Source organism: Vibrio sp. 10N.222.47.A9 (assembly GCF_963872585.1).
GTDB classification, from domain to species: domain Bacteria; phylum Pseudomonadota; class Gammaproteobacteria; order Enterobacterales; family Vibrionaceae; genus Vibrio; species Vibrio splendidus.
The window spans coordinates 1-57,671 of the sequence record NZ_CAWNBB010000034.1; the positions used below are offsets into that span (position 1 = coordinate 1).

Genomic DNA, 57,671 nt, shown 5'->3' on the forward strand with positions numbered 1-57,671 from the left:
CATGATTTGAACATCATCACCGATGGTTACATTTAACTGAGACACAAGTGAATCATCGCCATCACTGTCGACGGCGTAGACTGGCAGATCAAAGCTCAGAACGTTATTTGCAAGGCCATCCGCATGGTCTAATGCTTCAAGTAAAGTGAAAGTGTATTGACCTAAATTGGTATCCGAGAAGCTAATCGTGAACACGTTAGTTTCAACATTCGAGCCATCTGTAACAAAGCCGATGTAGCCGCCCGGAGTGGTTGGATCGGCTTTTAGCTCAACTGCCAATCCATTTGATGTGAGAGCACCGCCAACATTGAACTCAGTCGGTTCAATACGGAAACTGGTTACATCATCACTTTGAGTGGTGTAAGTAATGGTTTGAGTTGAGCTAACCGCGCTGCCACTTGGTGAAGAGCCGTCACTCAGACTTGTTTCTGACAAGCTCACTGTTGGCACATTATCAATGGTTGGGATATCACCATCGGTAATGGTCAGAGTGACGGTTGAGGTCAACACATCGTTATCGGAATCGCTAGATGTCACCACGATCGATTTCACGATGTCTTCGCTGAGTGTGTGGTCTAAATTACGATTAGGCTCAAAGCGCACTTCACCTTGAAGCGTGATGAACAACTCACCTTCCGTGAAGCTGAACTGTTGCTCGCCATTATCATTTTGGTCAAGCGTTCGAAGCTGGCCATCATAAGTGAATTGAGTGAGCGTCGCGCCATCGGCACTTTGATTTGGCATCACATCAATGGTGTTAGTTGTCACTGTGCCAGCGGCCAAATCTGCGACGGTTGGCTCGACGATATCTAACGTACTATCTTGCATGATTTGAACATCATCGCTGATAGTGACATTTAACGGAGACATCAGTGAATCATCGCCATCACTGTCTACCGCATAAACAGGTAAATCAAAACTGAGGTCGTTGTTGCCTCGGGCGTCTTGATGATCCAAAGCCTCAAGCAGAGTAAAAGTATATTCACCTAATGTAGTGCTAGAGAAGCTAAGCGTAAATACCGTGGTTTCGACATTCGTCGCACTGGTCGTAAAACCAATGTAGTCACCCGCCCCTGCCGGGTCTTCACGTAACTCAACAGCTAAACCGTTCGATTTAAGATCATCGTTAGTATTGAACTCCGTTGGCTCAATACGGAAACGAACCACATCATCACTTTGATTGGTAAAAGTAATAGTTTGAGTCGAGCTTACCGCGCTGCCACTTGGAGCAGAGCCATCGCTCAGGTTAATTTCAGAAAGCGTAACACTTGGAATAACATCAATCGTCGGGTTATCACCATCAGTGATCGTCAGCGTAATGGTTGAAGTCACCGGATCGTTATCGAAGTCGCTTGAAGTCACGACAATCGACTTCACGATATCTTCACTCACTGAGTGGTCTAGATCGCGATTAGGCTCAAAGCGCACTTCACCTTCAAGGGTGATAAACAGTTCGCCTTCTGTGAAGCTGAACTGCTGTTCTCCTGAAATACTTTGATCCAGTGTGTTTACGACACCGTCATAAGTGAACTGAGTGATCGTCGCGCCATCAGCACTTTGATTTGGCATTACATCAATGGTGTTGGTTGTGATTGTACCGTCAGCAAGATTTGGCTCGGTGATATCTAACGTACCGTCTTGCATGATTTGAACATCATCACCGATAGTCACATTAAGCTGAGACACCAATGAATCGTCGCCGTCCGTATCAACCGCATAAACAGGCAGATCAAAGCTCAGATCGTTCTTATCTAAACCATCTACATGGTCTAACGCTTCAAGCAGAGTAAAGGTGTATTCACCCAATGTGCTCGTAGAGAAAGCAATCGTAAACACTGGGATTTCAGCGCCCGAACCGTTGGTAATAAAGCCAATGTAAGTACCCGGATTAGCCGAATCTTCTTTTATCTCAACCGAAAATCCATTCGATTTAAGTGCACCGCCCACATTAAACTCTGTTGGTTCAATACGGAAACTTGCTACATCGTCGCTGCCTGCGGTAAAGGCAATCGTCTCGGTAGCGCTAACTGTACTTCCGCTTGGCGCAGAGCCGTCACTAAGGTTGGTTTCAGAGAGAGTCACAGGCGGGATCAAATCAATGATCGGATCTTGGCCATCGGTAATACTTAACTCAAGCGTCGAACTATCAGTATCCCCATCACCATCTTCGGCTAAAAATGAGAACTGTTTGACGATAGTTTCACTGCTTGAGTGGTCGATATCACGAGCGACTTCAAAACTGAAGTCACCGTTTAATGAGATAGTGACGACACCTTCAGTAAAACTGAAAGTCTGGGTAGCATCGGGGAGCAGGCTTTGATCGAGTGAGTAATCAACACCGTCGTAGTTAAACGATTGAATTGTAGAACCATCTGCGCCTTCAAAATTGAACAGGTTATACGAAACAATAGTATCGCCCGCTAAGGTCGGCTCGGTGACTGATTCAACCTTATCAACTAACTCAACGACATCGTCTTTAACATTAACGAGGATCTCAGCAGCTTCTGGTGTGTTCGAACCTCCAGACAGTGCAGAACGGTCACCATCTGCATCAACAGCATAAATTGGCAATGCAAAAGTTAGCAGCGCATCTTCAGCGCCTTGATGAGAAAGTTCTTCATAAAGATTAAACTCATAGTTGCCCAATGAAGGGCTATCAATTTTAACGTCAAAGACCGTAATTCTCGAACCATTGACCTCAACATAACCTTCGTAAGTTCTTACACCGTTGGTTTCATCAATCAACTCAAGTAGCACAGCCTCGCCATTTGAAACCAAGGTGCCATTAGTATTAAATTCAGTGGGTTCTAGCTCATAATGGTCAATGATGTCACTTTCAAAAATGTCCGCGGTGATACTGCCAGTGCCAGACACTGGCGCCGTGCCCTCTTGTGAGCCGCCAACAATGCCCGCTTCATCAACATCAATACTGTCAACATTAATGATCACAGGGCTATCGCCATCAGTAATAGCAATGTTGATCGTATTGGTTACAACATCTTGGTCAAAATCGGTAATCGTGATTGGCAAAGCGAACGTCAGTGAATCGGTACCCACTTGTTCTATCGGATTAGACTGCTCGAATTTATAGGTGCCATCGGTATCTAGAGAGATAGTGAGAACAACCTCACCTCGACCTTGGATGGACAGAGTAATCGTTGTTCCATCATCAGAAAGTCTCGCAAGCGTGTTTTGATTATCACTAAGCAACCCATCAAACTGGTCCAGTGCACTTGCATCAAATACGGCTGATTGAAGGTTATCACTACCAATATTTGAGAACGTCCCTTCGATTGCCGCGCTGCTAGTTTCAACGTTAGTGATATTGACACTTTCAACAGACGGATCTATCCCGTCAAACACTGAAACTTGTGCGTTAACGGGTGTTGCTAGCGGGTTCCCAGCGGTGTCTTCACCTTGAATATCAAAGGCAATATCTATTTGATCGCCAGTGTAAGAAACCTGACCACCGCCAACAGACGGTACATGGTCAATCGGCTGAGAAATCGTTGTGGTTAGAGAGAGCTCAATGTTATTGCCAACACTGACGGCATCAATGTCGATACGTAATACTTCGTCGGTACCTTGAACACCAACGATAGAATTAGTCGTCGCGTCATAGGTGAAGATAACGGACTGACCACTTGAAGTAATGTCGCTGTTTAATTCACTAAGTAGTGAAGCGAGGGATAAAGTTTCTGGAATGAAAGAGTCAGGGGCGAGAGCTAAACTACCAGCAATAATCGTTTCTGTCGTTGTTATAGATTGGGGATAGGTATTGCCAGATATGGAGCCTTCAGTCAGTGTTTCACTGATTGATTGGCCACCTGATGAACGAGTGATAGATCTGAATTCTTCTCTGTCTTCATCAACAGTTTGTTCTGCTAGACCAGCGGTCTCAAAGAAAGTCGATGGATGAGTTTCAGTGTAGTTATAGTCAATCGTCACAAAGCCAGCATTTGCAGAACCTAGTCCGCCACCAGCAGCCGTTGCTTCTAAGATTTGAGTCGGATCGGCACCACCTAAAATGGCTTCTTGAATTGCAGCAAGGTCGTCTTCAGTGAAGGTTTCTGCGTCTGCTTGCTGTAAGTCAAAATTAACCTCACCAGCTATTGGGGCATCTACCCATGCAGCGTTTTCATCAACACAACCGACGCAATTCTCTGCAACCGGAATCGAATCATTCTGAACGCCTAATACAAGCTCTGACTTGTTGGCCGTAATCACGATCTCATTTTCACGGATGGTATCGCCAACTGAAACTTTTCTTGCGCTGCCGTCTGGCTTAACTACGACGACATCTCCACTCGTTGCTTCAACTACCGCAACCTGGCGCGAAACTTCAATATCCATACATCCCCCGTTGTCACAAAGCACTATTTTTAAGCGCTGTGAAAATTATTTGTAATAGCAATTTCAGGTTTTAATTGAACGCATACTTAGCTCTCATCAATGGCAGTCCATTGTTATGCCCAATCAGCTTGAAAAGAGAGAAGTATTTCACCTGTTTTTTTATAGTTTACTTACCCTTAAGCCTAGTCTTCCCCATAAAAAATGCCATGTCTGTGCGAAGAGACATCTTTTCGCAAATCCAAGTATTCTTTCAAGGCTTGAAAACCCTAGTCAAAAGTTAGTAGGATGCTGATTGATATGCAAATGAGCGCGCAATATAAAGACACCTCTTCGTTTTATAAATATATACAGTAATAAAGTTGATAAATCATTAGCGAATACAGGGTATTAATAGAGGTAAGCTCTGCATCCTTAGTAAAGCAGAGGCAAGTCCCACCTTTGAGACACAGCTCAGAATCAATGTGATGATTTTTCGCTCACAAACCATGAGATAGACCGTAGAATACGAGCCTTTTAGCCTATTAGTTCACAGCCAAGAAAAGACTACTTACTGAGATGCGAGAATAGAATTTTTGTTGCTCGACAAAACAAAAAAGCCCACTAAGTTGAAACTTAGTGGGCTTTAAAATCAGTATGTAGCGTTACGCTTTTAACAATCAAACACTATGATTTAGCGAGGCGATTTGCCGTCCAAACATAAAGCAGCTCAAGTGCGATAGTTGCACCAGCCAATGCTGTAATCTCGCTTTGGTCATACGCAGGTGAAACCTCAACAACATCCATACCGACCATGTTAATGCCCTGCAAACCGCGGATGATTTTCAGGACTTTATCTGAGTTCAAACCGCCGCATACTGGCGTACCTGTACCCGGAGCAAAAGCAGGATCCAGACAATCGATATCAAACGTTAGGTAAACTGGCTTATCATCAACAATGCCTTTCACTTGAGCAATGATCTCATCCACGCTCATGTCATTCGCTTGCATCGCATTAATGACATTGAAGCCGTGACCTTCCTGTTTATACTCAGTGCGAATACCAATTTGCACTGAATGTTCAGGCGAAATTAAACCTTCATTTGGCGCATGGTAGAACATAGTGCCGTGATCGTAACGACTGCCCTGACTGTAAGTGTCAGTGTGCGCGTCGAAGTGAATCAGAGCCATCTCACCGAACTTCTTGCCGTATGCTCTTAACAAAGGCAGTGTAATGAAGTGATCGCCACCTAAACCTAACAAAGTTTTACCACTGTTTAGAATCGCATCAGCAGCCGCTTCTAAACGCTGAGTTAGGTCTTCTGCATCACCACAATCAAACACAAGGTCGCCAGCATCAATCACCGAGGTGTATTCAAATACATTGAAGTCCCAAGGGAATTTTTTACCTTCCCACGCCAAGTTTACCGACGCACGACGAATCGCATCAGGTCCCATACGAGCCCCCGGACGACCAGACGTCGCCATATCTAACGGCGCGCCTAACACAACCACGTCAGCATCGTTATCAATTGGGTTCTGCACCAAAGGACGACGCATAAACGTCATCGCATTGGAATACAGCGAGTAATCTGGTTTGGTAAATAGATCGTTCATTAAAAATCCTCAAGATAGGTGTAACCCATCAAGCCTTGCTCTAACTCTTCAAGTACGCTTTGTTGCTCTTGTTCTGGTACTTTCGCCGTGACCAATTCTTTGTAGTTCTGACGAATTAGGTCCATATCGATATGAACATAACGCATCATGTCTTCAACCGTGTCGCCTTCATTGATGTAGTCGATATTCGCTTGACCGCTTTCATCAACATTCACCACTACGCTGTGAGTATCACCAAATAGGTTATGCATATCACCCAAGATCTCTTGGTATGCGCCTACTAAGAAAAAGCCCATCAGGTATGGTTCATCTGGATTCCATGCAGGAACTGGCAGAGTCGTTTCAATACCTTGGCCATCAACATACTGGTCAATCGTACCGTCAGAGTCACATGTGATGTCCAATACAACAGCGCGTCGCTCGTCCGCATTATCCAAACCACTTAGAGGTAATACAGGGAATACCTGATCGATACCCCAAGCATCTGGCAACGATTGGAACAACGAGAAGTTAACAAAGAACTTGTCGGCTAAACGCTCGCTCAACTCATCCAAAATAGGACGGTGGTAACGGTTCTTAGTGCTCATACGAGAGCTAAGTTCGTAGTTAATACGCAAAGACATCTGCTCTGCCCAAGCACGGTGCTGAAGATTCAGCATGCCTGTTGCAAATTGGTTGTGCGCTTCTGCGATATCACTTTGCGTGTCGTTATAGATCTCGATCAACGCTCGATCATCGTTACCTGCATCTAGTTCTAAAAAATTCTTCCACATGTTGTTTAGCAACATTGGTGCATCAACTTCAGGCGCAGCCATATCTTCCGGAGAATAGCTTTCTGTACCGATCACGTTAGTAACAAGCACAGCGTGATGCGCAGTCAACGAACGACCAGATTCAGAAATGATCACGGGTTGTGGCTGATTGTAGAGCTTACAGATATCCCCTACTGTCATCACAATATTGCGAGCGTACTCAAGCAAGCCGTAGTTCATTGAGTTTGAAGATTGACTGCGTGTGCCGTCGTAATCAACCGCCAAACCACCACCAACATCTAAGTACTTCAATTGAGCACCGATATCGCGCAGTTCACAGTAGAAACGAGCTGCTTCGCTCACACCATTTCGTACATCACGAATATTGGCCATTTGTGAGCCAAGATGGAAATGCACTAACTCTAGAACATCCAGTTGGTCTTCTGCTTTCAAGCGTTCAATAACGGTCAATACTTGTGATGCAGACAAACCGAATTTCGACTTCTCGCCACCACTTGCTTGCCATTTACCTGCGCCTTGAGAAGCAAGACGAATACGTAAACCTAAACGAGGTTTCACGCCAAGCGCTTTCGCTTCAGAAAGAACAAGATCAAGCTCAGAGAGCTTCTCTAGAACGATAAATACTTTATGACCCAGCTTTTCGCCAATAAGAGCAAGACGGATGTATTCTCTGTCTTTGTAACCGTTACACACGATCACCGAGCTCGCTTTTTGAGCCAGTGCCAATACCGCTAATAGTTCCGGCTTGCTGCCCGCCTCTAAACCAAGCTGCTTCTGCTCTAATTGAGCTTGGCTCGCTAAGATCTCGTCAACCACTTCTTTCTGTTGGTTAACTTTAATCGGGTAAACAAGTAGGTAACGGTTATCGTACTGATATTCGTCGATCGCTTGGTTGAATGCGTTACAGATATTGTGCACACGTTGATGCACGATTTGAGGAAAACGCACAAGAGCAGGCAAACCAATATTTCTCTGCTCTAACTGTTTTACGATCTGACTAAGAGGAACTTGATGATCGGTTTCGCTCGGTGAAACATACACCTCGCCATTATCATCAATTCCATAAAAACCTTGGCTCCAGTGCTTTACATTATACTCAGCACGGATGCGTTCCAAATTAACCGAATTTTCCAATTCTAGAGACCTCACACTATAGGGCCATCGACAGAAGATACCTCATTGGAATAGCGAGGTATAACCCAACAAAAAACGTTCGAAAACGATTTGTTGGCTGCATTAACCGATATTATTAAGAGTGAGTCCAACCATTGATATTTGTGGTTACGATTACGTTTTTTTATCGACGATCCGACTTAAAGTGACAGGTAAGGTATTACAAGGTTTTAGGCCAAAAAACAGGCTGAAGCGCATTAGATTTAAAGCACTTTCTAACAAAAAATCAGGTGAATAAAATACCAAAGACTCGTAAAATGCTTGGCTAATCTGGTCAAGTTAAGTCAGGGTTGTCACAAATATAACCACTTATCTACCAGAACTCTCGCTATCACAAACACAACTTGTATCCCACGATTCGAGGCCTATAAACACTTCGTTCTTCCTACTAAAACTCGCTCACTTCAATGTTGTAACCGCTCAATTTTTGAACTTTTCTCGCGCATATCTTGTATTCGGTTGGATCTTCTTGTAATTTTAACTGACCAACCAATCGGTCAGCTTTCGAATTTAGGGGATACTATGAACCATAATCTAGACCTTGAACCAAACACGTCGAGCACCAACGACATGGATCAAATGTTCAACCGACAAAAAGATCACTACCGCAATAATGTTAATCCTACGCTTGAGCAGAGAAGAAAAGATCTCTCTACCTTAAAAGCATTACTTATACGCTACCAAGAGCAATTGATTAACGCAGTGTCTGAAGATTATGGTCATCGCGCAAAACACGACAGCTTGATTGCTGATATCACCCCTTCTCTTCACCAAATTAATTACAGTGATAAGAACCTTAAGAAGTGGTTGAAGCCATCACGCCGCAAAGCCGGTTTGATGCTGACGCCAGCAAAGATCACGGTCCATTATCAGCCTGTGGGCGTTGTAGGCATTATCGTTCCTTGGAACTTTCCTATAATGCTCTCTTTAGGTCCTCTCATCACTGCGTTAGCGGCGGGCAACACTGCAATGCTCAAGATGTCCGAGTTTACTCCTGCGACCAACCGAGTTTTAAAAGCCATGCTGGCCGAAGGCTTTAGTGAAGATCAAGTCGCGATTATCGAAGGTGAAGCGGATGTTTCCGCTAAATTTAGCCAGCTCCCGTTTGACCATATTCTATTTACTGGGTCGACCTCTGTGGGTAAACACGTCATGAGAGCGGCAGTCGACAACTTAACGCCAATAACTTTGGAGTTAGGCGGCAAGTCTCCAACGATTATTGCTCCCGACTTTGATGTGGCTGACGCCGTTGAACGCATCCTGTTTGCAAAAAGCTTAAACGCTGGCCAGATTTGTGTGGCGCCCGATTACATCTTATTGCCACGAGAAAAAGTCGATGCGTTCATCACAGCTTATAAGCAATACTTCAAAAAGCTGTATAAAGCAGGCATTGAGAGCAAAGACTTAACTTCAGTGATCGATATGCGTCAATACAATCGTTTGAAGGGGGTGATTACCGATGCTCAATCTAAAGGCGCAGTTGTTCACACCGTCACCGAACAAGCGCAAGACGATGTAAACCACAGAATGACGCCGCACCTTCTCACCGAAGTGAACGACGACATGGTCGCAATGCAAGAAGAGTTGTTTGGCCCCGTACTGCCTATCGTTCCTTATGATTCTATTGAAGAAGCGATCAGCTACATCACAACAAGAGAACGTCCGCTTGCTTTGTACTTGATGAGTCATCATAAGCAGACTCAAGATCTATTCTTAACGAGCACGCATTCTGGCGGTGTTTGTATTAACGACTCTTTGGTGCATGTGGCAGCAGAAGACGCACCGTTCGGTGGCATTGGCCCTTCAGGCATGGGACACTACCACGGCATTGAAGGCTTTAAGACCTTTAGCCATGCAAAAACTGTTCTAAGTAGAGGAAAAATTAACTTCACCAAGTTAATGCACCCTCCTTACAACAACCCAATTAAAAAGATTCTGTTCAAAGTACTAAATAGATGATTACGAAAAGGCAAAAAATCCTAGATGCTGCGCTCCTGCTCTTCTCTCAACAAGGGCTAGAGGGCACATCTACCGGACAAATAGCGAAAACAGCCGGTGTGGCGAAAGCGACGCTGTTTCACCACTTCGAGAATAAATCTCTATTGATTGATGAGCTGTTTCGCGAGCTGAAGCTAGAGCTATTCTCGACCCTTCAACCGCACACTGATGTGGCAGTAGATGATCGCTACCAAGCCTTTAAGTTCATGTGGATCACTGGGATTGAATGGGCACTAGAAAATCCGATTGCGATGAAGTTCTTCACCAATGTTCATTTCGACCCAACAACTCAAACTCGAGAAGTGATCGTCTCGCAGATGTTCGCGTCATTAGACGAGATCATTTTGCAAGGACAAGAGGACGGTGAATTGATGGTGTTAGACATTAACCTTGTAAGGCACTTTATCCATAGCCACTTTCTGATTTGTGCAAACTGGCTTATTGAGCAAAACGAATCTCCACCAGAGCAAACATCGAAGTACATCAATGATAGCTTTGATATGTGTTGGCGAGCTGTCGGCGGACAAAACCTGTAATTTGCACATTATTTGAAGCTCTTGCTTTCAAAGAACACTCTAAAGCGCCTCATGGCTATATCTATATATAGGAATGAGGCGCTTTAATTATTTGGATACATTTTAATCACATCACCATATTGACTTTAAGCACCCTCTTTCAGTACTATCCCACCATCATTTCAAAAGAGAATAACGCCATAATGAAGTACTAACATCCTGACATCCGATTTATTTTTATAAAAATCATTTGGACACTCGGGGTTAGTGGGCGTTACTTCGTCATCTATTTTCGCGACAAATCAAGCTCTTAAAGATCCGTTTTTTGACAAGCTACATCTTTAAGATCAGTACCTTAAAGACAGAAATCAGATCAGCACTCTATTTCCTATCTTTGATTGGTACGCTACCTAAGTAACGTCTTTGGCGATCTATACATAGAATTCTGTGTAGGGTTCTATATAGAAAAAGCGCCTCACCCCTTTTACTCGTTTACACGTAAAGGGAGGTATTTTTATGCCTACTATATTAGCCAACAATCTCTCATTCCAACTCGATACTGGTGAGTGGTTATTCAAAGACATCACCTTTAATTTGAGCACTCGCCTCACCGGCCTAGTCGGAAAAAATGGGGCTGGAAAGTCATTGTTACTTTCGTTGCTCGTTGGACTAAAACAGCCCACAACAGGGAGTGTTTCGCGCCAAGGTTCGATCGGCTTTTACTCTCAGTTGCCATCAACGCTACTGGATTCCGCCATCACCATCGCTGACTTCTTAGGGCTCACCGAAAAGTTAGATGCATTAAAAGCGATAGAGCAAGGTAGCTGCGAACTGCAGCACTTCAATATCGTTGGCGAGGATTGGGATTTACAAGCGAGCACGAAGCAACTTTTAGCCACATTGAAAATAACCCGTGGGTTAACCACGCCGTGCCATACATTGAGTGGTGGGCAACTTGCCCTTTTACAGCTTCATCGGTTATTCGCATTAAACCACGACATACTGATTCTCGACGAACCTACAAACCATTTGGATAGCGACGGGCGCAATTGGTTACTGGAACAGTACCAGTTGTTTGAAGGTAAAGTACTTGTCGTTAGTCACGATCGAAGTTTATTGAGACATATGGAAGGGATCTATCACCTCAACAGTTTGGGTATGCATTTCTATAAAGGGAATTACGATCATTACGTCACGCAAATGTCGAGTCAAAGTGAAGCACTGGACAAGCAAATAACGCATCATCAATCGGAAAAGAAACGACTCGAGCGCCAAGCTCAGACTAACAAGGAAAAGGCGCAGCAGCGTGAGGCTCAAGGTAACCGATTCCGAAAATCGGGTAGCCAACCCAAGATATTATTGGATGCAATGAAAGATAAAGCAGGGCGAACCCAAGGTGCATCGGCAACAAGCCACAAGAACTTAAAGGATCAAAACCAACATAAGCTTCAATCTCTTAAAGAACAACAAGAGCAACTGAAGCCGCAAGCGTTGTACCTACAACAAGCGAATTGTTCTAAACAACACTCACTATTAAGCGTTGAAGAGTGTCGCCTGAGTTTTGGTTCTGGTGCTCCTATTAGCTTCTCTCTATCACAGGGAGAACGATGTTATCTAACTGGGGCTAATGGGTGCGGAAAATCGACACTGTTAAAAGCCATTCATGGCCAACACTCGAACTATATCGGCTCAATTAAGCGCTTAGGGGCGACGGTATACTTGGATCAACACTTTGGCTTATTAGACACAAACGACACCATGTTCGATAGCTTGATAACACACAGCTTTGGGTTAACAGAAAGTGACGCGCGAACCTTGTTGGCTGGAATAGGGTTCCGACGAGACTCCGTATACCGAAAAGTGGCACATTTAAGTGGTGGTGAAAAAATGAAACTGGCGATGTTGATCGTTAGCCACAAGCAAGACACCCCACTTCTATTGCTCGATGAACCGGACAACCATCTAGACATAGACTCACAACAAATATTGGCGTCCGCTTTGCGTGGATACAAAGGCGCATTTATCTTGGTGAGTCATGATGCTGATTTTGTTGAGGAGGTCGGCGTCAGCCAAAACCATATACGACTTTAACCTTCGTAGATTCGTTCACTTAGATTAGTTAAGCGAGCATCGTTCCGGTGCTCGCATTTCTTGATTGAGACAAGTAAACTACGCGCCTCGAACATCTATTCATAAGGCTAAGGTTTGCATACTCTAGAACAATTAAAATCAGGGCAACTCAAAGGTATTAAGCGCTTAAAACTGTCAGAAAGTCTCACCGAGTTTCCATTAGAGATCTTAGAACTCGCCGATTCGCTAGAGATTCTGGACCTTTCAGGAAATCAGCTGTCAGATTTACCTGTTGAGTTATCGCAGCTGACCAGCCTGCGTATTATCTTCGCGTCGAATAACCTGTTTACGCACCTGCCTGATGTTCTGGGGTCACTTCCTAAGCTTGAAATGGTTGGCTTCAAAACGAACCAAATCAAAACCGTTAGCGAGCAATCTCTGCCTACTCAACTACGTTGGTTAATCCTGACCGACAATGAGATTGAGGCTCTGCCTAGCTCACTAGGTGAAAGACCACGACTACAAAAGCTCGCATTGGCGGGTAACAAGATTCGTGTTCTACCAGAAAGCATGGAAAACCTATCAAACCTTGAGCTAGTTCGTCTGTCTGCAAACCAGCTGACTGAATTCCCTGAGTTCCTAATCAAGCTACCAAAACTGGCTTGGTTAGCGTTTGCGGGTAACCCGTTTTGTAAACACCCAAGCAGCTTAGATAGCGTGCCTGCCGTGAGTTCGCAGTGCTACTCACTAAATCAAGTACTTGGACAAGGTGCGTCTGGTGTGATTTCTCATGCTAACTGGTTAAACGGTGACTTTGATTTCCCACAAGAAGTGGCGGTTAAAGTATTCAAAGGCGAAGTGACCAGTGACGGTTACCCACACGATGAACTTGAAGCGTGTCTTCAAGCAGGCCAACATAGCAACCTAGTGAAATCTATCGCTCAAGTCGACGAGTCAGACTACCTAGCGTTAGTCATGGAGCTTATCCCAAGCAACTATTACAACCTCGGTTTGCCCCCTACTCTTGAAAGCTGTACTCGCGATACGTTCAATGAAGGCTTTGAGCTTTCAATTGCTCAGATCAACAGTATTACAGATCAGATGATTGATGTGTTTGAACACCTTCATGCCAACAAGGTCTGTCATGGTGATTTATACGCACATAACACTTTGGTTAATGAACAAGGCCAAATGATCTTTGGTGACTTTGGCGCTGCGACTATCTACGGTTACCTAACTGAAGAACAGCAACAAGGCATTCGCCGAATTGAAGCGCGTGCATTGAAGTACTTTATTGAAGACCTACTGACGGTTTGTGCAAAGCAAGACCAAGACAGCGAGCTTTATACTCGATTGGCGAACTTCAAAGCTTAATGGCTTAACTTAATAGCTTAATAGCGCGTTGATTAGAAGTACTCGGTAGAATTGAAAACAACAAAGCCAACATCACTGTTGGCTTTTTATTCTTGGAACATCACTCATTTTAATGGGCAAGCAAGGTCGACTAAAAAGGATTAACGCTCAGCCTGCACCAATTTCAGATACGAATGCAGCTCACCATTTTTATATTCCACCGCAGAATGAATATTAAGATCAGCACGAGCCACAACAGCAAACTGGTAGCAGTTGTCACCCTTCAGAATCTCGACGTGTAACAAACCGTCAGCTAACTGCCACTGCCCTGTTGTTTCAAATCGATCGAACAAACGGTATTCAGTTAGAGAACCGTCAGCATTAAAGTGCACTTCAGTGATATAGCCGCCGGGGCAACTCTTCACCCACACTCGACTCTCGATATCACTGACAGTAAAGTCACGCTTGGTATCACGCCACGCTAGAAAGCCTTCGCTATCATAAAGAGCAATGTTGAGATCAGTTCTAGAAATTAACGGCTGCTCAGTTTGCTCACGACAATAAAGTTGAAGTAGAATTTTCTGAACTGTTTCGTTCTGTAATTCACTCATTGTGACTTCCCTTTCTTATTGCTCAGCAGTTAAACACTGTAGTGATCAACAAATTTCATTTAAAGCGGGTTACACAAGCTCGTAGGAAACCACATACAGCTGAGAGATACCCGGATAGATATCTTGAATCACGTCTTTGAGTACTTGCAGCGTCATGTTCTCTTGCTGAGCATGGAACTCACCTAAGTCATCAAACAAAATTGGCTCAACGCTGATGATCTTAAGATTACAGAACACACGTCCTTGCTCTAGCGTTGATACTTCCACAACACTGCCTGACTGGTAGTCACGCTCAGATTCATCGCGAATAGTAATCGTCTTCTTGCCAGAAAGGATGTCAGTTTCAAAACGTTCGAAGAACGTCATAGTGGTAGGTGCGGTCATTTATTCCGGTCGCTTAACATTAAAAGGTTAGGTAGATGTTTATATACCAGAATGCCTGTTCAAGCGAATAAAAATTAGATGCGGAATTTTATCTCGTCATTCCCTAGACTGACGAAGGAAGGAGTAGGGAATCTCTAAAGAGCTAAATTACAGGCAATAAAAAAGGAGAACCGAAGTTCTCCTTTTCTTAAACCTTTAAGCTAACTCTAAATTATAGAGATGCTTTCGCTTTTTCAACTAGAACAGCAAACGCTGCTTTGTCGAATACTGCGATGTCAGCAAGAATCTTACGGTCGATCTCGATAGATGCTTTCTTAAGGCCATTGATGAAGCGGCTGTAAGATAGACCATTTTGACGAGATGCCGCATTGATACGTGCAATCCAAAGTTGACGGAATTGACGTTTCTTGTTGCGACGGTCACGGTAAGCGTATTGACCAGCTTTGGTAACTGCTTGGAAAGCTACGCGGTAAACACGTGAACGTGCTCCGTAGTAACCTTTAGCTTGTTTTAGAACTTTCTTATGACGTGCACGAGCTTGTACACCACGTTTTACGCGAGGCATTATGCTTCTCCTAAACTAAACGAATTTATAAACTAAAAAGAATTAAGCGTATGGCATCATACGTAGAACTGCAGCCACTTCACATTTTGGAAGGATTGAGTTCGGACGAAGCTGACGCTTGTTCTTAGTAGTACGCTTAGTCAGGATGTGACGTTTACCAGCGTGCTTAAACTTAATACCACCAGCAGTTTTCTGGAAACGCTTAGCAGCACCTTTGTTGGTTTTCATCTTAGGCATGATGAATAACTCCGCATTGTTGAGTTGTTAATAACATAGTAATTAGGGCGAATAAAACCCTACAGCCTATGGCTGCAAGGTTTAATTACTTGTAAAGCCGTTAATTACTTCTTTTTAGGGGCCAACACCATGATCATCTGGCGACCTTCAATTCTCGTTGGGAAAGATTCGACAACTGCAAATTCTTCAGTATCGATTTTCAAACGATTAAGAACGTCAACACCGATTTCTTGGTGAGCCATTTCGCGGCCACGGAAGCGAATTGTTACCTTCACTTTGTTGCCGTCTTCAAGGAAACCAGTCAGGTTGCGTAGTTTTACCTGATAGTCTCCAATATCAGTTCCAGGTCGGAATTTAATTTCCTTGATCTGAACCTGCTTTTGCTTTTTCTTCTGCTCTTTCGCAGCTTTGCTCTTCTCGAAGAGGAACTTACCGTAGTCCATCACACGACAAACTGGCGGCTCGGCGTTAGGGCTGATCTCTACGAGATCCATACCAGCTTCATTTGCAGCTTCCATCGCTTCAGCGATTGTTACTACACCAACAGCTTCGCCGTCTGCGCCAGTTAGACGCACTTCACGAACGCCACGAATGTCACCGTTTAAACGGTGCTGGTTTTGTTTGGCCGGTTGTTGGCCACGTCTTCCGCCTTTAATAGCTATTCCTCCAGATTGAGCTTACGGTTTGAAACCTCGGCTTGGATGTATGAAATAAAGTCATCCACTTTAAATTTACCAAGGTCCTTACCTTTACGTGTACGTACTGCAATTTCGCCGGCTTCCATTTCTTGGTCACCACACACAAGCATGAACGGTACACGTTTCAAAGTATGTTCGCGGATTTTAAAGCCAATCTTCTCATTTCTCAAGTCTGCTTTGACTCTAAATCCACTTTTTTGCAGTTTTTTCGCAATTTCTTGTACATATTCAGACTGTTTGTCCGTAATGCCCATAACAATTGCTTGTTCTGGCGCCAACCACGTTGGGAAGAAGCCAGCGTATTCTTCAATAAGAATACCAATGAAGCGTTCTAATGAACCTAAAATCGCGCGGTGGATCATAACTGGCGTGTGACGCTCGTTATCTTCACCTACGTAAGTTGCACCTAAACGTTCTGGTAATGCAAAATCGAGCTGCACTGTACCACATTGCCATGCGCGGTCCAAACAATCATGCAAAGTAAATTCAATCTTAGGCCCGTAGAACGCACCCTCGCCTTCTTGAATCTCGTATGCAATCTCCATCGCCTCAAGCGCTTGCTTAAGATCGGCCTCTGCACGGTCCCACATTTCGTCTGAACCTACGCGCTGTTCTGGACGAGTAGATAGCTTAACAACAATGTTTTCGAAACCGAAAGTTGTGTAAGTATCGTAAACCATTTCAATACAAGCTTTAACTTCTTGCTGAACTTGGTCTTCAGTACAGAATACGTGAGCATCATCTTGAGTGAAGCCACGAACACGCATAATGCCGTGAAGTGCGCCAGACGGCTCGTTACGGTGACATGAGCCGAACTCAGCCATACGTAGCGGTAGATCACGGTAAGATTTCAAACCTTGGTTGAAGATTTGAACGTGACCAGGACAGTTCATTGGCTTAATCGCGTATTCACGGTTCTCTGAAGAAGTAGTGAACATCGCTTCAGCGTACTTATCCCAGTGACCAGAACGTTCCCAAAGAACACGGTCCATCATTAATGGGCCTTTAACTTCTTGGTAATCGTACTCAGTCAGCTTCTGACGAATAAATACTTCTAGCTCACGGAAGATAGTCCAGCCATTGTGATGCCAGAACACCATGCCTGGTGCTTCTTGCTGCATGTGGAATAGATCTAAGTGCTTACCGATTTTACGGTGATCACGCTTAGCCGCTTCTTCTAGGCGCACTAGGTGAGCCTTAAGCGCTTTCTTGTCGTGGAATGCAGTGCCGTAGATACGTTGAAGCATCTTGTTGTCACTGTTACCACGCCAGTAAGCACCCGCTACGTTAAGTAGCGTGAAGTGTTGGCAGAAGCCCATATGTGGAACGTGTGGACCACGACACATATCGATGTATTCTTCATGATGGTACAGGCCTGGACGATCGTCTTTAGAAACGTTCTCATCCAAGATTTCGATTTTGTAAGTTTCGCCGCGAGCTTCGAATGCGTCACGCGCTTCCTGCCAGCTAACTTTCTTCTTAACAACCTGGTACTTGGTCTTCGCTAGCTCTTTCATACGCTTTTCAATCTTTTCTAGATCTTCTTGCGTTAGAGAGTGCTCAAGGTCGATATCGTAGTAGAAACCGTTATCGATGGTAGGACCGATCGCCATTTTCGCTTCTGGAAAAAGCTGCTTAATCGCGTGACCTAAAAGGTGAGCACAAGAGTGACGAACGATCTCAAGGCCATCAACTTCATCTTTAGCTGTGATGATTTCTAGGCTTGCATCGTTTTCGATAAGATCACAAGCATCAACACGCTCGCCGTCTACACGACCAGCAATGGTTGCTTTCGCAAGACCAGGACCGATTGATAGGGCAACATCTAGAGTTGATACAGGGTTGTCAAATTGACGCTGACTACCGTCAGGAAGAGTAATAATTGGCATTATTTGTCCTTTACAGTGGTGTTGCACACCAAGCAACACATGAAAATGTTTAATATATGTTTTTCAACCAACAAGTATGTTGATCGGAGATATATGCATAATAAAGATACCCACATAGAAGCAAATACAGATGCCCCATTTGTGAGTAGCCGAACATTGTAACGAAATTATATGAAATGACAATGTTAGTCCCACAGCGCCACAAAAACTACATAACTTAAATGTCTCTTCTATATAGGACCTTCTAACACCCTAAGCTAACGTTCAATGATTGGTTCTTTGTCTTTATTTACAAACAAAAAAGCCGAACGGTTAAGTTCGGCTATAGAAATCGTACTGTCTTGTCTCTATTAATAGAAAGAGTAACGACTAACAGAGAGAGCAACTACGCATTCATGATTCTTGAGACTGCGTTACGAATGTCTGAATCGGCAGCGTTCGCAGGCAAGCTGAATGAGATGTATTGATCGCCACGGAAGCTCATTGAGCGATCGATTTCTGCTAGGCAGTGAACCATTGAGCCTTCAACGATGAATGACAGCTCGATCTCTTTATTATTCATGAAACCGCCGCTGCGAAATTCAATCTCTTGGTAACAACCCGAACGAGAAGCAAAGTTGTTGCCTTTTAAGAAGCCCTTCTCTACGTCAGCTTTCACCATTGCCATACCGGATGCTTCCACGCCTTGGATGATTTTAGCAACTGTTGGCAGTGGGTGTACGGAGATAAAGTCACGGTCTTTAGGGTCAATCGCGAAGCCTATATCTAGGTTGGTTTCAACCCACACATGGCATTGGTTCATTTGTGCGTTCAACGCGGTGACTGGCGTTTCATCATTTAACTTAAGTCGGAATGGAACCAGTTTGGTTTCGCCCGGTTGGATAACGAAAGGCTCTACCGCTTGAATACGACCCAGTGAAAAGGTTTCGTAGCTGGTACTGTCTTCCGTTTCTACTTTTACTTCTGTGTTGAGAACCAAGTTAATCAAGTCGATTTGTTGCTCAACGTCGCCACCAACAATGTGAACATTGCCAGACAACTCTCCACCTTGGAAAACTTCAATATTATCTAAGACAGTATCAACCTTTGCTGCACCCATGCCCAACGAGGCCTTTAATTTCTTAAACATATTATTTCCCTTTCTAATTATCTGACTTACGAATAGTTATTGCGTGACAATTTGCGACACTTGCCTCACAGAATCAAGCAATTTGCCCCATCTATGTTGAATAAGGTCACATTGCCCGAGGAAATGTTGAAATCGTGAATAAATCCGTTACTCTATTTGTATAGTCAAATAAGGTTTCATTATGTCGAAAGCACCGCTCTACCTTCAGATAAAACAGTTCATAGATGACAAGATCAGCAGTGGTCATTGGCCGGTGGGTTATCAAATCACCACAGAGCTCGAACTTACCGAGCAGTTCAATGTGAGTCGAATGACGGTCAATAAAGCCATTCGAGATCTTGTGTCTGAAGGCAAGCTCATCAGGAAACCAAGACTGGGGACTTTTGTTTGTGAACCAGACGAAAAAGCACAATCTCCGCTGCTTGATATCAACAATATCGCGCAAGAGATCAAAGACCGAGGCCAAACGTATGCTAGCCAAGTTATTAAGCACAAGAGCATCAAGGCTGATGAAAGCACCGCCACACGGTTAGGTGTGATGATCAATGCCGAAGTATTCTATAGTGAAATCATCCACTTTGCTGACAACACACCGATTCAATTGGAAGCGCGCTGGGTGAACTCTCAAGCCGCTCCAAAATATCTAGAGCAAGACTTTTCAACCTCGACACCCAATGAATACCTTTCAAAAAGCTGCCCGTTGAGTGCTATCGAGCACACGGTTGAAGCCATTATCCCAGACTTGCAAATCAGAACATCACTAAAGCTATCTGAATCAGAGCCTTGCCTACTTTTGAATAGAAGAACATGGAGTAAAGAGCGCCTAATCAGCTTTGCATTGCTCTACCATCCTGGCTCTAAGTACAAATTAAGCTCTAAGATACTTCTAGATTAAAGAACATCATCCTGATCGCCGATCACATTTTTGCAACATCAACTTGATTCGGGTCAGCGTTTAGCCTATTTATTTGTATATACATTTAATGTTTAGCAAAGATCTAGGTGATTATGAATTTGATCCTCAAAAACGCACGAGTGGTCTCCATGAGCTCGGGAGCCGATGGTTATCAGCCTTCTTCCTCTCAAAATATCGTTATCGAAAACGGTAAAATTGTGTCCATCTCTTGTTCAAACCAAAGCGCACTTGCTTCTGAATTAGAACAAGTAAGTGTTGATGGTTCTTTGGATTACGTCACCTATGACTGCAAGAACAAGCTAGTAACACCTGGGTTAATTGATTGCCACACCCACCTTGTATTTGCGGGTAATCGTGCCAATGAATTTGAGCAGCGTTTGAATGGTATGTCTTACACCGACATCGCCAAACAAGGCGGCGGCATTCTAGCGACAGTCACCGCAACACGCGCAGCACAAGAATCCGAACTGGTTGAAATGGCTTTGCCGAGACTCGATGGCTTACTAAGAAGTGGCGTAACCAGCATCGAAGTAAAATCTGGTTATGGTTTAACACTTGAAGATGAGCTCAAGATGTTACGAGCAGCTAAAGCGTTAGAAAATCATCGCCGCATTAAAATCACTACCACACTCCTTGCAGCACACGCAGTACCGCCAGAATACAAAGAACAACCCGATAGCTACATTGATCTGGTGTGCCAAGAGATCATTCCTAAAGCTGCAGAGCAAGGCCTAGCCGATGCGGTTGACGTGTTCTGCGAATCTATCGGTTTCAACCTAGAACAAACCGAACGTGTATTTGCAGCAGCCAAAAAACATGGGCTCGCGATTAAAGGCCACACAGAACAGCTCTCTAATATGGGCGGCAGTGCGCTTGCAGCTAAATACGGCGCACTCTCTGTCGACCATGTTGAATACCTTGATGAAACCGGAGTCAAAGCATTGGCTGAATCAGGCACAGTAGCAACGTTGTTGCCCGGCGCTTTCTATTTCTTGAAAGAGACTCAACAGCCACCTGTTGCTTTACTTCGTGAACACAACATTCCAATGGCGATCGCGACCGACTTAAACCCCGGCACTTCACCCTTTGCTGATTTAACGTTGATGATGAACATGAGCTGCACCCTGTTTGGTACGACCCCTGAAGAAGCACTGCGCGGTGTAACTTGTAACGCCGCAGCTGCCATTGGTGACTCCCAAACCAAAGGCAAAGTCGAGATCGGTTATGCCGCTGATTTGGCTATCTGGAATATCGTTCACCCTGCAGATCTAAGCTATCAAGTCGGTGTTCCTCATCTGCATAAACGCATCGTTAATGGCGAGGTGTGTCATGACTCAATCTAATTCCAACAGCATTCAAAAGAACGCAGAAACCGTACATAACTTCGTGTGGACGGGACGCAATGATCTTGAAGATGGCGCACTCGGCACGCGCGTACATCACATTACCAAGCAAGTGCAACATAGTGACTTAAGTAACGAGCTTAATGACCGCGCCATCGCCTTGGTAGGCTTTGCCAGCGATGCTGGAGTTGCAAGGAATAAAGGACGCGTGGGCGCGAAACAAGCACCTAACCTGATTCGCCAAGCGTTAGCTAATATGGCTTGGCACAGTGACTCACACATTGCGGATCTTGGTGACATCGAGTGTAACGATGGTCAATTAGAAGTCAGCCAGAAACAGTGTGCTTCTGTGATTGCCAATGCGTTATCAACCAACAAAGTGATTACCCTTGGCGGTGGTCACGAGGTTGCTTGGGCATCGTTTCAAGGTCTTGCGGAACATTTACACCAAACGGAACACCGACATAAAACTAAACACCTTCATAGAGAGCAGCCAGAACGCAAACCTAAGATCGGCATCGTTAACTTTGATGCTCACTTTGATCTTCGTGAATTTGAAAGCAACATCGCCGACGTTAAACCCAGTTCAGGTACGCCTTTTAATCAAATCAGCGATTACTGCCACAAGCATCAATGGCCGTTTCATTACGCTTGTCTTGGCGTGAGTGCGGCTAGTAATACCAAAGCGCTGTTTAATAAAGCTGACCAACTGGGCGTTTGGTATGAACACGACCGCAACATGACCCAAGTAAACCAAGTCGCTCAACTGGTTAAGTTACAAAAATTCATCGCTGAGTGTGATTACCTCTATCTCACTATCGATCTAGACGTATTCCCAGCGGCGACTGCGCCGGGCGTAAGTGCACCAGCAGCAAGAGGCGTGAGCTATGAAGCACTCGCTCCTTTTCTAGAACAGATTTTCCAACACAGTGAAAAACTCATTATCGCGGACATTGCGGAATACAACCCAGACTACGACGTCGATGGCCAAACGGCTCGATTGGCGGCACGTTTGTGTTGGGATATAGCCAGTGTAATGGCCAGCGACTAATCCAGCTATACCGATAACTACAACTACAACTACAACTACAACTACAACTACAACTACAACTACAACGATATAACGTGAAACAGAAGGAATTCCAAAATGACGGAACACCACAACAGTGACCCTCGTCTCGACACGACTCGCGAAATTCGCGCACCTCATGGCACCACTTTGCGCGCTAAATCTTGGTTAACAGAAGCACCACTGCGTATGCTGATGAACAACCTAGACCCTGATGTGGCAGAACATCCACATGCACTGGTTGTGTATGGCGGTATCGGTCGCGCGGCACGTGATTGGAAATGTTATGACAAGATTGTTGAAGTGTTAGAGCGTTTAGAAGACGACCAAACGTTGCTTGTTCAATCAGGTAAACCTGTGGGCGTGTTCCCGACACATAAAAACGCACCTCGCGTACTGATCGCTAACTCGAACCTTGTTCCACACTGGGCGAACTGGGAACACTTCAACGAGCTCGATAAAGAAGGCTTGATGATGTACGGCCAGATGACCGCAGGTAGCTGGATTTACATTGGCTCACAAGGCATCGTTCAAGGCACTTATGAAACGTTTGTCGCTATCGCGAAGAAGCACTTTCAAGGAGAAGCAAACGGCAAGTGGGTTCTAACGGGTGGTCTTGGCGGTATGGGCGGTGCTCAACCTCTCGCAGCGACTATGGCTGGCTTCTCGATGATTGCGGTTGAATGTGATGAATCACGAATCGACTACCGCTTGCGTACTGGCTATGTCGACAAAAAGGCCACCAGCATAGATGAAGCGATGGCTATGATTAAAGAATCAGACACACCAATCTCTGTTGGCCTACTCGGTAACGCAGCAGACGTATTCCCAGAGCTTGTTGAACGCAATATCACGCCTGACGTAGTGACTGACCAAACCTCTGCCCACGATCCGCTGAACGGCTACTTGCCGCAAGGTTGGACGATGGAGAAAGCAGCGCAAGAACGTTTAGTTGATGAAGCTAAAGTAGTGAAAGCCGCTAAGCAGTCCATGGCGATTCAAGTTCAAGCTATGCTAGACCTGCAATACCGTGGTGCTGCGACCGTAGATTACGGTAATAACATTCGCCAAATGGCACTGGAAGAAGGCGTGGAAAACGCGTTTGATTTTCCAGGCTTCGTTCCTGCATATATACGACCTTTATTTTGTGAAGGCGTCGGTCCGTTCCGTTGGGCTGCCCTATCTGGTGACCCAGAAGACATCTACAAAACAGACCAAAAAGTAAAAGAACTGATTCCAGATAACCCACATCTACACAACTGGCTAGATATGGCGCGTGAACGCATTCAGTTCCAAGGCTTACCCGCTCGTATTTGTTGGGTTGGTTTGAAAGATCGTGAACGTTTAGGCCAAGCATTCAATGAAATGGTTAAAAATGGCGAACTAAAAGCACCAGTTGTTATCGGTCGTGACCACCTAGATTCAGGCTCAGTAGCGAGCCCGAACCGCGAAACAGAAGGCATGATGGATGGATCAGATGCCGTATCAGATTGGCCTCTATTGAATGCCCTTCTAAATACTGCAGGTGGCGCAACATGGGTTTCTCTGCACCACGGTGGCGGCGTTGGCATGGGCTTCTCACAACACTCCGGAATGGTGATTTGTTGTGACGGCAGTGAAGATGCATCACAGCGCATTGCTCGTGTACTTCACAACGACCCAGCAACAGGCGTTATGCGTCATGCTGATGCGGGTTACGATATTGCCAAGCAGTGTGCTAAAGAGCAGCAGCTTGATTTACCTATGCTAAACGAAGAACTTCGTCGCCTTTAATTTCTGGAGAGAACATGTTGAATTTATTACTTAAGCCAGGACTTCTAGGCCTACCCGAACTGCGTAAGATTAGCCGTAGTCCTGTGAATTTATCACTCGACCCTGCTGCAATCCCAGATATTGAAGCGAGTATGCACGTTGTCGAACAAGTGATTGCTGAAGATCGCACTGTGTATGGCATCAACACGGGTTTTGGCTTATTAGCGAATACCAAAATCGCCCCTGAAGATCTCGAAGTACTGCAGAAAAGTATCGTACTTTCTCACGCGGCGGGCATTGGTAAATTCATGTCTGATGAGACTGTGCGTTTGATGATGGTACTTAAGATTAACAGCTTGTCTCGTGGTTACTCAGGTATCCGACTCAAGGTCATCAATGCTCTTATCGATCTTGTGAACGCACAGGTTTATCCGTGTGTACCACAAAAAGGATCTGTGGGTGCTTCAGGAGATCTTGCCCCCCTCGCCCACATGAGTACGGTACTGCTTGGTGAAGGCCAAGCACGTCACAACGGCAAGATCATCACGGGCTTAGAAGCAATGCAGATCGCAGGCTTAGAGCCAATCACACTTGCTCCGAAAGAAGGCTTAGCTCTGTTAAACGGCACACAAGCATCAACTGCCTTTGCATTAGAAGGTCTGTTCGCAGCTGAAGACTTATTTGCGTCTGCAACCGTGTGTGGTGCGATGTCTGTAGAAGCAGCGCTGGGTAGTCGTCGTCCGTTTGATCCTCGCATACACCGCGTTCGTGGTCATCGTGGCCAAATGGATGCAGCACTTGCTTACCGCCATATGCTTGATCAAAAGAGTGAGATTGGTGAATCACACACTTGTTGTGAAAAGGTTCAAGACCCTTACTCGCTGCGTTGCCAGCCTCAAGTGATGGGGGCGTGTTTACAGCAGATTCGTAATTCAGCAGAAACCTTAAACATTGAAGCAAATGCCGTATCCGACAACCCACTTGTTTTCGCTGACGATGGCGACATCATTTCGGGCGGTAACTTCCACGCAGAACCTGTCGCAATGGCAGCCGATAACCTTGCACTAGCGATAGCTGAAATCGGTAGCTTGTCAGAGCGTAGAATGGCGTTGTTGATTGATAGTGCGCTAAGCAAACTTCCACCTTTCTTGGTCGATAACGGCGGCGTGAACTCGGGCTTTATGATTGCTCAAGTAACGTCTGCAGCACTCGCTAGTGAGAACAAAACCTTGGCTCATCCGGCGTCAATAGACAGCCTGCCTACTTCTGCAAACCAAGAAGACCACGTCTCAATGGCTACCTTTGCCGCTCGTAGGCTTAGATACATGGCTGAAAACACCCGTGGGATATTGGCAGTAGAATATTTAGCAGCAGCACAAGGGCTAGACTTCCGCGCTCCGAATCTATCTTCTCCTCGTGTGGAAGAAGCGAAACAGATTTTGCGTGAAAAAGTCAGCTTCTACGACAAAGACAGATATTTTGCACCGGATATTGAACAAGCGAACTTATTGCTCAAATTATCCGTTCATAATCACCTAATGCCAGAAGGCACTTTGTGTAGCTTTTAAAGCAAAAACATTCTGAACAACACCCATTAGAGTGTCATATAAACAAGGGCTATTAATTAGCCCTTGTTGCATTGAGCCAAAGGCCATATTTCCCTCCAAATCGTCACATACCATCCAACGTATTTATCTAATTGACTGATATATAAGCAAAGTTAACTGGATAGACCATTAGAACGAAGTTAGTTAGCTATAATCCACCCCAGATTTGATGACTAATAGCGATACTATGTTTCTGACACCTTACTTTTCTACTGAAGACAATCAATTTCAATTCACTCGTGAACAGGCTAGCCACTTTGCTAAAAAAGTAGCCGCTGACTTCAACCCAATTCACGATGAAGACAATAAGCGCTTCTGCGTGCCTGGCGATCTTTTGTTTGCAGTACTGCTGCAAAAAGAAGGCATCAGCCAAAAAATGCGTTTTGATTTTTCAGGTATGGTGGGTAACGGTATTGCGCTAAGCGTTGACAACAAATGTGAGAAAGAAAGCTCACTGGTTGACGAGAAAGGCAAAGAGTACCTGCACATGTCTTGTGAAGGTGAAAAGAGCCACGATCAAGCATTCATCGAGCACGTAGTAACAAACTACGTTAAGTTCTCTGGTATGAACTTCCCACACATCATGGTTCCTCTTATGGAAGAACAACAGATGATGATCAACTGCCAACGCCCTCTTGTAATTTACGAGAGCATGGAAGTTGAATTTACTCGTCTAGACCTATCTCACCCAGAAGTTGAATTCTCTGGCGCGACTTTTGATGTTGAAGGCAAGCGTGGCATCGTGACACTAAACTTTGACTTTAAAGAAGACGGAGAAGTTGTCGGTAAAGGCGTGAAGCGCATGGTAGCAAGTGGCCTTAAGCCATACGACCAAGCTTCTGTAGACGACCTAGTAAACCGCTTCAACGAGCGTAAAGAGATGTTTCTAGCTCAGTTCGCCGCTGCTGCTTAATCAGCATCCTTATTTACACATCTCGATGTAAATAAGCTCTAGAATAAGATCAATAAAGCCCAGCTTGATATCCTCAAAGCTGGGCTTTTTTAGTACGTAACCATCAGTCACATAGTTTCGATGGTTATCCGTTAAGCTTTAGTGATGGAAATGATTTTCGTACAATCAAACCACCGAAAAGGACGAGTAACCATTGCCAAGCCAGTGAACCACCGCTGCCGCCGCCTGAGCTTTTTGCGTTCTGCGTGCCCTCAGACTTAGATATCTTTATCTCATCGGTATAAGCAAAGTTTTTGATCGTAACTCTGTCATCCCCGTAAGAGCCATACCAATCTTTCACATATTTAATCATAAGACTGTTGTTGGAATCCCTAACCATCGGCAGGTTCACTGAACCAGAAAGCTGACCTGATTCTTTATCGAATTCTTGACCGTTGATATAGAGCTCAAGGTAATCATGATCCAACTCAGACGATACCGTCACATCGAAAGAGACTGTCCCGGTCGGTATACCCTCTACAACCAACATTGTCGATTCGCTGCTACCTATTGATGGAGAGACGATTGTTGATCCTTCGGTACCCCACGCTTGTGTGCTGTAGACGCCACTGTTTGGTATGCTGACATAAGAGTTCACAGTATTCGTTACAGATCTCGCCCCTATAACAGAAACCGTTGAAGTAACCGTGCCTACCAACAAGTCAGTGTCAACATTAATACCAAATTCATGTTCACCGATTGAGTTTAGGTCGTAACTAACCACAACTTCACAGCTTTGCCCTACAGTTAAAATGCTACATCCGTTGTCTGTTACAACAGTATCATTACCTGAAATTGGATAAACACGGTTTACTGCAATGTTTTGATCAGATTTATTTGTGAATTCAAAGGTATGTGAAATAGGCGCTAATAATTTTGCTCCTAGCATTTCAATTTGACGGTAACTAAACCCTGCTTTCTGCTCATCAATCCAATCATCAAAGTGGCTAATGTTAGTATAGACACCGTAAGCGTTAGCTTCTGCACATCCTTTACCCCAGCTCACAATACCCAGTTGTTCATACGTTCCATTGGTCGAAACAACAATTGGACCGCCACTGTCACCCTGACACGAATCATAACCACCATCACTGTAACCCGCACAGAACGCGTCGCTACCAATAGAAGAGTAGCCACTGTAAGGAACAGTATTGCATTGGTACTGATTAACAAGGGGAACATTAACTTGATACAATTCACTCTTCGATGAATACCCATCGGATGCGTCCTGATCACCCCAACCCATGACCGTTAGCATTTGACCATCATTCAGGTTACCGCGAACATAACCATCAACGAGATTAACCACAGACTCAGCTGGCTTTTCTACGAGCTCAATAATGGCTATATCATTGCCTGTCGCTACAGAGTTGTAATATTCATGTACATAAATATTATCAACAGCGTATCGATGTTGTGCAGCTTGAGAGGCAGAAAGATTTGATACGCCAATCACCACATCTAGATCTTCACGACCATTACCTTCCACACAGTGAGCGGCAGTTAATACATATCGCTCACCAATGAAGCTCGCACCACAAAACTGACCGTCATAAGCGTTCACGTTCCTTGAGACTAGCGCAGCCATAAATGGCCAATTCTCTTGTGTTGCTTCTTTACCATTTATAATTCGAGCTGAAACATCTGCCAACACCGACGTTGAAGACAGACTCACTACACAGACACCTAGCGACAACCATTTCGCCTGAACAATTTTCATTACCTAGCCTTTATTCATTTTAATAATGAAGCGCAGACTATTTTATAAAAAATCAATATGAAACCTAAATCACATTAATTTGTGATATAGATCAACCAAACGATAATAATTCTTATCTAAATGGTCAATTGTATCTGAATCCACATCAGATCCAGCGCCTAACCTTTTGTTTATAATCAACATATTCCGCACCGAATAATTGCTCTAGAGCGCGTTCTTCTGGCTTAATTTGGAACTGGTTCATGTAGATTACGAATACAAAACTGAGCAAAACACTGAATAGGTTTTGGAAGAAGTAGCCAAAGCAAAACAGTAGGATGAATAGCCCTAGATACATTGGATTTCGGGTGTAGCCAAAGATTCCACTGTCCACGACTGCAGACGCGGTTTCGACTTTAATCGGGTTAACGGTGGTTTTCTGTTTTCGGAATTCCCATATGCCTGATATTCCAATCACACCACTCAATATGATCCCGACGCCTAGCACAACCATTCCATAAGGTAATGCCAGTGTCCCTTGGCTCGACTGCTGAGCGCAGAAGTATGATGCTGCGAATACAATAATAAACAGTGCAACGGGTGGTACTTTTAATTCTAGAAATTTCATACTTTTCCTTATTAACATTCCTTTGTTAGTTTAGAAAAAAGCCCAGCAATTGCTGGGCTAAATGTATTAAAGAATTTTTGCTAGCGCCTGTAATGGGTGAGCAAGCTTCTCACCTTCAAAGCGCTTCACTTGGCTACGGCAAGAATAACCCGTCACCAAACAACGATCTTTTGGTAAGTCCTGCATTTGAGGTTTCCAGCTTAAACCGTATATGTCTTTCGACATTTGCAGTTTATCCACTTCATGGCCGAAAGTACCCGCCATACCACAACAGCCGACAGGAACGCTGGTTAACGCAGCACCAAAGTGTTTGAAGATAGCGCCCCACTCTTTTTCAGCGTTCGGCATCTTGGTCTTCTCTGTACAGTGAGCGAACAAGTACCACATCTCTTCACTTGCTGAGCGCGCTTCGAACTCACCTAACGATGGCATTAACCATTCATGAACGGTGAGCACATCAAAGTCGCCACGCTTGTCACCTAAGATCTCGACGTATTCATCGCGATAACAAAGTACCAGTGCAGGATCAACACCCACCAAAGGAATACCGATATCCGCCACCATCGACAAGAAATCCGATGTAGATTTCGCCTCGCGAGCAAAACGATTTAAGAAGCCCTTAATGTGCAGCGCTTTTCCATTGGGTTTGAACGGCAGCAGTACCGGTGTTTTACCAAGCTTCTGAGCCAGAGTGACGAAATCTTCGACTACCTCTGCATCATAAAAGCTAGTAAACGGGTCTTGAACGATAAGTACATGCTGTTTCTTCTGCTCAGAAGACAAGCCTTCTAAGTACTGTAAGTCGAAGAGTTGCAGTTCTTTACTCACCAGACGATTTTTTAGCGTAGGCACCGACATCAATGGTGCATCAACATAACCGACTGTTTTAGCCGTTGCGGTTTGTATCCACTTTTGACCCAATGCTGCGTTAACAACCTTTGGTGCTTTCGCCATTAGCGGCAGCATGGTTTCAATGTTGGCAACTAAATAGTCTTTTGCAGGGCGCTGATAACGAGAGTAATAGATGTTCAAGAATCGAGAACGGAAACTCGGCACATCGACTTTAATCGGACACTGGCTCGCACACGCTTTACATGCAAGACAACCATTCATCGCTTCGTGAACTTCATGCGAGAAATCGTATTCATGGCGTTTGTTCATCGTGTTACGAACACGCTCAACCATGGTTTTAACCGGAGTATTGTCCTTCAGCGCTTCTTGCTCTAAATCGAGAATATCGACGCCTTGTTCCGTTAACTGACGCAACCACTCTCTTACCAAACCTGCGCGGCCTTTTGGTGAATGACGACGGTCAGCCGTAACTTTCATCGAAGGACACATTGGCGAGCTCGTATCGTAGTTGAAACACAAGCCGTTACCGTTACATTCCATGGCTTGTTTGAAGCTATCACGAACTTGTACGTCGATCTGGCGGTCGTAGAAGCCGCGCTTGGTATCGGTGACTTTCACCAATTCAGCGTCGCTTTCTAACGGCGTACAGATCTTGCCTGGGTTCATCTTGTTGTGCGGGTCAAAGGCTGCTTTAACACGTCTTAACTCAGTAAACAGCTCTTCACCAAAGAAGTCAGGGCCATACTCAGAACGGAAACCTTTACCGTGCTCACCCCACATCAAGCCGCCGTATTTAGCCACCAGCTTAACCACTTCATCAGAGACTTCGTGCATCAGTGCTTCTTGCATCGGGTCACACAGATCAAGTGCCGGACGAACGTGTAATACGCCCGCATCAACGTGACCAAACATGCCGTAGTTCAGCTCTTTTGAATCGAGCAGCACTCTAAATTCAGAGATGAAGTCCGCCAAGTTTTCCGGTGGTACACAGGTATCTTCAGCAAAAGCAACTGGCTTAGCTCGGCCTTTCGCCGCACCTAACAGACCCACCGCTTTTTTACGCATGTTGTAGATTCGGCCAATGCTCGCTAAGTCGCTGCACACTTGGAAGCCAATCACACCCGCTTCTTCAGTTTCAAGCATGCTTTCAAGTTGTGCAGTCAGCGCTTGAACTTGTTGTTCAACTTCCGCTTCATCTTGGCCTGCAAATTCAACCATGTTGATACCAAGCATCTCTTTATTGGGAACATCCATAAGCAGGTCGCTCACGGTGTGCCAAACGATGTCTTGCTTCGCTAGGTTCAATACTCTTGAATCAACCGTCTCAACAGACAGGGCTTTCGCTTCTACCATAAACGGAGCATTGCGCAGCGCAGAATCGAACGTGTTGTATTTCACGTTAACCAGTGTGCGCGCTTTTGGAATCTTGGTTAGGTTTAACTTTGCTTCCGTGATGAATGCTAAAGAACCTTCAGCGCCACATAGGACGCGAGTCAGATCAAAGCTGTCGTCTTGTTCGTTGATTGCGTTCTTTAGGTCGTAACCTGTTAAGAAGCGGTTCAATGGTGGGAATTTATTAAGAATTTGAGCGCGCTTGTCTCGACAAACTGCCTCAGTAACCGCAAGGGCATGGTGAGCAAATTCACCCTCAACTGGCAAGCCGTGTGATAAATCAGACTCTAAACACGAACCATCCGCGAACACCGCTTGTAGCGACAACACATGGTCAGACGTTTTTCCGTACTTCAACGACCCTTGGCCCGAAGCATCGGTATTGATCATGCCACCTAAGGTTGCTCGGTTACTGGTAGAAAGGTCTGGAGAGAAAAAATAACCGTAGGGACGTACCGCATCATTCAATTGGTCTTTAACGACGCCAGACTGAACTCTTACCCAGCCCTCTTTCTCGTTAATCTCAAGAACCTTATTCATGTGTCGTGAAAGGTCAACCACGACACCTTTCGTCAACGATTGACCGTTGGTTCCGGTACCGCCACCACGAGGGGAAAAGGTCACACGTTCGTAAGCGGATTTAGCACCCACTTGACCGAGCAACACAACGTCTTGAGTTGTTTTAGGAAGGATGACCGCCTGCGGCAATTGCTGATAGACACTGTTATCAGTCGCCACAGCCAAACGGCTAGAATATTGAGATTCAATGTCGCCAGTAAAGCCCGCTGTTTTTAGTTCATCTAAAAAGCTTACGACTACTGGATCGACATCAGCATTAAGTTGAAGTCTTGGTAACATTTGCTTCCTGCCCCTACTTCGCTGATCCAATCAGCATTGGGTTATCTGAGATTTTTAATAATTTTCTTTGAATTTCGTCACTTTACTACTATTAAGATCATATAAAAAGGTGATCAAATCAGAATCTCAGTGCAAGAATGGAGAAATAGTCACTTTCGTCTTAATTCAGTCCAATATACTGAATAACATTTTGTTTAAGACATCTCCATGAGCACATCACAATGAAAAAAAACAAAACAGTCACAACTGAAGATATTCTTCTTAAGCTATGCCAATCAGTCTCAAGCGTACTCACTTCAGCGACGGCTTCTCAGGTGTCCTATTCAGCTATGGTTCAAAAGATCAACAAGACAAGTCTGAAGCCAGACTTTGGTTGTTTCGTCTTATTTGACGGTGGCTTTTCTGGTCTTGTTGTCATCAATTTTACGTCTAAAGCCGCGCTAGAGATCTATACCAATTACATGCGTAACATGGGCATGCCAGAAGATGAGCTGGCAGTACTGCACACTTCAGACGAAGTGGGCGATGTTTTGGGCGAGTTAATGAACCAGTTAGTTGGTGATTTCACCAATAAGATCCGTAAAGAACTGCAAACCAACATCACACAGAACCAACCGAAAATGCTTGCATTGAACAAGCAAGTAAACCTTTCTGTTGATACTAACCTAGATCGTCCACAAGCTCGCCGAGTGACCTTCTCGACTGCAAACAACAACATCTTCTACCTAGAGCTTGCAATGGATAAGACAGAATTCATCCAATTAGAAGAATTTGAGATCGCTGAAGACGAATGTCCAGACAGTATTCTTGAGGCTACTCAGAAAAAAATGCAGGAAGCGAATAAGCCCGCTCAAAGTTCAGGTAATGATTCTGCAGCCGATCTACTCGATGAACTTGGTATCTAGTTTGCTAATACTCTAGTTAATCCGGAAAATCGTGTCACTAACGCCATCAATTCGCTTGATGGCGTTTTTGTATTATCCAGAAGCCGTCTCTTCCATCCTTCATAAATGGCTCACCGCATAATAACAAATGACTTTTGACTTTGCTGTTACCTGCCAAAACATGTAAAATGTCGGACTTTTCAAAATTTGCGGTAATGATTAAGTAGTCGATGGATAAGAAAAAAGCCCTAAAGAAAATTGCCAAGTGCCTTGAGCTTGGAAATTCTGCGAACGTCAATGAAGCGGCCAATGCGATAAAAATGGCGCATAACTTGATGCTGAAATATGGTCTCGAGAAAGACGATATTGAATTTATCAAGATGGGGAAAACTCAATCCAGTCATCTGTTACCTGCAAATATCAGCTCTACACTGCTGCGTGTTATTCGCGGTATTAACACCAAGTTTGGCGTAGAAGCCGTATTACTTAACCACAAAGGCCTTAAGCGTGTGGAGTTCATTGGTGAAGCTGATCGAGCAATCTTTGCTGCCTTTGCTTTCGATATTATTTATCGCGAATTGAACGAGCATACGGGTCAATTCAGAAACAGCTTTGCAGGATCTGGTACAGGAACTCTCGAAGTCACTCGTCGTGTGAATTCTTACGTCTCTGGTTGGGTAGAAGGTGCGCTTGAAAAGTTGCCAATCATTACCCCGGATGACGAGTCAAACAACAAAATCAATAACTACATTGATAAAGAATTTGAAAATATTGACCGTGAAACCTTCAAACAACAACTCAGAGAAGCGATGAAAAACCTCACCGCTGACTATGAAGTTGGTTTGAAGAAAGGTCGTAAGCTTTCAGTAAACCGCCCTGTTGGCGGAACTCAAGAGGCTAAAAAAATCACCAAATCGTAGAGCATGCCATTTAGCTAAATCATAATGCTTGCTCTTTACATTTCCTCAGCACATTGTTAAAACCATCAATAATACTTATAGGACTATATGTTTGTCATTCGCAATCCATGCGTTTGACAGAAGTACATGATGGAGAAATACGTTGAAAAAAATCACACTAGCCCTAGCGCTTACTGTCGCTCTAACGGGTTGTCAGGCAACTCAACGCCAAAATGCTACAACAGGCGAATCTGAGACGAACTCTGCAACTCAAGGCGCTCTAATTGGTGCAATCGCTGGTGCCGTTGCTGGTGCTGCTACTGGTGACGATTCTAAAGATCGCCGTAAACGTGCACTCATCGGTGCTGCTGGTGGCGCCGCCGTTGGTGGTGGTATCGGTTACTACTTCGACCAACAAGAAGCTGCACTTCGTGAAGAACTCATGAACTCTGGTGTTCAAGTTGAACGCGTTGGTGAGAACCAGCTTCTACTTCGCCTAGAAAACGGCATTGGTTTTGGTTCTGGCTCTTACGCTTTAGAGTCTAGTATTCACAACACACTACGTGGTGTGGCTCGTATCTTAGTTGAATACCCAGACACTAGCCTAGTGATCGACGGTCACACTGACAGCACTGGCAGCGAGTCGTCTAACCAAATCCTTTCTGAGCGTCGTGCTGAATCTGTTCGTGCATTCTTGATCTCTCAAGACGTTGCTGCAGGTCGTGCCATTGCTCGTGGTAACGGTGAACGTTACCCTCTATGTGACAACAACACCTCTCAAGGTCGTGCTTGTAACCGTCGCGTAGAAATTCAAATTTTGCCGCTTAAGTAGCACGGTTAAAGCCCAGTTACCTTTATCTATTGAAATAACCACTATATAGTTGCTTGTCATTCGTATGGCTTATTTTAAGCGCTACGACTTAACACTCAGCCAGATAGCGTATTCATCCTGATACATCGGCACTGGGCTTTTTTACGAGACTTATCTTTTGCTTATCCTATCCAACTTTCTGTCATCGTCATTTCTTAGGCCTCTATTTCTAGCCCTCATATTTTCCACGATACCGTTGTCCACCACACATTTCGTGCACGCAGCAAGCAATGATGAATTTTCATTAGATCCACAATCTCAAGAATCACAACCTCAAGACCCAATTTCTCAATATCAACTCGCTCAAGCTTATGAATCGGGTGTCGACGTCCCTTTGAGCACCAGCGATGCATTTTATTGGTACTCGCAATCAGCGGATAACGGCAATGCAAATGCGCAATTTAGGCTGGCTGAATTGTATTTATCTGGGACAGGTGTAGAGCAAAGCAACAAGCTAGCTTTAGAATGGTTTATCAAATCAGCATTGCAAGGTAACAAACGCGCCTCAGTTGAGGTCGCAAAGATCTATGAGTCCTCGCTTGAGAAAGATCTACTCCAACCATTAGATGCAGCACAGCTATGGTATGAAGCGGCCTTAAAAGACAACCCTGATGCAGAAGATGGTTACAATCGCGTTCTGGAAGCACAATTTAACCAACAACGCGCCAAGCAGATCTCTTCGATTGAGCAGCTCAATGACAACGTCAGTGCAGAAGCCAATACGAATCAACCAAGTACCTTCCCTTCAGCACTAACTTCTAGAGACCAAGCAACACGTTCTAACCTAACAAACTCTGACTATATGATCGGCACAGTACTGGCCGTTTTAATTGCAATAGTGAGTATCAGCGCAACTCTGGTTGTATCGCGAAAGCGACAGATTCTGAAGTCTGGTGAGTTAAATCAGCAACAACAGACACTTGAAGCGCAGCTTAGCGCGAAAGACTTCACCATTAAGCAGCAAAAACGTCAGCTGCAAACCATGTTTCACGAACTGAAGAAGCAGAAAAACAACAAGAGCTTGAACAATTTTCAGGTAGCTTGTGCGCTATTTGGCTACACGCCTAGCTCAATTCCGGACCAGAAAAGCATCAAAATACGATACAAACAATTATCAAAGATCTACCATCCAGATGGTCACGGATGTGACGAAGAAATGAAACGTTTGAACAATGCGCTAAAAACCATTTTACAAAATGTTACAAAACCGTAAACAACTACACATATTAAATTTGCAAGGTCGCAAAGATATCGATTTTATTAGTGTTGCAATCGATCCCCCTCTCAAAAACGGGTAACAAACTATTAACTAATGGGTCTTACTTGTGTCATAATTTGCGCCGAAAATACGCCTGACTTAAACAGGTGAGGAGAGAATATGTTCACAATAGAAGGCGTTTGTGATTGGTGCAAAAAGCCAAGCCTAGTTAAAAAGCACGACTACCTAGATGGTAAGTGTCATCATGCATGTAAAGAGTGCAATGATATTGCAACCATTGATGTTCGCCAGTTCAATATTGGTGAAATGGAAATGAGAGCAAAACTCTCCCAAGCGACATTGAGATAAGCAACACCGTTGAAATATAAGAAAGCGCCTAAGGCGCTTTTTTTGTGTCTGTGGTTTTAGATCTTCTCTCTTCTCTCTTCTCTCTTCTCTCTTCTCTCTTCTCTCTTCTATACAGGTGTATACAGTACTTTTCTGTCAAAACCACTGTATACACCTGTATAAGGCTCACATTTTTTCAAATTATGAGACAAAACAGCAAATTCATTCAAATTTAATTTATTATTTAATTTCAATAACTTAATTATGTTTAATCTATAACTTAAGACAAAATCGTCCAATAATCCCGCAAAAAACGCTTGATCTTATAAGCAACTAAAACTACTGTATACACATACAGCATGTATATAAGGACAGCAAAATGATTCAAGCACACGTTAAAGCCCAACACTCTAGCCCGCTAGTTCACTGCGCATTTACATCAGTTTCTCGTAAAAGCAAAAATTCAAACGAGGAAGCGTTATTTGCAAGAATGGCGTTGCTGTCCAACCAACATCAGTGGTTACTGTTTACGGCTCAAACACCGAGACCATCGGCTAAGCAGCTGAAGCAACATAATGTTTGCTGCGACCGAGTTATTCATATGAAAGCCTCTCATCAAATGACTGAGGTAGAAACAGTCGAGAAAGCCATTCGCTCTAAGAATGCGAGTGCGATTGTGGCAAGTGCATCGATTGATCAATTCAGTCAGCAATATCTAAGAACATTAGGAATGCGCTTTCAGTGTGAAGTCTTCTTTATGGATGCGAATTCAGAGCGAATTCACTAAGCCACCTTGCTTAATAACATGTTGGCTTAATAACATTGTTGGCTCAAAAACATAGCCCATACACATAGCTTAATCTTTTAGCTAACAAAGTTAACTTAACAAACATAGCTCCAAAACACAGTCCAAATATACTGCCTTCCCCTGCCCTACGATTCGCCTATTTTTTGGCGAATTGTTAGGCGGGGGTTTTTATTTAAACAATAGATTTAGCAATCGTTTGCTTTTTATCTGGAAGGAAATAGTAGATTAAGTATAATGCCCGTCTAATCATGTGCACACCGCACTTCTCTGTATGACGTTTGATAAAAGATAGGAATGTCTAAATGAGCCTTGCTGATCAAGTTCTTGCCGTAAATGATGACCTACCAATCCGTACTGACAAACCTGTCCACAGTGGCAAAGTTCGCTCAGTCTACTGGTTAACTGAAGAAGATAGTCAACGACTAATCAAAGAGAAAGGCTACGATGTAGCACCAGATGCGCCTTTAGCAATCATGGTGATCAGTGACCGTATCTCTGCATTTGATTGTATCTGGCGTGGTGAAGGTAATCTTAAAGGTGTTCCGGGTAAGGGAGCGGCTCTGAATGCTATCTCTAACCACTGGTTCAAATTGTTTAAAGACAACGGACTTGCTGACAGTCATATTCTTGATATCCCTCACCCGTTCGTATGGATTGTACAAAAAGCTCGCCCAGTCATGATCGAGGCGATTTGTCGTCAATACATAACAGGTTCAATGTGGCGTGCATACGCAAACGGCGAACGTGAATTCTGTGGTATCGAGATGCCAGAAGGCCTCGAGAAAGACAAGAAGCTACCAGAGCTACTGATCACGCCTTCAACAAAAGGGATTTTGAAAGGTATCCCTGGTGTTCCAGAAGCTGACGATGTGAACATCTCGCGTAACAACATCGAAGATAACTTCGCAGCGTTCAACTTTACTCAAGCAAGCGATATCGCACACTACGAGAAGTTGCTAAAAGAAGGCTTCAACGTTATCAGCCAAGCACTCGCGAAAGTCGACCAAACCTTTGTGGATACAAAGTTTGAATTTGGTTACGTCAACGATGCTCAAGGTAAAGAAAAGCTGATCTACATGGACGAAGTGGGCACGCCAGATTCATCTCGCATTTGGGATACTCAGGAATACAACAAAGGCAACATCGTTGAAAACTCTAAAGAGGGTTTCCGTCAGTTCTTGCTTAACTACTTCCCTGATGCAGACATTCTTTTGAACAAAGAACGCATGCCAGAACGTGAAGCATTAGCTCGCGACAATGAACTACCTCTTGATTCACTGATGTCTCTGTCTCGCACTTATCTTGATATCGCAGCGAAAATCACAGGTGCAGAGATCGTACTGAGCGAGAATCCTAAGCAAGAAATCATCGATGTACTGCGTGCTGACTATGGTCTAGTCGACTGATTGACTGATTGCATTCTAGAAAGCGAGTAAGCTCGTAAACTCAAGTTTCAGATACTAAAAGGGCCTCATCATTATTGAGGCCCTTTTTACGTGTGCGATTTTTAATATTCTTTGAGCTCGCTTCTAAGCTGTATGCTCTAAGCTCTAAGCTCTAAGCAATAATGAGAGATTACAGCTTGATAGTAAACTCTTCTCCAGTATTCTCGGCGATCACCAAATGACTGCGCGTCTCGATGTACTCTATCTGCTCTTCTTCAAGAGAATACGGCATAACAACTTTGAGCTCATTAATCCCTTCTAGCCTAGCTAGCTTAAGTAAGGTAACAATGTTTGACTCATCACTTTTACGCGTCGACATTGATTTTAATGCCATCTGCCATAAACGATCTTCAGGGCTTGCTAGCTCTTTAATGCTATCTCGCCAGACGGTACTGAATACTGGCGCAATTGTGGTTAGTGCTTCCAGAAAAGTCCATTTTTTACTGCATGAGGCGCCAAGAAAGGTTGTGTAATCGAACTCTACACGCGTCTCTATCTGTTTTTCCATGATGTCCCCCGACACTTTGACAACACAATATACTCAATATCTATCAACTCTTTCTTTATAGCAATAGGATATAGAAGAATAGTCTTTTATGACCTTTTGATTGGTTAAAAAGGCATATAAAAATCAATTTTGTAACAAAATAAGCACTGAATAATCATATATGCACCTATTTGATTAATATTTTAGAGATAAAACTTATCTATCTATTTTATATCAATTATCCGGCTCGCTTTTTTGTATTGAATACGCCAGCCAGACCATGTTGGCAGCTCCCAGCGTTTTGGTGATAACTTTCGGCTACCCGATTGATAGTGAACGTATATCAGCTTTCGTGCGGGCAAGTATTCTACATCGAGTTGTAAGTCGGCAAGGCTCAGTGCAAACGGGTATTTTTCAGAAAACTCTGAATAGAGCCAACTTGGAATGCCATCAAATAGAATATCGACATGGTCGAACATTTCCAATTCGCTCACATCAGTGACACCTAGCACCTCAAGCTGCTCTATCAACCATAGCTCAAAGTTAATGTTCTCAATTTCTGGTGTGTATTGGGTTTGTTCATCGAGACCGAGTTTCACATAAAGCTGCCAGTGTTTGATTTCTTGAGTGCGAACCTTTGCAAAACCGGGAAGTTGGACGCCTTTTAACACAAGATCGACAATAGGCTTTAATGATAGTTGCCCTTCAGCCGCGACGAGCTTGGTCGTAATTGTACGGCCTGCGTACACCAAAGCCATCTCGGTAAAGACACCATCATCATTTACTCTTGTTTCACCTTGCTCCCAATCTCCGAGTTCAGCTTCGATGATAAGCTCAAGAGGAATAGGTGCCGTGACCGTCGCTAAGGTCAGTGTTTGCTTAACACCTCTTCCCGGCAAACTATGGGTATCAAGCACCAACATCGCTTGTGCATTGTCCGGGAAACGATTCTGACGGCCGAGTACGACCTCTAACACTCCATTAGCAAAGGCTTCTTTCCTCTTCAGTCGGCGCACAAACACCAGCTCAGGATGCAAATGCACAATAGTCTTAAGCAGTTCAATACGTTGGAAACGTGACGCGACTTCTAACTGAGGAAGTTCAAACACCTCACGCATTTGCTTTGCCAGCCCTTGTGCTTCATTCAGTGCCTGTTGGTCGATTTCTAAATGCGGATAATCGCGACCACGAACAATCTGAATTAACAGGCTTAAGTCACACCCTTCTTTCTCTTGCTGAGCGAGTGCTTCAAGATGTTCTGCATTGCTCGGCAACTGATACAAACGAGCAGGAACGGACAACGCCGCGGTGAGATCGACCATCGCTTCTTTTAATGCTTTGGTTTTGATTCGAGTAACAATATCGGCATACAAAGCATCAATCGGCAGCGGATACAGCTTTTTGCCATGCTCGGTAATTTGATGGTCGCTATTAATCGCCTCCATCGTGAGCAAGGTTTGAGTCGCGCTGTTTAATGACTTCTCAGGAATAGGATCAAGGAAGGACAAGCTCTCAAACGGAGCACCACAACATGCCGCGGCCAACATAGGTTCTGTCAGCTCTTCACGCTGCAATTCAGGTGGTGTGACTAACTCTAACGCCGCATGTTCGCCATATAGACGCACACAAATGCCATCCATCACTCTACCCGCACGGCCAGCTCGTTGTTTGGCACTCGCTCGTGATATGGATTTAAGCATCAGTGTGGTTCTTCCGTTTCGTTGAACGGTACGTCTTTCTAACCCTGAATCTATCACCACGCCAATATCAGGTATGGTGAGGGAGGTTTCAGCAACGTTGGTCGCCAAAATGACCTTTCTCAGGCTATTACCTTCAGTATTGATATTACGACCCGATAACGCTAGATCTCGTTCTTTTTCACAGACCGACGCATGCAATTTCACTACTTGGATGTCTGGATTCTTTGCCAAGGCTTGTTCACATTGCACGATCTCTTTTTTACCTGGTAGGAAAACCAAGATATCGCCATGTGAAGCGAGCAGTTGATGATTCACTTCTTCAGCAATGCGTTGCTCTAGATGTCGAATGTCGGGCAATGCTCTTGATTCATTCGCCCTGTGTTCAATAGCAACTTGATAAGTTCGGCCTTCACAGCTAATTCGATTCGCATCCAAGTAATGAGCAAGACGCTCCCCTTCAATGGTTGCTGACGTGATCACCAAGCGATGGCTCTCTTTTTGTTTGAGAATCGCCACCAGCAGATCAATGTCCCAGCGCCTCTCATGAAACTCATCCACCACAATCACATCAAAACTGGCTAATCCGTCTTCTGATAACCAACGCAGCGCGATACCGGGAGTCACAAACACAACGTTAGTTTGCTCGTTGTACTCCGACTCAAGCTTAATCGCATAGCCAACCTTGCTACCAAGCTTCTCACCCGATTGCTGTGCGAGGTATTTAGCTAATGACGTACACGCGATACGTCTTGGTTCCACCACCAGCACTCGTCCATGCTGAGAAGCCCAAAGTGGCAAACGCGTTGATTTACCCGATCCGGTTTCAGCTTCGACTACAAGGTGAGAATTGGCGATTTGCTCGTGGAATACGTTTTGATAAGAATCGATAGGAAGTAATGACATAAAAAGGAGGAATCGCGAAAAAGTGTGAGCGAAGTATAACGAATTATGGCGCTAGAATTCGATAAGTGTGGGACATGGGTAAGAATATCATTTTGTTTGCAAAGATCGGAGGGAAACTATTTACAATTGAATAACTAAACCGTTATCATTTTTCGGTTACCCTTTCTCCCATATTAGGCATCCAATGAACAACGATAAACGCCCTCTATATATCCCTTATGCTGGTCCTGCTCTACTAAGTACCCCTCTTCTAAACAAAGGCAGCGCATTCTCTGCTGAAGAGCGCAGTTCTTTCAACCTTGAAGGCTTGTTACCGGAAACGACCGAAACAATCCAAGAGCAAGTAGGACGTGCATACAAACAATATTGTAACTTCGAAAGTGATATGGATAAGCATATCTACCTTCGTAACATCCAAGACACTAATGAAACGCTTTTTTATCGTTTAGTTCAAAACCACATTTCTGAAATGATGCCTATCATTTACACGCCAACGGTTGGCGCAGCATGTGAGAACTTCTCAAATATTTACCGTCGTGGCCGTGGTCTGTTTATCTCATACCCGAACCGCGATCGTATCGATGACCTACTGAACAATGCGACAAACCACAACGTTAAAGTTATCGTGGTTACGGATGGTGAGCGTATTCTTGGTTTGGGAGACCAAGGTATCGGTGGCATGGGTATTCCAATTGGTAAGCTAGCACTGTACACAGCTTGTGGCGGTATCAGCCCAGCTTACATGCTACCTATCGTGCTCGATGTGGGTACAAACAACCCTCAACGTCTTGCAGACCCAATGTACATGGGCTGGCGTCACCCTCGTATCACAGGTGCTGACTACGATGCATTCGTTGAAGAGTTCATCCAAGCTGTTCAACGCCGTTGGCCTGATGCATTAGTTCAGTTCGAAGATTTCGCACAAAAGAACGCAATGCCACTGCTTGAGCGTTACAAAGATCGCCTCTGTTGTTTCAACGATGACATCCAAGGCACAGCAGCCGTAACGGTTGGTTCTCTACTTGCAGCATGTAAAGCAGCAAACAGCAAACTTTCAGATCAACGTATCACCTTCTTAGGTGCGGGTTCTGCAGGTTGTGGTATTGCTGAAGCTATCATTGCTCAAATGGTGTCTGAAGGTATCAGCGATGCACAAGCACGCTCTCAAGTTTACATGGTTGACCGTTGGGGTCTGCTACAGGAAGGCATGCAAAACCTGCTTGATTTCCAACAGCGTCTGGTTCAAACCAACGAAAACACTAAAGATTGGGAAAGCGACGGCACTGGTTTCTCTCTACTAGACGTTGTTCGCCACGCGAAACCAACCGTATTAGTTGGTGTATCTGGTGCTCCAGGTCTGTTCAGCAAAGAAGTCATCAAAGAGATGAACCTACACTGTGAACGCCCTATCGTGTTCCCACTATCAAACCCAACAAGCCGTGTTGAAGCAACTCCAAACGACATTATTCGTTGGACTGATGGCCAAGCACTGGTTGCGACAGGTAGCCCATTTGAGCCAGTAACTCATAACGGCACCACTTACCCAATCGCTCAGTGTAACAACAGCTACATCTTCCCAGGTATTGGCCTTGGTGTATTGGCTGTGAATGCTTCACGTATCACTGATGAAATGTTGATGGAATCAAGCCGTGCACTTGCTACGTGTTCTCCACTAGCAATCAATGGCACAGGCGCTCTACTTCCACCATTGGAAGAGATCCACACCGTATCTAAGAAGATTGCTCTTGCCGTTGGTAAGAAAGCGATTGAGCAGGGTGTTGCACTAGAGATCACTGAAGAAGCTCTTCAACAAGCGATTGACCAGCACTTCTGGCAGCCGGTTTACCGTCGCTACAAGCGTACTGCATTCTAATAAAGCGTGCTGCGCTCTGAATAAAAGCGTACTGCGCTTGGAATAAAGAGCGTTAACTACTTTTATAAGAGCCTCTGCAACTGCAGGGGCTTTTTTCTTTACACTGTCTTGTCTTTTTAACTGATTTTTCTCATTTTTATTTGGTATTATCGAGCACTCAAAAATTAATGCTCAGTCAAAGGACCATACCGAGAGTGAAATTTGATTCTCACATTTTCCGTAGCTACTTATTAAAAGCTTACAAAAAACTGCAAGGTTTTCTGTTTGGCGCTTTCCTCGTGTTCTTAGTTGGCAGCGCTGCGGTTATTGCGATCGATTATTGGGTTTCATGGCAAGCGGAAGATCGCATCATCTACGATATTGATGACGTGCCCGAGCTTGAGGTCGCGGTTGTGCTTGGCACAAGCAAATATCTGGGTAGAACACTCAACGACTATTATAAACACCGAATCGAAGCCGCGATTGAGCTGTTCGATCGTGAAAAAGTGGACCAATTTCTACTGAGTGGCGATAACGCTCATCGCTCTTACAATGAGCCGTGGACGATGAAACGCGACTTGTTGAAAGCGGGTGTCCCCGATGAACGCATCAATCTAGATTACGCAGGTTTTAGAACCTTGGACTCGATTGTTCGCGCCAAAAAGATATTCGATACTGATAATTTTCTGATCATCACTCAGAAATTCCACTGTGAAAGAGCGCTATTCATCGCTAATTCTTACGATATTCATGCGCAGTGTTTGGCAGTTTCAGGGCCAACCCACCATTCGGGAACCTCAATACGTCTACGTGAAGTGTTTGCGCGCACCAAAGCATTCCTTGATCTGTATATTATGGGGACAACGCCAAAGTTCCTTGGACCTAAAGAGCCGATTCAACCGAGTCCAAAACCGGAATCATTTCCGATTCCAAACCCTATTACTGACCCCACTGTAAACCCTGTTGTAGACCCTACAGCAAGCCCTATTTTAGAACCAGCAGAGACCGATGTGTAGAAAACTACACATTTTGAATTTGTTGCCTCACACTTCCCCATTGTTAAGCAAAAACACACCAACACTCCTTTATTAACTTGAGTAACATTCTTCCAACAAAGTCTGACCCTACATCAAGCTATATACCTCGAAAATAATAAGCACGACTCAATGAAGTCGTGCACCAATAAAACGAGGATAACAAAAGGAGCGTCTTATGACGGCACTTGTTACTACACTGAAACACTGGTTGTTTACCCGCAACAGCATGATCTTAATTGGTAATTTCACGCTATTTGCACTTTTGCTCAATACCCTGCCTTTCGAAGCGCAAGTGAATACAGGTTTAAGTATTCTCGTGTTTGTTGCCATTCTATGGTTAACAGAAGCGATTCACGTCAGCATCACCGCTTTGCTCGTTCCCCTATTGGCTGTCTTGTTTGGTGTATTCAACACGCCCGCTGCGCTGGCTAACTTTTCGAACCCAATCATCTTCTTGTTCATGGGTGGCTTCGCATTGGCAGCCGCGCTGAACAAGCAAGAGTTAGATAAAGCAATTGCTGACAAAGTACTGTTGATTGCAAAAGGCAGAATGTCGGTCGCCGTGTTCATGCTGTTCGGTGTGAGTGCCGGCTTATCAATGTGGATCTCAAACACAGCCACCACAGCAATGATGCTTCCTCTTGTTCTTGGCATCATGAACAAGGTTGACCAAAGTGAAGACCGCAACACCTACGTGTTCGTACTATTGGGTATCGCTTACTGTGCATCGATTGGTGGCATCGCAACCTTAGTGGGTAGCCCACCAAACGCAATTGCTGCCGCAGAAGTTGGTTTAAGTTTCACAGAATGGATGGCGCTAGGTCTACCTATCTCAATGATCTTATTGCCCATCACAATGGTTGTCCTGTACGTGATGACTAAGCCAAAGCTCGACCATAAATTCGAGCTAGACCACGCTCCTGTAGAGTGGACAAACAGCAAAAAAATCACACTGTCTATCTTCCTTTTAACCGTAACGCTTTGGATATTCGGAAAACCAATCAACGCAATGATTGGCGGATTCTCTAAGTTTGATAGCTTGGTAGCGATTGGTGCCATTGTACTGCTTGGCGCTTCTAGAGCGGTTGAATGGAAAGATGTCGAGAAGACAACGGATTGGGGTGTGCTTATCCTGTTCGGTGGCGGTATCTGTTTAAGTAACATTCTTAAAGCGACTGGAACCAGCGTATTCCTAGCACACTCACTAAGCGGATTTTTAGAAACAGCAGGCGTGCTTCTTACGATTCTAGCCGTGGTAGCGTTCGTGGTATTCCTAACGGAATTTGCGAGTAACACAGCGAGCGCAGCTTTGCTTGTCCCTGTATTTGCAACCATTGCTGAAGCGCTGGGTATGTCACCTGTTATCTTATCTGCACTAATTGCGATTGCCGCATCTTGTGCCTTTATGCTACCAGTCGCGACACCACCTAATGCGATTGTATTCGGCTCTGGTCATATCAAACAAAAAGAAATGATGCGAGTCGGTATGGTGTTGAACCTAGTTTGTATCCTAGTACTAACACTGTTCGCTTGGATCTTCTGGTAAGCACTAACGCCCTATATACTTATGTTTATAGACAAGAGCTTATAGGAATGCCCCCCCACACTCAAAAAGATCTGGTTGCAGCTTCCCCCGGCTCAACCAGTACAAATATGCCCGTTCAGCTAACAAGATCAGTTTGACTAGCAAGATCAGTTTAACTAACAAAACCAGCTAAACGGGCATCTAGAAACAAGAAACGCTTTTCCCTTTTGGTGGCCCCGCGCCACCTTTTTTGTGTCAGCTTGTCACCTTTTTTGTATCAACTTGCCACCAACCACTAATTACCGTTCTAAGACCTGGCTCTCACGCCACACTTGGCACCAAACGCGTCCAACCTAACAACAGCATAGAAGCACACATAACCCAAACGACAGTGGCTAAAGAAAGCGTCGATACCAGATTGTAGCGATAACTGAACACATAAACCGCGCCAAGATAAGCCGCGTATGGCACAAGCGAGAACAAGCCAAGGAGTGCCGTGGTACGTAACTCCACCATGGTTTGTTCCGTGCCAACAATGTAGTGAGCAATTAGAGCAAAGGTTGGAAACAACGGCACTAAGCCTGCGATGTAAAAGCTCTTACTTTTCGACAGCAACGCAATCAACAAAACAGCCGCCGCACCAAGCAAACATTTAAAGAACAGTGAGATCATTTTTTATACGCTATCCAAGCAAATCAACAAAGGCTCTAGAGGGTAAACTCATATAGCGCCCATAAAAATGCCACACGTCACATATGCACGTGTGGCTTATAAACTAACCAAAACAATTTTCAGATTAGTGACTCAAGATCACCTGATTTCGGCCTGAATGCTTCGCTTGATATAGAGCTTCATCAGCGCGAGCAATGGTCTCTGTCACCCGCTCTTGTTTCATCTCAGCAATACCGATGCTGCAAGTGAGTGGATCGCCATGAACCCAAAGGTGTTGGCTGACCAACAGTCGTATTTTCTCGGCCTTTCTTTGAGCTTCACCAGCCTCAGTCTCCGGGCAAAAAACAATAAACTCTTCACCACCCCATCTCACCAACTTGTCGGAAGCGCTGATCGAACTGCCCACCACCATGCTGAATTCTCGTAAAATATGATCACCCATTTGGTGTCCGTATTTATCGTTGACGCTCTTGAAGTAGTCGATATCGAGATACAACATACTCAGCTTTCCATGCCCCTGCTTTACCTGCTGAGACTGCATTTTTAGCCAATCACGAATCGCGTGTCGGTTGAGAATCCCAGTCAGTTCATCACGATGAGCCTTTTCTGAAAACTCAAAGTTTTGCTCTCTCAGTGCTCGATTGACGTTCTTTAAGTGATGATGCCTTTTCTCTGCAAGCACCATACGCTTTCTTGAACGGTTTAACTCAGACAATAAGAATACGGTGCCCGTACCAACCCAAACAAACAGTAAGATAAGGAACAAGCTTTCGCCTGAAATATAAGATCCCTCGAACTCAATACTGCGGATGACTATTCTGTGGTGACCCAGTTTCGCACCAGACGCAGTAGCAAACTCGACCATATTCACATTCGAATACTCAGGCGCTGAATGCTCTAGCGCAATCTCGTTATCCGCTAACCACCATGTCATTACTTGCAGGTTTTTGATCGGAATCTCAATCACACCACCATCCACGCCAGGAGAAAACTCCATTCCGTTGTACTTATGCGTGTACTCGTCATCAGGAACCGAATAAGCAGGATTGTAATTACGCAGGTAAGTTCGCAAACGACCGCTAGAATCGGCCTCCGCATGGTAATCAATATTGACTCTAAAGGTGTGGTACTGAGAAAGGTCAAGGCCAGTGGTAATGTCTGGGTTGATGCGAATCGATAGGCCGCAATAAGGCCACGGATACTCAGACTTTTTAAGCTCACAGTCGAGAATATACTGGCCATTTTGATAAGATAATTGGGACGTACTGACGCCCCTATCCACTTGATCGCTGGTCGCGATAAACTCATATTTATCCGGCGTAATTGCCGTTATCACACGATTTCCGCTCACACGGTAATACTGGACAATCGCCAGCGTCGTGATAACTAAAAAGATGACTATTTTATGGATCCACTTCACGTCTAAGCTTCCGGCTTAAGGTCCCTATAATTGGGATTTCACGATAGAAAATAAGTTAGGTAAATTAGTGATCTTAATGCCAATAATTTACTAAAAAACGTTATATCACGCCTTAACAAAATGTCATACCATAATTTTGAGCGAGTGTTTACTCATCAATTATCCATCGCAATAATCAAGTAATATTGTGTATTAAAACGGACTCTATTTGTTATACTCATCGCATAATCATCGTTAACCGTAGCGCCTACTTACAGAGCTTCCGAGTCGACGAAATAATAATCAAAATACAACGAGTAATGTCATGTCTTTATTAGCAAAAGGAACACTCAAGAAAATGAGTGCTTCGCTCGATGGTGCGGTTACCTACCGTTTACCTGTCGGTGAAGAGTTTGTAGAGCTAAACCCTCTGATTGGTAAAACCATCAACCTCACTCACACCGGTAATATTTTTTGCTGCTCGTGTGGCAAGAAAACCAAGAAAAGCTACTCTCAAGGCCACTGCTTTGTGTGCATGAGAAAGCTAGCAAGCTGCGACATGTGCATCATGAAGCCAGAAACTTGCCACTACGATGAAGGCACGTGTCGTGAACCTGAATGGGGCGAAGCGAACTGCATGGTTGATCACTTCGTTTACCTATCGAACACATCAAGCCTTAAAGTGGGTATCACTCGTCATACTCAAATCCCTACTCGCTGGATTGACCAAGGTGCCACTCAAGGCCTACCAATCTTGAAAGTGAAAACTCGTCAGATTTCTGGCCTGATTGAAGTTGAGTTAGCCAAACACATTGCTGACAAAACCAACTGGCGCACGTTGCTAAAAGGCGACGGTGACGATATGGAGTTGGTAGAAAAAGCCAAAGAACTCTTGCCATTGGTTGAGGATAAAATCCAAGAGATCAGAGCGAAGTTTGGCGACGATGCAATCGAGATTCTTAGTGAGAACATCACTTCACTGAGCTACCCAGTTGAGCAGCACCCAGTGAAGATTGTTTCTCATAACTTTGACAAAAACCCTGAAGTATCTGGCGTGCTGCAAGGTATTAAAGGCCAATACCTTATCTTGGATACTGGTGTAATTAACATCCGTAAATTTGGCTCTTACGAAGTAGAAGTTTCTGCTTAGTAAGCCAACGGTTTTGAGATGTTCGCTGTTTTGATAAACCAAAGCTAAACGGTTTTGATCGGTGAAAGCTAAACGGCTTTGATGAGCTAAAACTAAAATGCCCTCAGCAATTGCTTGAGGGCATTTTTGTATCATGACCAGACATTATAACGGGGTGACACCCTAGTTAGCTTTGTTACTTAAGCTGCTAGATTTATTACTTATGTTTCTAAATTTATTGCTTATGCTTTTAGATTTATTACTTATGCTTCTAAATTGATTGGGTGTGCTAAATTAATCGAGTTTACTCAATAGATTGAAGTCGTCTAGTGCGGTAATGCTTGGCTTATATCGCTGGCAAACACTTCTCCGCACACGCAGTTCTTTCCATTCGCTTTGGCTCGATACAAAGATTGGTCTGTGAGGTTGACGAGTGCATCGATGGACACTTTTCCTTCGCAAGATCGACTATCACTTACTCCGATACTCACACTCACATTAAAATGAATCTGTTCGCCCACTTTGAACTCGACCTGATTAAATTGCTGTCGGATCTGATCAGAAACTTCTCGCGAAACGTTAGATGACGCATTGGGAATAAACAGAATAAACTCTTCTCCACCCCAGCGGCCTGCCACACCACCCACTCTCTCTACATTACGTTTGGTAATGTTAGCCAATGCGCAAATAACCTCATCGCCCACCATATGGCCGTAAGTATCATTGATCGATTTGAAGTCATCGATATCAAGCAGCATACTGACGACATGAGTATCAGAGGCAATATGTTCCCTTAACCACTCATAAATCGCTCTGCGATTGAGTAAGTCAGTCATTTCATCGTAATTCGCTTGATGAACCAATTGCTTTTCCAACATCACCTTTTGAGTCACATCTTCGAGCACAACCTGAACGGCCGGCTGACCTTGCCAAGTAATCGCATTATCGTAAATATTGAAGAATCGATGAATGCCATCGAACCCAATGTTTTCAACCACAGTGCTGGTTCCCGACAATTCACCCGACACGATCGCTTGATAGTGCTTACTGATGCCATCCGTATTCTGTTTTGGCACCAATGTAAGGATAGAGTCCAGCTTTAAAACTTGTTCTATGGAAGAACCACCCTGCATTTTAACCCACGATTGATTGACCATCAGCGGCTTGAACTCTCGGTGAACCAAGATGCCCTGCCCTGATTGCATGATCATATCGTGATACATCTTATCTTGTTCACGCACCGCATTTTGTAGCTGAATCGCAGGGGAAAGATCGATCACCGTGACTTGCAGTGCTGGCCGACCTTGCCACTCTGTCACATGGTCAATAGAGAACACTGTGAACTCTCGACCATTGCGATCAACATTAACATAGGTGTGGACCTGCGGATCGCGTTGACCGCTGATCGTTTCAAGGTAATTTTGATAGGCTAAAACATGGTATTCTTCTGAGATTAGATCTAGGAAGCTATCTATATTAGTAAGTAGTTCTTCGGGTGATTGGTATCCATAGATGCGAGCATAATTAGCGTCAACACTAACTACATTCATATCTTGAATAGTTATGACACCGTACGTGGATTCGAAATTTATTGAAGACATTGCCAACTCCGCACTCTCGCTACACTCCACAAACTGGAGCATAACAACACATCCTGCCAACGCTTCCACACAATCTTTCACGCGTTAGGGGCATTAATATGGTATCTAGTATATCGTACTGCTACAGGCTGCTCTACAATTCTATCGCTAACACGAGTCACTAAAAGTAGACAAGTCTCTCATTCCTATTACTCGCGTCAAAAAACAAAAAAAGATAACGTATATCTATGTAAGCATTAGCTTTTCTGTTTTCCGCTTTCAAATAGGTAGCTAGAGCTAATCACGACTCTTTTCAAATCCGTTCATTATTCACTTCTATCTTGTTGGCTGTTCGCTTGAAACCTTGTCGGTTATTCATTCCAATCCGAAAAGTAAGCGACTAAGAAGTCGATCGCCAATCTTGCTCTCTGGGGTAAAAAACGGCGGTTTTGATATACGACCCAACTGCTGGTTCCTGCTCCCCAATATTCTTCAAGCACCGGGACCAGTTTTCCATTACTAAGGCCACCATTGAAACTGCTCTTAGGTAGGTAGACAACACCAAGCCCCTCTTCACATGCTTTCAGTACTGCACTCGAATTATTACTGCGCCAGCGCCCATGCACTCGTACTGCATTTAACGGTTTACCCTCTTTCTTAAATAGCCACTGATCACTGTTGGCGATAATACAGCTGTGCATTTTTAACTGCTCTGGATGAGTTGGCGTACCAAATTGCTCTATATAGCCTTTACTGGCTGCCGCCGCCATCGGGCGATCGACGAGCTTTCTTGCCACCAATCCTGAATCGTCCAATCGGCCATAACGAATCGCGAAATCGATGCCATCTTCGATGAAGTTAACCATCTTGGTATTGAAATTCATTTCTATGGTGAGCTCAGGATGATCTTTGGCAAACTCCATCAGCGCCGCCGCGACATGATTTTCTGCAAACGCGCCTGCCGCACTCACACGCAAAGTACCGCTAAGCTGAGTCTGCTGAGAAGTCACTTGCTCATTCGCTTGCTGAAGCCCAATGACCAAATCTCTACACTGCTGATAATAGGTATGACCCGATTCGGTCAGGCTCACCATTCGTGTAGAGCGTGCAAGCAGTGCCACACCCACTCTCTCTTCTAACCTTGAAACTTGGCGACTTACATGACTGGTACTGCAACCCAGTTGTTTTGCTGCTGCAGAAAAGCCGTGACATTCGGCTACCGCAACAAACTCATTAATCCCTTCAAAGCTATCCATACTTCACCTGTTTACATCTAACGAATTCACATTCGACTAATTCACATCAGACTATTGCTATATAGCAATAATGTTTTGCCTATTCGGTATATTATCACTCAAATGGTTTACTACTAGTATTACAGGTAACGAAACAGCGGCATCTAAATTGAAAACTTTGGTTTTCTAAATAAAAACCACGATGCCTAAAGAAAAACCACAACGCTGAAACCAAACAAACGTGCTCAAAGGGACGAATCATGAAAAAAATACTAATACCTGTAACTAACCACGCAACACTAGGCGATACAGATCAAGCGAACGGTACTTACGCGCCTGAACTGACTCATGCTCTGAAAGAGATCATTGCTGCGGGTTTTGAGTACGACATCGCTTCTATCAAGGGTGGCAAAGGCCCATTGTACGGAACCGATATTGAAGGGGATTCAGTAAACGCCGAGATCTTGGCTGATGATGACTTCCAGAACCGCATTAATAACACGATTCCAGTAAGCCAAATTAACGTAGAAAGCTACGACGCTATCTTCTACCCAGGTGGTTTCGGTTTGCTTTCTGACTTAGCAACCGACGAGCAATTCGCAACGATTGCAGCTAAGCACTATGAAGATGGCGGTGTGATCGCATCTGTATGTCACGGCCCAGCAGCACTGCTTCCGATTGTTTTAAGCAACGGCGAGAAGCTATTGAGCTCAAAATTGGTGACTGGCTTTACTCGTGAAGAAGAGATCGACTTTGGCACAATCAATGACATTCCGTTCTTATTGGAAGAGTCTCTTGCTCGCAGCGCAGCGCGTTTCAACAAGGTTCAACCTTGGCAAGAGCTTGTGATTGTTGATGAGCGAGTGATTACTGGCCAAAACCCAACCAGTGCGCACGCAGTAGGTGCAACTCTGGTTAAGCAGTTGTCTTAGTTAAATCACGGACTTTTTCGATTAGCGGCTTTAGTCTTAATAGACTTTGCTAAACAGATATAAGTTCATGAAACAAAAAGAGCATACTTCCTACTCAATATTATTGAGAGAAGTATGCTCTTTTCTAATTCTATAGCTATTAAGAGCTAGTGGCTTCGCAAGATCCCTTCAAGCACATTGAACAACAAGTCGATCTCTTCAATCGAGTTGTAATGCATACAACCAATACGCACCACGCCCTGCTCTTCAATACCCAACTGTTTCACCAAACCTAATGCGTAGAAATGTCCGTTCCACACACAGATATTATGTTCACCCAACTTCTTGGCGATGAACTCTGGAGAGTGATTATCAAAGGTAATCGCAAACGTTGGGGTTCTTAGATTCGAATCAAATTCGTTTTTCCCGTAAAGCGTTGCCTCTTCTAGATCAGACAAGCGTTTAAGGAAGTACTCACTGAGTTGGCCTTCATGCTTATTATAAAGCGCGTAGCTTTGCTCTAAACGAGAACGCAATGAATCGGCGGGATCGCCTAACTGCGCCAAGTAATCCACCGCCGCAATCACACCGGCAAGGCCTTCGAAGCTTTGCGTACCTGTCTCAAATCGACCTGGGCCGATATTGGTTGCAGGCTCTACCTTGTATGGCTTTAAAGTATGCAGCCATTGCGGCGCAACATAAGCAATACCCACATGCGGGCCGAAGAACTTATAAGCTGAACACGCTAAGAAATCACAATTCAGCTGCTGAACATCAATCAAGTGGTGTGGCGCGTAATGCACGGCATCGACATAAACCTGAGCACCATGTTGATGTGCTAGTTCGATCACTTTCGCCATATCAACAATGGAGCCCGTCGTGTTCGAAGCAAACGTCACCGCGACAAGCTTGGTTTTCTCGTTAAGCAGCGATTCAAAATGCGCCATATCCAAACTGCAATCCGACTCGTCTACGCGAACTTGGCGAACAATCGCGCCTTTGTCGTCTGCCGCTTGCTGCCAGCTCGAAACATTTGAGTAATGGTCTAACGCCGTGACGATAACTTCATCGCCCTCTTTCCAATCGCGGCTGATCGCTCGGCTAAGTTGGAAGGTCAGAGATGTCATGTTCGCACCGAACACAACATTGCCAGAAGACTCCGCATTAAGCAGTGCTTGCGCCGCTTCTCGCGCTTGCTGCATTAAGCTTGTGGTCTTTTGGCTAGAAAAATAGTGGCCGCCTAGGTTTGAATTAAAATGCCCTAGGTATTCGGTCATTGAAGCTAAAACATTCTCAGGCACCTGAGAGCCACCTGGCCCATCAAAAAAGGTCACCGGCTTGCCGTTATGATATTGGCCTAAAGCACTAAACTGTTGGCGCACATCATTAAGAGTGAAGGACATTGCGCGCATCCTTAGCTGTTAGAACAAACACATCCATATGGCCCATCTCATCGTGGTCTATGGTGCGAATCGGTTGTGCATTGTGCCAAAGCTTACTGTCTGCCAGCATCGCAACCTCACCATCACCTAACACCTTTCTAAAGAATGGCGCTTCATGTGAGTCTTGATACAGCATGATTTCACCACCCACAATGTTATGACGGTTCACACCGATCAAAGCGATGTGGTCAAAGCCATCTTGGTGAACCCCTTCAGGAGCAACCTGAGTCTCTTCAAAAATAGCGGCAATACGAATTTGATGGATTTCGATTTCTTGCCCGTCTTCAAGCCCATTGGTTTCAATAAACAGTTCACACATTTCCTGCATGCCTTCACTGCCTAAAATATTCGCTTCAATCGGCTCGAACTGACGAACAACGTCACCTTGAAAGTGATTAATGTTTTCAGACTGAACAAAGTTATGTTTGTCTTGCTCAACGACTTGTCCATTACTGAATTGAACCACCGAGTATCTTCTCAATCGAAACTGGCCATCCGCATGCTCTGTGCTTGGTAGCTTAGAGAATGATGGTGACAACTCCTCAACCGCATGGTTACTGAGGTGGGTAATATGTAGGGTATTTTCGTGAGCATGTAACATCATCGACTCCTTAATGATTGTTAATTTACTTTCGATATTTAACGTTTTGTTTACACAAAGGATACTTGAAGATCTTGTCAAATCAACATTAAACAATCATTTATCCCGTCATATTTAATAATTCAGACACTAAATCCAAACTGAAATCAAAAAGCAGTGTATAACACCAGAATAAAAGATGACCAACTCTTAAAACTAGCACACTCCACTAGCTAGTTATAAATCCCTATAAATTTAAATATAACGATATTATCCACTGGAAAGCTAAGTTTCATATTGTGTCAGCCCTTTAGCGTCAATACGCCAACCTCCTTACATGAGCTCAGGCGTCACGCTCGCCATCATTCATTTCTATGCTTTTGCACAGCAAAATACGACCTACCTATCAATTGCCAAGCTATTGATTATTTACACAACAAACTGAAATTGGTTAATTTATGAGTACGCCAGAAACCAAACGCCTTTGCTTGCGCGTCTGGAACAGGTCGAGTTCGGGGGAACTCGGCCGCCCTTAATTCAATTAGCTTCCTTCCTCGCATGGGTCTCACTTACCTTTCAACCACGAAAATAATTGCTTCTATTAAGCTCCAGCCTCAAACACCTATAGTTATGCTCAATAACACACCTAAATAGCGACAATGCTCAGTTTCAAATGGCGCGTACCTAATTCGAATTGATGATGTGGTTTACGTGAAGTTTTTGAAAGGGGTATTGAGAAAGGAGTTTACTTAGTGACCTCTGGAAACCGCGAGCATGAAGGTTTTGGAATCTGACATGACACATACTTAACTTCGAGATCATCAGTAAAGCGGTAAAGCCTGTTTTTAGGAAGCTTTTTTATGAACAAAAACCACGAGTTAATGCTCGTGGCTTTTCTATGAATAGCCTAAAACTCTATGTTAAGAGGCGAACACCACCACCATCTAACTTTAGCATTAGGAATTTTTCCTAAGCGTTTTCTACAAACAAATCAGCCTCTCGACCTTTCAACGAGATCTTTAGCTTCAATGATTATACATGTGTGAAATCTTGCTTTGCGTCGCTCACCTGACGGACAAGTAACACGAGGCTTATGATGTTTTAATGCTAAATTTTCACACCAATTAAGTATATCTGTTTCCTTCTCCGAAGTTAGCAAAGTACCTGAATTTGCGAACCATTCACTAACCGTAAGCACATGTTCACTATCGGTAATATGTACCCCATGCTCAATTTTGTTCATGCGGTCATGCATCTGATTAACTTGCCCTTTTACAGTCACGACCTCCTGCTTCAATTTCTCTTGTTCGTAGATCGTGTCAGCTAAAGCTCTTGAGTTTTGAGCTATAATTTCCGCCATTTGTGCAAGAGCTGAACCTTGAGCTGTTCTTGGCGGTGGATAGATACCGTGCTTTTGTAAAGAAGGAATAACCTCATGATAGAGCCATCTTTGGAATTGCTTACCTGCTTTAGACTTATCACTAGCCATCACTCTATTTAGACCCGGCTGTGTGACAAACACTTCCTTTTCTTGTTCAAAACTTGGATTGGATACAGGTATAAGAAAGAATTCATCGCTATCTAAGTCTTGCACTTGAGATTTAATTAGATTCGGGATGTACTTAGACGGAAATCGTTCATCCAACTTGCTATTTTCTTTTGTTAAAACAACAAATATGTCTTTGAGTGAAATGTGTAATATGTCATTTATGTAACATGTCCTTATATCACTAAAGCCCGACTCACCTTCGTAACACACTTTAACTAATTCATTTTCCATTAATAACCTCGAACTTTGATAATTTTGATAACCGTTCTCAAACCACTCAGTTCTGTACTCGGCAGGCTACTAGAATGAAAACAACGGTACCTAACCTTATGTAATAGGGGCATATTCTATAGGGTTTACTCAACAGGTTACATGGAAAATTTCATGCATAAGATCACAAGATGGGTAATAGATATATTCTTGAGTTTAGATGATAGAAGAAAGCTCTGGAAACTTCTAGGTGGGCGCTGGGTTTACGCCCATTAATGGTATTATTCTTAAAAATACAAAACCCAGCGATGGAATAAAAAACACTAATATGATGGCTAGACTTGCACTATCGGTTCTCGCACAATGCCAAGTTGTTTTAGCCGAATGATGACCACAGCCTTAGATACATTAAACTGCCTCGTTAACGAATGCGTTACCAAGTTTAACGATGCTTTGTTACATTGCTGCTCATCAACAAACAATGATCCAAAACCTCTATCATAAATACCTCTGACTCGAGCTTGTTCTAGGAACGCTCTTACAAATTGTTTTTTTGGCAATAACAAAGATGATGCAAATTGATTCGCTTGCCACTCTA

The 57,671-nt window shown here is 44.2% G+C and carries 45 protein-coding genes (1 of these 45 running past the window's edge); 22 read left to right on the forward strand and 23 right to left on the reverse strand.

Annotated features, from left to right (window positions below; translation table 11 throughout):
* The 3 genes from AACT19_RS10100 to speA form a co-directional block, all read right to left on the reverse strand.
* Positions 1-4,353 (reverse strand): retention module-containing protein (locus AACT19_RS10100; RefSeq protein ID WP_131825223.1); only part of this gene is annotated, 4,353 nt, incomplete at its 3' end.
* Positions 4,354-5,016: 663 nt separating this feature from the next.
* The gene (gene speB, locus AACT19_RS10105; RefSeq protein ID WP_076646136.1) at positions 5,017-5,946 is read right to left on the reverse strand and encodes an agmatinase; all 930 of its coding nucleotides are present in this window, start codon (positions 5,944-5,946) and stop codon (positions 5,017-5,019) included.
* The gene (gene speA / locus AACT19_RS10110; protein WP_076646232.1) at positions 5,946-7,853 is read right to left on the reverse strand and encodes a biosynthetic arginine decarboxylase; all 1,908 of its coding nucleotides are present in this window, start codon (positions 7,851-7,853) and stop codon (positions 5,946-5,948) included. Before speA ends, speB begins: the two co-directional genes overlap by 1 nt.
* Before the next feature lie 561 nt (positions 7,854-8,414).
* Here speA and AACT19_RS10115 point away from each other — a divergent pair.
* From AACT19_RS10115 to AACT19_RS10130, 4 genes are all read left to right on the forward strand, one after another.
* Positions 8,415-9,851 (forward strand): coniferyl aldehyde dehydrogenase, encoded by a 1,437-nt coding sequence (locus AACT19_RS10115; RefSeq protein ID WP_076646138.1) that lies wholly within the window; start codon positions 8,415-8,417, stop codon positions 9,849-9,851.
* Positions 9,848-10,426 (forward strand): TetR/AcrR family transcriptional regulator, encoded by a 579-nt coding sequence (locus AACT19_RS10120; RefSeq protein WP_017091636.1) that lies wholly within the window; start codon positions 9,848-9,850, stop codon positions 10,424-10,426. The genes AACT19_RS10115 and AACT19_RS10120 overlap by 4 nt, the downstream gene beginning before the upstream one ends.
* A 495-nt stretch (positions 10,427-10,921) precedes the next feature.
* The gene (locus AACT19_RS10125) at positions 10,922-12,496 is read left to right on the forward strand and encodes an ATP-binding cassette domain-containing protein (protein ID WP_076646140.1); all 1,575 of its coding nucleotides are present in this window, start codon (positions 10,922-10,924) and stop codon (positions 12,494-12,496) included.
* A 114-nt stretch (positions 12,497-12,610) separates the two neighbouring features.
* A complete protein-coding gene (locus tag AACT19_RS10130) occupies positions 12,611-13,849 on the forward strand; it encodes a leucine-rich repeat-containing protein kinase family protein (RefSeq protein WP_076646142.1) in 1,239 nt (412 codons plus the stop codon).
* 140 nt (positions 13,850-13,989) lie between these two features.
* Here AACT19_RS10130 and AACT19_RS10135 read toward each other — a convergent pair whose 3' ends face one another.
* The 7 genes from AACT19_RS10135 to AACT19_RS10165 all read right to left on the reverse strand — a co-directional run bounded on the left by AACT19_RS10135 (position 13,990) and on the right by AACT19_RS10165 (position 19,341).
* Positions 13,990-14,439 (reverse strand): hypothetical protein, encoded by a 450-nt coding sequence (locus AACT19_RS10135; RefSeq protein WP_004733515.1) that lies wholly within the window; start codon positions 14,437-14,439, stop codon positions 13,990-13,992.
* 69 nt (positions 14,440-14,508) lie between these two features.
* Positions 14,509-14,823: a N(4)-acetylcytidine aminohydrolase gene (gene yqfB / locus AACT19_RS10140; RefSeq protein WP_076646144.1), complete on the reverse strand. Its 315-nt coding sequence runs from the start codon at positions 14,821-14,823 to the stop codon at positions 14,509-14,511.
* A 211-nt stretch (positions 14,824-15,034) separates the two neighbouring features.
* Positions 15,035-15,388: a 50S ribosomal protein L20 gene (gene rplT, locus AACT19_RS10145; protein WP_004733517.1), complete on the reverse strand. Its 354-nt coding sequence runs from the start codon at positions 15,386-15,388 to the stop codon at positions 15,035-15,037.
* Positions 15,389-15,430: 42 nt separating this feature from the next.
* Positions 15,431-15,625 carry a 50S ribosomal protein L35 gene (gene rpmI / locus AACT19_RS10150; RefSeq protein ID WP_004733518.1) on the reverse strand — a complete coding sequence of 65 codons (195 nt, stop codon included), beginning with the start codon at positions 15,623-15,625 and terminating at the stop codon, positions 15,431-15,433.
* 104 nt (positions 15,626-15,729) lie between these two features.
* Positions 15,730-16,287, reverse strand: a complete 558-nt coding sequence (gene infC, locus AACT19_RS10155; RefSeq protein WP_425348305.1) for a translation initiation factor IF-3 — start codon at positions 16,285-16,287, stop codon at positions 15,730-15,732.
* Positions 16,284-18,212, reverse strand: a complete 1,929-nt coding sequence (gene thrS / locus AACT19_RS10160; protein ID WP_029222173.1) for a threonine--tRNA ligase — start codon at positions 18,210-18,212, stop codon at positions 16,284-16,286. The genes infC and thrS overlap by 4 nt, the downstream gene beginning before the upstream one ends.
* A 385-nt stretch (positions 18,213-18,597) precedes the next feature.
* Positions 18,598-19,341: a sporulation protein gene (locus tag AACT19_RS10165; protein WP_076646147.1), complete on the reverse strand. Its 744-nt coding sequence runs from the start codon at positions 19,339-19,341 to the stop codon at positions 18,598-18,600.
* Between the two features lie 181 nt (positions 19,342-19,522).
* On the opposite strand from AACT19_RS10165, the gene hutC reads away from it, so the two are divergent.
* The 6 genes from hutC to AACT19_RS10195 all read left to right on the forward strand — a co-directional run bounded on the left by hutC (position 19,523) and on the right by AACT19_RS10195 (position 26,941).
* Complete coding sequence (gene hutC / locus AACT19_RS10170) at positions 19,523-20,236, forward strand: histidine utilization repressor (protein ID WP_076646149.1); 714 nt, start codon at positions 19,523-19,525, stop codon at positions 20,234-20,236.
* Between the two features lie 113 nt (positions 20,237-20,349).
* Positions 20,350-21,600, forward strand: a complete 1,251-nt coding sequence (gene hutI / locus AACT19_RS10175) for an imidazolonepropionase (RefSeq protein ID WP_076646151.1) — start codon at positions 20,350-20,352, stop codon at positions 21,598-21,600.
* On the forward strand, positions 21,587-22,651 hold the full coding sequence (gene hutG, locus AACT19_RS10180; RefSeq protein WP_076646153.1) for a formimidoylglutamase: 1,065 nt from the start codon (positions 21,587-21,589) through the stop codon (positions 22,649-22,651). The genes hutI and hutG overlap by 14 nt, the downstream gene beginning before the upstream one ends.
* 96 nt (positions 22,652-22,747) lie before the next feature.
* Entirely contained in the window at positions 22,748-24,442 is a 1,695-nt protein-coding gene (hutU, locus tag AACT19_RS10185) for a urocanate hydratase (protein WP_076646155.1), read from the forward strand.
* Positions 24,443-24,456: 14 nt separating this feature from the next.
* Positions 24,457-25,989 carry a histidine ammonia-lyase gene (gene hutH, locus AACT19_RS10190; RefSeq protein ID WP_017085756.1) on the forward strand — a complete coding sequence of 511 codons (1,533 nt, stop codon included), beginning with the start codon at positions 24,457-24,459 and terminating at the stop codon, positions 25,987-25,989.
* Between the two features lie 226 nt (positions 25,990-26,215).
* Positions 26,216-26,941, forward strand: a complete 726-nt coding sequence (locus AACT19_RS10195; protein ID WP_010438254.1) for a DUF3581 domain-containing protein — start codon at positions 26,216-26,218, stop codon at positions 26,939-26,941.
* A 124-nt stretch (positions 26,942-27,065) separates the two neighbouring features.
* Here the strand turns inward: AACT19_RS10195 and AACT19_RS10200 are convergent, their stop codons facing one another.
* The 3 genes from AACT19_RS10200 to ydiJ form a co-directional block, all read right to left on the reverse strand.
* Positions 27,066-28,694, reverse strand: a complete 1,629-nt coding sequence (locus AACT19_RS10200) for a trypsin-like serine protease (RefSeq protein WP_083717878.1) — start codon at positions 28,692-28,694, stop codon at positions 27,066-27,068.
* 151 nt (positions 28,695-28,845) lie between these two features.
* The gene (locus AACT19_RS10205) at positions 28,846-29,307 is read right to left on the reverse strand and encodes a methyltransferase family protein (protein WP_076646159.1); all 462 of its coding nucleotides are present in this window, start codon (positions 29,305-29,307) and stop codon (positions 28,846-28,848) included.
* Positions 29,308-29,373: 66 nt separating this feature from the next.
* On the reverse strand, positions 29,374-32,409 hold the full coding sequence (gene ydiJ / locus AACT19_RS10210) for a D-2-hydroxyglutarate dehydrogenase YdiJ (protein ID WP_076646161.1): 3,036 nt from the start codon (positions 32,407-32,409) through the stop codon (positions 29,374-29,376).
* 221 nt (positions 32,410-32,630) lie between these two features.
* On the opposite strand from ydiJ, the gene AACT19_RS10215 reads away from it, so the two are divergent.
* The 7 genes from AACT19_RS10215 (at position 32,631) to AACT19_RS10245 (ending at position 38,823) form a co-directional block, all read left to right on the forward strand.
* Positions 32,631-33,314: a DUF3334 family protein gene (locus AACT19_RS10215; RefSeq protein WP_004733423.1), complete on the forward strand. Its 684-nt coding sequence runs from the start codon at positions 32,631-32,633 to the stop codon at positions 33,312-33,314.
* A 209-nt stretch (positions 33,315-33,523) separates the two neighbouring features.
* Positions 33,524-34,213, forward strand: a complete 690-nt coding sequence (locus tag AACT19_RS10220; RefSeq protein ID WP_076646163.1) for a DUF2786 domain-containing protein — start codon at positions 33,524-33,526, stop codon at positions 34,211-34,213.
* A 142-nt stretch (positions 34,214-34,355) separates the two neighbouring features.
* Entirely contained in the window at positions 34,356-35,024 is a 669-nt protein-coding gene (locus tag AACT19_RS10225) for an OmpA family protein (RefSeq protein ID WP_004733421.1), read from the forward strand.
* A 157-nt stretch (positions 35,025-35,181) separates the two neighbouring features.
* Complete coding sequence (locus AACT19_RS10230) at positions 35,182-36,276, forward strand: tetratricopeptide repeat protein (RefSeq protein WP_076646165.1); 1,095 nt, start codon at positions 35,182-35,184, stop codon at positions 36,274-36,276.
* A gap of 165 nt (positions 36,277-36,441) precedes the next feature.
* The gene (locus AACT19_RS10235; RefSeq protein ID WP_004733419.1) at positions 36,442-36,630 is read left to right on the forward strand and encodes a hypothetical protein; all 189 of its coding nucleotides are present in this window, start codon (positions 36,442-36,444) and stop codon (positions 36,628-36,630) included.
* Between the two features lie 358 nt (positions 36,631-36,988).
* The gene (locus AACT19_RS10240; protein ID WP_004733418.1) at positions 36,989-37,396 is read left to right on the forward strand and encodes a SulA-like leucine-rich domain-containing protein; all 408 of its coding nucleotides are present in this window, start codon (positions 36,989-36,991) and stop codon (positions 37,394-37,396) included.
* 323 nt (positions 37,397-37,719) lie between these two features.
* Positions 37,720-38,823, forward strand: a complete 1,104-nt coding sequence (locus tag AACT19_RS10245) for a phosphoribosylaminoimidazolesuccinocarboxamide synthase (RefSeq protein ID WP_004733417.1) — start codon at positions 37,720-37,722, stop codon at positions 38,821-38,823.
* 169 nt (positions 38,824-38,992) lie between these two features.
* Here AACT19_RS10245 and AACT19_RS10250 read toward each other — a convergent pair whose 3' ends face one another.
* Entirely contained in the window at positions 38,993-39,370 is a 378-nt protein-coding gene (locus AACT19_RS10250; protein ID WP_004733416.1) for a hypothetical protein, read from the reverse strand.
* 203 nt (positions 39,371-39,573) lie between these two features.
* Positions 39,574-41,952: a helicase-related protein gene (locus tag AACT19_RS10255; RefSeq protein ID WP_076646167.1), complete on the reverse strand. Its 2,379-nt coding sequence runs from the start codon at positions 41,950-41,952 to the stop codon at positions 39,574-39,576.
* Between the two features lie 184 nt (positions 41,953-42,136).
* Between AACT19_RS10255 and AACT19_RS10260 the strand changes: the two genes are divergently transcribed.
* The 3 genes from AACT19_RS10260 to AACT19_RS10270 all read left to right on the forward strand — a co-directional run bounded on the left by AACT19_RS10260 (position 42,137) and on the right by AACT19_RS10270 (position 46,387).
* Positions 42,137-43,825 (forward strand): NAD-dependent malic enzyme, encoded by a 1,689-nt coding sequence (locus tag AACT19_RS10260; RefSeq protein WP_017089115.1) that lies wholly within the window; start codon positions 42,137-42,139, stop codon positions 43,823-43,825.
* A 194-nt stretch (positions 43,826-44,019) separates the two neighbouring features.
* Entirely contained in the window at positions 44,020-44,820 is an 801-nt protein-coding gene (locus AACT19_RS10265; RefSeq protein ID WP_004733413.1) for a SanA/YdcF family protein, read from the forward strand.
* Between the two features lie 196 nt (positions 44,821-45,016).
* Positions 45,017-46,387, forward strand: a complete 1,371-nt coding sequence (locus AACT19_RS10270) for an SLC13 family permease (RefSeq protein ID WP_017085749.1) — start codon at positions 45,017-45,019, stop codon at positions 46,385-46,387.
* Positions 46,388-46,687: 300 nt separating this feature from the next.
* Here AACT19_RS10270 and AACT19_RS10275 read toward each other — a convergent pair whose 3' ends face one another.
* Both AACT19_RS10275 and AACT19_RS10280 read right to left on the reverse strand, forming a co-directional pair.
* Positions 46,688-47,038 (reverse strand): GlpM family protein, encoded by a 351-nt coding sequence (locus AACT19_RS10275; RefSeq protein ID WP_076646169.1) that lies wholly within the window; start codon positions 47,036-47,038, stop codon positions 46,688-46,690.
* A 124-nt stretch (positions 47,039-47,162) separates the two neighbouring features.
* Entirely contained in the window at positions 47,163-48,458 is a 1,296-nt protein-coding gene (locus AACT19_RS10280) for a GGDEF domain-containing protein (protein ID WP_017082763.1), read from the reverse strand.
* Between the two features lie 304 nt (positions 48,459-48,762).
* On the opposite strand from AACT19_RS10280, the gene AACT19_RS10285 reads away from it, so the two are divergent.
* A complete protein-coding gene (locus AACT19_RS10285) occupies positions 48,763-49,587 on the forward strand; it encodes a DUF2797 domain-containing protein (protein ID WP_017070245.1) in 825 nt (274 codons plus the stop codon).
* 305 nt (positions 49,588-49,892) lie between these two features.
* Here AACT19_RS10285 and AACT19_RS10290 read toward each other — a convergent pair whose 3' ends face one another.
* Entirely contained in the window at positions 49,893-51,116 is a 1,224-nt protein-coding gene (locus AACT19_RS10290) for a sensor domain-containing diguanylate cyclase (protein WP_076646234.1), read from the reverse strand.
* A 401-nt stretch (positions 51,117-51,517) separates the two neighbouring features.
* Complete coding sequence (locus tag AACT19_RS10295; RefSeq protein ID WP_076646171.1) at positions 51,518-52,402, reverse strand: LysR family transcriptional regulator; 885 nt, start codon at positions 52,400-52,402, stop codon at positions 51,518-51,520.
* 239 nt (positions 52,403-52,641) lie between these two features.
* On the opposite strand from AACT19_RS10295, the gene AACT19_RS10300 reads away from it, so the two are divergent.
* Complete coding sequence (locus AACT19_RS10300; protein ID WP_076646173.1) at positions 52,642-53,313, forward strand: type 1 glutamine amidotransferase domain-containing protein; 672 nt, start codon at positions 52,642-52,644, stop codon at positions 53,311-53,313.
* A gap of 146 nt (positions 53,314-53,459) precedes the next feature.
* On the opposite strand, the gene AACT19_RS10305 is transcribed toward AACT19_RS10300, so the two are convergent.
* The 4 genes from AACT19_RS10305 to AACT19_RS10320 form a co-directional block, all read right to left on the reverse strand.
* Positions 53,460-54,695, reverse strand: a complete 1,236-nt coding sequence (locus AACT19_RS10305) for a cysteine desulfurase-like protein (protein WP_076646175.1) — start codon at positions 54,693-54,695, stop codon at positions 53,460-53,462.
* Positions 54,679-55,335: a 2OG-Fe dioxygenase family protein gene (locus AACT19_RS10310; protein ID WP_076646177.1), complete on the reverse strand. Its 657-nt coding sequence runs from the start codon at positions 55,333-55,335 to the stop codon at positions 54,679-54,681. The genes AACT19_RS10305 and AACT19_RS10310 overlap by 17 nt, the downstream gene beginning before the upstream one ends.
* A 970-nt stretch (positions 55,336-56,305) precedes the next feature.
* Positions 56,306-57,094: a BRO-N domain-containing protein gene (locus tag AACT19_RS10315; RefSeq protein ID WP_076646179.1), complete on the reverse strand. Its 789-nt coding sequence runs from the start codon at positions 57,092-57,094 to the stop codon at positions 56,306-56,308.
* A 314-nt stretch (positions 57,095-57,408) separates the two neighbouring features.
* Positions 57,409-57,671, reverse strand: the 3' end of a protein-coding gene (locus tag AACT19_RS10320) for an ImmA/IrrE family metallo-endopeptidase (RefSeq protein WP_076646181.1). Its footprint extends 1,024 nt past the window's final position; the window shows 263 of its 1,287 coding nt (coding positions 1,025-1,287); its start codon lies beyond the right edge, outside the window; its stop codon occupies positions 57,409-57,411.

Coding starts and splice junctions, on each gene's coding strand:
- AACT19_RS10315 (WP_076646179.1), bottom strand. CDS start 57,094: ATGGAAAATGAATTAGTTAAAGTGTGTTACGAAGGTGAGTCGGGCTTT.
- AACT19_RS10255 (WP_076646167.1), bottom strand. CDS start 41,952: ATGTCATTACTTCCTATCGATTCTTATCAAAACGTATTCCACGAGCAA.
- AACT19_RS10310 (WP_076646177.1), bottom strand. CDS start 55,335: ATGTTACATGCTCACGAAAATACCCTACATATTACCCACCTCAGTAAC.
- AACT19_RS10270 (WP_017085749.1), top strand. CDS start 45,017: ATGACGGCACTTGTTACTACACTGAAACACTGGTTGTTTACCCGCAAC.
- ydiJ (WP_076646161.1), bottom strand. CDS start 32,409: ATGTTACCAAGACTTCAACTTAATGCTGATGTCGATCCAGTAGTCGTA.
- AACT19_RS10295 (WP_076646171.1), bottom strand. CDS start 52,402: ATGGATAGCTTTGAAGGGATTAATGAGTTTGTTGCGGTAGCCGAATGT.
- rplT (WP_004733517.1), bottom strand. CDS start 15,388: ATGCCTCGCGTAAAACGTGGTGTACAAGCTCGTGCACGTCATAAGAAA.
- AACT19_RS10235 (WP_004733419.1), top strand. CDS start 36,442: ATGTTCACAATAGAAGGCGTTTGTGATTGGTGCAAAAAGCCAAGCCTA.
- AACT19_RS10300 (WP_076646173.1), top strand. CDS start 52,642: ATGAAAAAAATACTAATACCTGTAACTAACCACGCAACACTAGGCGAT.
- AACT19_RS10220 (WP_076646163.1), top strand. CDS start 33,524: ATGGATAAGAAAAAAGCCCTAAAGAAAATTGCCAAGTGCCTTGAGCTT.
- hutC (WP_076646149.1), top strand. CDS start 19,523: ATGTCGAAAGCACCGCTCTACCTTCAGATAAAACAGTTCATAGATGAC.
- AACT19_RS10195 (WP_010438254.1), top strand. CDS start 26,216: ATGTTTCTGACACCTTACTTTTCTACTGAAGACAATCAATTTCAATTC.
- speB (WP_076646136.1), bottom strand. CDS start 5,946: ATGAACGATCTATTTACCAAACCAGATTACTCGCTGTATTCCAATGCG.
- AACT19_RS10275 (WP_076646169.1), bottom strand. CDS start 47,038: ATGATCTCACTGTTCTTTAAATGTTTGCTTGGTGCGGCGGCTGTTTTG.
- AACT19_RS10205 (WP_076646159.1), bottom strand. CDS start 29,307: ATGAAATTTCTAGAATTAAAAGTACCACCCGTTGCACTGTTTATTATT.
- AACT19_RS10165 (WP_076646147.1), bottom strand. CDS start 19,341: ATGTTTAAGAAATTAAAGGCCTCGTTGGGCATGGGTGCAGCAAAGGTT.
- hutG (WP_076646153.1), top strand. CDS start 21,587: ATGACTCAATCTAATTCCAACAGCATTCAAAAGAACGCAGAAACCGTA.
- yqfB (WP_076646144.1), bottom strand. CDS start 14,823: ATGACCGCACCTACCACTATGACGTTCTTCGAACGTTTTGAAACTGAC.
- hutH (WP_017085756.1), top strand. CDS start 24,457: ATGTTGAATTTATTACTTAAGCCAGGACTTCTAGGCCTACCCGAACTG.
- AACT19_RS10305 (WP_076646175.1), bottom strand. CDS start 54,695: ATGTCCTTCACTCTTAATGATGTGCGCCAACAGTTTAGTGCTTTAGGC.
- thrS (WP_029222173.1), bottom strand. CDS start 18,212: ATGCCAATTATTACTCTTCCTGACGGTAGTCAGCGTCAATTTGACAAC.
- rpmI (WP_004733518.1), bottom strand. CDS start 15,625: ATGCCTAAGATGAAAACCAACAAAGGTGCTGCTAAGCGTTTCCAGAAA.
- hutI (WP_076646151.1), top strand. CDS start 20,350: ATGAATTTGATCCTCAAAAACGCACGAGTGGTCTCCATGAGCTCGGGA.
- AACT19_RS10260 (WP_017089115.1), top strand. CDS start 42,137: ATGAACAACGATAAACGCCCTCTATATATCCCTTATGCTGGTCCTGCT.
- AACT19_RS10250 (WP_004733416.1), bottom strand. CDS start 39,370: ATGGAAAAACAGATAGAGACGCGTGTAGAGTTCGATTACACAACCTTT.
- AACT19_RS10245 (WP_004733417.1), top strand. CDS start 37,720: ATGAGCCTTGCTGATCAAGTTCTTGCCGTAAATGATGACCTACCAATC.
- AACT19_RS10215 (WP_004733423.1), top strand. CDS start 32,631: ATGAAAAAAAACAAAACAGTCACAACTGAAGATATTCTTCTTAAGCTA.
- AACT19_RS10240 (WP_004733418.1), top strand. CDS start 36,989: ATGATTCAAGCACACGTTAAAGCCCAACACTCTAGCCCGCTAGTTCAC.
- AACT19_RS10290 (WP_076646234.1), bottom strand. CDS start 51,116: ATGAATGTAGTTAGTGTTGACGCTAATTATGCTCGCATCTATGGATAC.
- hutU (WP_076646155.1), top strand. CDS start 22,748: ATGACGGAACACCACAACAGTGACCCTCGTCTCGACACGACTCGCGAA.
- AACT19_RS10115 (WP_076646138.1), top strand. CDS start 8,415: ATGAACCATAATCTAGACCTTGAACCAAACACGTCGAGCACCAACGAC.
- AACT19_RS10135 (WP_004733515.1), bottom strand. CDS start 14,439: ATGAGTGAATTACAGAACGAAACAGTTCAGAAAATTCTACTTCAACTT.
- AACT19_RS10125 (WP_076646140.1), top strand. CDS start 10,922: ATGCCTACTATATTAGCCAACAATCTCTCATTCCAACTCGATACTGGT.
- AACT19_RS10285 (WP_017070245.1), top strand. CDS start 48,763: ATGTCTTTATTAGCAAAAGGAACACTCAAGAAAATGAGTGCTTCGCTC.
- AACT19_RS10120 (WP_017091636.1), top strand. CDS start 9,848: ATGATTACGAAAAGGCAAAAAATCCTAGATGCTGCGCTCCTGCTCTTC.